Here is a 41,206-nt window from a genome sequence, read left to right as displayed (position 1 = left end):
TTCACTGCCTGTACTTTGTATTCATGGTCGTATTGCCTGTTTTCTGCCATTTTTGTTCACTCCTTATTCTCTTGATTATATCTCAAATCCTTGAGAATGGGCTGTCAACTTTTTTTATACCACATCAGCTATCCGTTTTTCTGCCGCTTCCAGTTCTTTCTTCTTGGCGGCGTTCCGGCGTTTGCTCCCGTCCTCGGTCTGCTCGGTCAACAGCTTCATAAACCGGGCTTCGTGCTTGGCGGCGTAGCTGGTGACTTTCCGTAAATTCTCGGTCACTCCCTCGGTCAAAAGGTCGGTGCGGATAAAGTGCGCCGTACAGTCACGGGTGCGCTTCTTGTAGCTGCCGCATATGTAGCAGTCCTGCCGCCGCTTGTCTGTCTGATACCTCTGCTGGTACATGACGCTGCCGCAGTCGGCACAAAAGAGTATGCCGGAGAACAAGCCCACTTCGTCATAGCGGTTGGGGCGTTTGCGCTGCTTGCGTAGCTCCTGCACACGCTCCCATGTGTCACGGTCTATGATAGGCTCGTGGTGGTTCTCAAAGATTGCCTGCTTTTCTTCGGGGTTCTCCCTGCTCTGCTTTACCTTGTAAGACACTTTCTCGGTCTTGAAGTTCACAAGGCAGCCCGTGTACTCCCGGTTTTCAAGGATATGCGCCACGGTGTTTGTCGCCCACTTGCACTCATAGCCGGGGTGGTAGCGGCGTGTGCTTCCCGTCCGGCGGTATTCCAGCGTTCCCGGCGTGGGTGTCTGCTGCTCCGTAAGCATACGGGCTATCTTGGTCGGTCCGTTCCCGGCAAGGCAGAGGCTGTATATCTGCTTCACCACGGGGGCGGCTTCCCCGTCAATGATGAAATTTTCGTCCTCGTCCATGAGGTAGCCGTACACGGGCTTGCTTGTGACGGGCTTCCCGCTCATGCCTTTTGACCGCTTCACGGCTCTGATTTTCTTGCTCGTATCTCTCACCAGCCATTCGTTAAAAATATTACGCAAGGGGGCAAAATCGTTGTCGCCCTGTGCGCTGTCAACGCCGTCATTGATGGCAATGAAACGGACGTTTTTCTGTGGGAAAATCATTTCTGTATACATTCCCACTTGAAGATAGTTTCGCCCTAACCGTGACATATCCTTGACTATGACTGTACCTACAAGCCCCGCTTCAATATCGGCAAGCATGGACTGGAAGCCGGGTCTTTGGAAATTCGCCCCGGAATAACCGTCGTCCGTGTACCATTTCAGATTCCCGAAGCCGTTCTGCTTTGCGTAGTTTTCAAGGATTCGCTTCTGGTTGGAAATGGAATTGCTCTCGCCTTGCAGCTCGTCCTCATGGGATAATCTCGGATAAAGGGCGGTAATGAGTGTTTGGGTGGTCTGTCTTGACATAATATCCTCCGTTTCCGACAGCCAGCCCACTATTCCGTAGGTCTATTATACCATAGGTTGGGGCTGGCTGTACAGTCCTTTTTGCTACTTTATGGAACATAATGTCGAATTATTTTTAACAGGGAATGTCACTTTACATGGCATGGGCGGCTCGTTCCCCGGCTGCGCTTTCGGCTTCCAGCACTTTCATCATCTTGTCGGCGGCGGTAGCGGTAGTGCCTTGCTTGAAATAACCGGAAACCACAAGGACAGTATTCCCTCTGCGTACCTCGGTCACGCAATCCGGGCGGCGGGCGGTAGTGGCGGTGCTTCTGTTGGGGGTGTCGGTCATAGGCTCTCCTTTCTGTTCAGCAGCGTTTTAAGCTGTTCCATTTTCTCCCTTGCTTTGGCTTTCCTGAAATTCTCCCCGGTAATACAGACAGGGGTACACATTTCCGTAAGGCGGTCATATATGCGGGCGTGGGCGGTGTCCTCCGGGTTCTGCAATTCCTCCAGCGTCAAATTCGTGGTGACTATCAGCGGCTTTTGGCTGCGGTATCGGCTGTCAATCACGTTATAGACTTGCTCTAAGCCGTATTCTGTGCCACGCTCTATGCCGAAATCGTCAAGGATAAGCAAAGGGAAGCTGCAAAGGCGGGATATGTATTCGTTCCTGTCCTTGTAGCTGGCGGCAAGGTCATTGAGGATAAGGGCAAAGTTCGTCATGCACACGGAAATTTCTTTCTCCATGAGGGCATTGGCGATACACCCGGCAAGGTAGCTCTTGCCCGTGCCTACTTCTCCCCACAAAATCATTCCGTGGTTTCCGTCCTTTATCTGCTCCCATTGTTCCACATAGCGGCGGGCTTTCTCCATTTGGGGGCATTTGCCGTTGTCATTCCCGAAAGTCCAGCTTTTCATAGCCGGGTCGGTGAAGCCCTTTCTTTTTAGCCGTTCTACTTCCTCCCGGTGCTTGTGTTCCCGGTCTGCGGCTTCCAGTGTTTCCCGGCGTTTGCGCTGGCAGTCACATTCTTTGGGGTGGCGGTCACGTCCGAAAATGGTCTTGCCCTCCGGGAAGTAGGCTTCTTTGGGTTTATGGCAGCTTCCGCAATACAAAAGCCCGTCCTCCCCGGTATAGTCCTCCGGCTCTGCTTCCTGTGCCGTAGCAAGCCGGAAAATAGCGTTATCGTAATCACTCATAAAATCGTCCTCCTTGTTCATGGTCTTTTACGCCCTGTTTACGGGGCGTTGTGTCTATGCGGTCAAAGGCTCTCGCCCTCTTTGTAGGAATAATCGGGGATTCCCTTTTTCGGGTTCTCCTTTTTCTCCCGGTTTAACCAGCGGCGCAATGCAGCGGCATGGCACACATAATCATTTCCGCTGGCGGCTATGTACTCGCTCATTTCCTCAATGAACCGTTCCAGCCTGTCCGGGTATTCCTCTTTCAGCTCCGTATACTCGGATTCGGAGAGGAAAATATTTTTATATCTTCCAAACGGGGCGGGCGGCTCCCCACTCGCTCCTTTTAGTTGGTTCTCTTTTAGTTGGTTTATAGTAAGTTGGTTAGGGGTCGGTTTTCCGTCCAACGCAAAGGTCGGTTTTCCGTCCTTATGAGGGTCGCTTTTCCGGCTATCAGAGGGTCGCTTTTCCGGCTGTATGGCGGTCATATGGTCGGAAAACTGTACCACTGGCACTTGCGGTATTTTCACATAAAGGCGGTTCGGTGCGGAAAATCCCCGGCGTTCCCGCACTAAAAGCCCGGCAGCGTCCAGCTCGTTCAGTGCGGATTTTATGGCGGTTCTGCCTTTATCCAGCGTTTCCGCTATCTCCGAAACGGGGTAGACAATATACGTCCTGCCCTCGCTGTCCTGCCAGCCGTTCTTCTGTGAGAGGGTGGTACGGTCTAACAGCAGCGCATAGAGCAGCCTTGCGGTATATGACAAGTCCATTTTCAGCAGAAAACAGGGATACGGGAAAAACTGCGGCATTGCGGTGTCGGCTGTGATGTAATCGGTTATGGTTCTCACCTCCTGTCTGTGGGCTTCTGTTACGCTTTAGGACGCCGTTTTGAGGGGTAAAGGATTAAAATATCGGCTACCCTTTGAGGGCGGTCAAAAAAGCCTTGATTTACGGGGGCTTTCCAGTTCCTAAAGCGTGACATAGTAGCCTTTGTTTCCGCTTGCGCTGTGCGGCATGGATTCTTTTCATGCGTCCGGCACAATCCGGGCAGTATTTCCCACGGTTTGACTTGGGGAGAAAATACCCGCCGCACTCGGTACAGCGTTTCCTGTCTGCCCGGTGGAGTAGGGCGGCTTCCAGCTTCCCGTCCAGCGGTAGCACCGCGGCAATGAACCAGCGACAGAGAAGCGAATAGCTGATACTCTGCACACATACGCAAGGCTCGCCGTTATCCAGCAAGATACAGTTGCCGTTATCGTAGTTGCAGCACTCATGCACAAGCCGGCACGCCGCCCGGTACTGGCGGTAGTCCATTCTTGGGATTTTATCTTTCATGGTCTTTTCCCTTTCTGCGTTCCGGCTCACGCCTTAAAATCTGCTCGATATTGCTTTTGACGGTCTGCAATTCCCGGACGTTCTCTTTCTTCTCCCGGTACTCGTTGTAAAGGGCGTTTTTCTCTTTGGTAAGCTGCTCAATCTCTGTCTGTAATGCTTTGGACGCTGGCAGCTTGGAGATTCCCCGTGCCTTGAAATACCGGGCGGCGGATTCGGAAATGATAAACTCGCTTTCGTGCTGCTCCCGGTAGGCTCGCTTTGCTTTTTCCGATTTCTGCGCCCGCAATCCGTCACGGGCTGGCTTGGTCTTGATGTAGGCTAATAGCTGCTTCTGCAAGTCCTTTTTCTCCCGCAAGGTGCTTTCCACGGCTTTCAGTTTCCCGGTGGTTTCATGCAATCCGGCACTGGCGGCGGCAAGGGCGGCTTCCAGTTCTTCCGGGGAAGAAAAGCCGGATTCCCCGTAAATGCTCATGGTCGCTGCCATTTGCTTTAGGTTGTGGACAGCCGCCCAGCGGTCATATCCTATGCCCTTGCCCTCGGCTCGCTTGGCTTCCCGGTCTACCATGCGCTGTACGCTGTCTTGTTTCGGTGCGTTTATGGCGGCTTTGTTGCGCTGTAAACGGTCTTTTATGCTGCGGGGGTATTCCTGTTTGGGTAGGGGCTTTTCGGCGGCTCTTGTGGCGTTCTGTGCGTTTTGGGTGAGTGTTTCCAGTACGGCGGCACGGTCAAAATCATCACCCAGTTTCCGGGCGGTGATGGGCTTTGTCCTGTCCGGCGTGAGATACGATAATCTCCCCCGGCTCTCCTTGACGGTCACTCCCTGTTGTAACAGCTTCCCGGAGAAGTCCTCAAAAGAGATAGCAGAGGACAGGGCGGTGCGGATCACGCTGCGTAACCGCTCCTTGTCGGTTTCAAATTTTGTGACTTTGGGCGGCTCACCTGCGGCGGCAAGGGAAGCGTTCTCTTTATCCAGTGCGGCTTGTCCTTTCCGCTTCGCCCAATACTCACGCTCGGTAACACGGTTCTTGCTCCCATTAAGTAAATCAATCTGATAGAGATTTTCCCGGTGGCACATCTCCATGACTTCCGCTTTGAAATATTCCATAGCTGCGTCCGTGCAGCGGTGCTTGCAGCCCTCCCTTGTGTCCGCTGGTCTTTCCATGTAGGGCAAGAGCGGCACTTCCGCAATCCGTAAAGAATTGATTACGATATGCACATGGATATTTCCGCTGTGGTTATGTCCGTCCGGGTGGGTGCAGACAAGGGCTTGGTGTCCGGGAAAATGCTCTTTGCAAAACTGCTCGCCCAACTGCTGCGCCCGGTCTACGGTCAAGCCGTTGTCCTGTGCGTCACGGGGGTCAAAGCTGATGATATAGTGGTGGCTCTTTACGTCCTCCCGTTTCTGGTTCTTGCCGTATTTGAGATTGGAGCGCATACACGCTATGGCGAAATCCTCCCCGCCGCAATTCAGAGAGGAAATGCGGTAATCGTCACGGGGGATAAGCCGCCCGCTTTCATCAAGGGTGGGCTTCATGGTAAAATCGTCATGCTCAAAGGTTAGGTACTGCTCGGCGGCTCCATAGTCGGCATTTTTAGAGCTGATATGTTTGAACGTTGCCAACGGCTTCACCTACTTTCTGCAAGACTTCAAACTTCAAGGCGGCAAGCTCCGCTGTGGCGGCTCGTACCTCATGGGAGAGGGCGTTATAAGGTGCGCCGTACTCGTTCAGACAGCGGGCTATCTGATTCAGATTCCCGCCGATTTTTCCATACTCGGCTGTAAGTTTCCCCACGGCAGAAAGCAATTCATCATTGACCGGAGAAACGGTAATGACCGGGCGTATTCGTGACTTGGTAAGGGCTTGCCGGATATACTCGGACTGGCTCATTTTGCAGAGTGAAACCCGCTCGGAAAACTCGGCGTATTCTTCCTCTGTCAAGCGTGTCTTGATTACCCGGTGGCGGTGGGGCGTGTTGTATCTTTTCATGGCTGTGAACCTCCTTTCGTGGGTGGATTTTTTCAAGCGGCGCAAGCCGCAAAAAGGCGGGCTTGGGGTGGCAACCCCAACAAGATTCCCATAGGACAAAATGAGCGATAAGCGAATTTTGGTACTATGGTAGAATCTTGCTCTAAGAAAGTAGCGGCTTCTGCTGTGTGGGCTTTCGCCGTTTTCCCTCGGCTTGCATGGCGTGGGTTCTGCCAACTTTGCGGTGGTATTTTTCCCGTCATTATTACTACGCACTGCAAGGAAAATATGGCAAAGTCTTCCGGGATTTTCTGTAATTTCTTTTCGTGCTTTCCTGCCAGATTTTAGCAAAAACGGGCGCAAAAAAACAGGAAACCTTTTCTGATTTCCTGCTTTCTGACTGCCAAAAATGGCGGTGGTTATTCGTTTTTTATTCCCCGGAAGCAAACTTGTAGCCTATGTCTAAAACGGTCTTTATGTAGATGGGATTTTTGCTGTCCAGTTCTATCTTTTTCCGCAGATTGCATATCACGCTGGCAACGTTTGACTGGCAGCTTTCGCTTTCCATGCTCCACACGGATTCAAAGATTTGCGCCTTTGTGAATACCCTCCCCGGACTGGCGGCAAGGTAGCAGAGTGCGCCGTATTCCAAACGTGTGAGGTATATGTCCTCCCCGTCTTTTAATACCCGGCGTTGGTGTAATCTGATTTCCAATCCCGGAAAAACCAGTGCGGGGGATTCCGGCGACTGTATGGCTTCCAGTGGTATCATATCGGCAAGGGCAGTTATGGCTTTCTCAACCGTTTTTTCTTCGGTATCGTTGAATGTAAGAATTAGTATTTTTGCTATAAATAGTACCTCCTACTGTTATGTAACTTGTCTGTCATGTCGGAACTGGAACAGGACGGTAACAAGCCGCTGTTTTATGCTGTCCACGGTGTCTTTGTCGATATGCCCGTATTCAAATGGCGGCGATTCGGATTCGCTTGCTGTAATGGCGTAAAACCTCGTCTACGGCTTCCACTTCATGCACCTGAATTGCCAGCGTCCGACGCACCATAAGAGAAACTTACTATGGTAGCGTCACTATATTTCTCAAAAGTCGTATAGTATTCTTCTTCTGTAATTGTCTTTGTTTCGTCTCCCTTTTCCATAGTGTAAGTGGCATTTCCGCTTTCATCAGATTGTTCAAGAATACTTTCCGCCAATTTAAGTGCGCCGGATTCTTCAATTTCAAAACGCTGCATAGCGTGACCGGAAGCTGCATAAATACCTGTTTCATCATAAGAGATAGGGTATGCGGTGCCCATACTTTCTATCCTTCCTACGTTTTTAACTTCTTTGTCTACCAGATAATATACTTCACAATTAAGTGCCGCCTGATTTCCCAGTCTGTCATCATACACCTGTGAAGTGACAAGTAAAACAGGTGAAGAAGCATTCGTATCAACAATCGCAAAAAGCTCATTATCTTCCAGTCCGGCAATGGTTTCACCGTAAATAGCAGCATTGTCACTACTTTTCTCTCCACACGCACATAAAGAAAAAATTAACACACATAAAGCGAAACATGAAATAATCTTCTTTGTTTTATACATATTTTTCAATCTCCTTTTTTCCTTTTTTCAATGGCATAACTTATGAACAGAATTACTCCGATTGCTCCTGCGATGATGGACGGTATCATCAACCGCATATAATCAACAGGGGCATTCTCATATTGCCCCGTAGCGATATATCGGTATAACATATACTGGGTGCTAAGTGTTGTGTTTTGTAATGCAACTACATAGGCGAAATTTAATATGCTGACCATAATAAAAATCAAACCGCTGATGAGCAGCAACGACATTTTTCTGTTATGAAGATTTATTTTCATCAAATCTTCTAAAGTTAGTTGTTCATCCTTTTTATTTGCCACGCCTGCTTCTCCTTCCTTTAGCAAATCATCTAATGACACATGAAAAATCCTGCTTATATTAACGATACTTTCTAAGTCTGGGGAAGTTCTGTCCGACTCCCATTTGGAAATGGTCTGTCTGGACACGTTAAGTTTTTCAGCTAATTGTTCTTGTGTCATTCCTGAAAGTTTTCTTAATTGGTTGATTTTATTTCCAATTTCCATTTTGTGTCCTCCTTTGAGAGAAATTTTAAGCAATATAAACAATTTTTTCTATCAACGCTGCTTTACATTTGCGCTCTGAATAATAACATTTATGAAATCGCTTGTTTTTCTACATTTTTAGCGACCATGTCAAGGTATTTCAAATTATACCATTTATTCTATTCTTTCTCTACCACAATCATCAAATGCAGTAAGCATATGATTTGTCCATCTACTGTACGGAATCGTTGTTGGGCTGGCTATCTAAGCCTTGTGTTAATGGTTGCTTCTTTACCACACATGAGCATTTGCACCAGGGTTGTCATTGCCGTAGCCCTCCAATAAGTTGATGACGCCCCATGCGCCGAGGCCGGCGCCCAGAGCAATCACCAGAATTTTCAGGGTATCAATCGCACTTGCAAAAAAAGCCATAAAGTTGTCCTCCTTTAATTTGAGAAATGTTGGTTTTGTGGTATGGCCGTATCTGGCCGGAAACGAAAAAACGCCCCTGTGCTTTAAGAAAATCTGAATAAAGCACAGGGGCGGCATAGTCCAGGAGCATCCTGGAAAGGTATACGGTTGTCAGGGAGGGGCGCGAATCCTCAATAGAACCTCCTTCCGGTGAAAAGAAAAAGCCCGCTAAAGCCAGGGACTTCAACAGGCAGCTACATCATCATACAGCCGGCACCTCCAAATCCTCCGCCGTGACCTCATAATTGCGGTACAGCTCGCCGGGGCTGACGGGCAGCCTGGTTGAGAGGAATCTTTCAATGTCAAACTCATTTTTAGGGGCATAATCCGACAGGTATTTATAATTCGGATGTTTCGTAATATCGTATTTGCGGGAGAGGAAGGGCCGGACGCCCCTGATCTGCAAAAGGCATTTCCCGCCGTCCATCACGGCCAGCTCGTCCACCGACATCAAATCCTTTCCCAATTTCTGGAAATTCTGTCCGTGGGATTCCTGGTTGCCTTTGGTGACGCTGGTGTTATACATGTCGATGGTCTCTTTTCCCAGCAGGGAATTCCAGCTTTTCAGCGTGGTTTCCTCCTTGCCTCCCAGGAAAAGGGAAGCGTCACAATTCCCGATGATGGTGTCCATGTTGTCCTTATAGAGCGCCTTTAGCTGGCTCTGCGCCTGCAATACCAGACAGGCCGAAATCTCCCTGGAACGGATCGTTGCCATCAGCTTTTCCAGGTTCGGAATCTGCCCGATATTGGCGGCCTCGTCGATCAGGCACCGCACATGTACCGGCAGCCTGCCGCCGTACTTGTCATCGGCACGCTCGCACAGCAGATTGAACAACTGCGTATACGCCATGCTGACAAGGAAATTGAACGTCGCATCCGTATCGCTGATGATAAAGAACAGCGCCGTTTTCCTGTCCCCGACCAGGTCAAGCTCCAGCTCGTCATACATGGTGATCTCCCGTACCTCCTTAATATCGAACGGCGCTAACCTGGCGCCGCAGGAAATAAGGATCGATTTTGCTGTCTTGCCCGCCGCTAATTTATATTTTTTATACTGGCGTAGGGCGAAGTGGTCCGGGTCCTTCTGCTCCAGCGCGTCAAACAGCAAATCCACCGCATTTTTGAAAGTCTCGTCATCCTCCCGGACCTCCATAGCGTTTATCATTTCTACCAGGGTGGAAAAATTCTGCTCGTTTGTCGGGGCCTCATAATAGATATAGCCGATCAGCGCCGTATACAGCAGCGTCTCGGCCTTGACCCAGAAATCGTCGCCGGATTTCCCTTCCCCTTTGGTGTTTGCGATCAGCACCGTTACCAGTTTCAGAATGTCCTTCTCATTGTGGATGTAGGCAAAGGGGTTATAGTGCATACTCTTTGAAAAGTTGATTGTGTTGAATACCTTGATCTTATAAGGCTCATACACGGTTTTCCCATTCTTTCCCCTGACCGGTTTTCCGTCCTTGTCCAGTTTCGGCGTGCCGCGGCTTAGCAGCTTTCCCACTTCAATCAGGACCGTACCTTTTCGGACGGTGTGTCAAGGACATATTTACCGTTACACAAGCTGAATGTCCTGTTCAATCAACCGCTTGATTTTATCTGCCATTGTTTCCTTGCTGGTATCACTGAAATGTATAGATACCTCATAAGTGGTCGTGCCTATCCGCCGGATAAGCCGCGGCGCTTCCTGTCTTGTGGTGATAGTTGTTGTATCTGCTTTATTCATTTAGATTTCCTTTCTGCTGATTCAAGTTTTTGTCTTTCCCTTCCGTTCCGCCTATCCAGCCCGTCAAGGGTCGGGTCGTATTTTCGCCGCTCCGCTCTGAAAATCTCCACCCTTTCCCCCTTGACAGTCTGGATTTTTGCCGTGCCATTGCGCTGCCGACAGCGGGGAACAGGAAAGAGAACTGTTTCCCGCTGTCGTCCGCTCCATTCTACGGCAAAACCGGCTCCACTGGTGTACCGGCGGCGTTAGTGCTATGTGGTGGCTCTGCCCCCACACCCCCGACCTCATCCAAAGAACAGGCAGGGTGTTACCGCTCCTGTTGCTGCTTCCTTTTGAGGGTAGGGGCGGGCGCGGAGGTTTCTTTTTCCAGCCGTTTCAGGCTTTCCAGAGCCTTCCTTGTCTGTTCCGGGTGCAGCCGTTCCAGTTCCATATAGTCTTTTGTCCTGCCCTTTAAGTCCTGCCAGCGGGTACGGTAGATTTCCAGCCCCTTCACCGCTTCGGTAAGCTGCCGTTGCAATTCAAGGAGTTTCCCTTGTGACGCAAGCCCGGACTTTGCAAGGGTCAGCAGCTTTTTAAATTCTTCCGGGAGTAGTTCCATGTGTCCCCAAAGGTTCTTCTTTCCCATGCGTTCCAGTTCGCTATACATTGCGCTGGCTTTCTCCGTGACCGTAAGCTGTTTGTCCAGCCCGGCTAATTGCTTGCCTTTCTGCTTCAAGGTTTTATCCAGAGCCGCCGCCTGTTCCTCTTTGTCGGCAACGTCACCGGCAAGCCCGGCAAGTCGCTCCTTGTCCTGCTTTATCTTGTATTCCAGCACGCCCAGATGTGCCGCTGTACTGCCACGTTCCCCGCGCTCAAAGTCTTTAAACCCTGCCGCCTGCATATGCTCAAAAAAACGGTCTTGTAGGAGGGAATAAGCGTTGATTAGAAGGGCTTTCCCGTTTTCGTCCCGCTGAATGTTCCCTTCTTTATCCAGCGCCTTTTCAGATGCCCATTTCTTGCTATGACTGACCTGATGAATCACTTCCTTTGTCGTCCCCACAAGAGCCGGGTCTTTGCAGCGCTTTGTCCACTTGACTTCCTTTTCCACCACCGGCACATACACCACATGGAGATGATAGTGGTAGATGTCGCGCCCAAGCTGTTCAGAGAGCGCCCGGTTCCGTTCATCCGCGTGCATGACTGCCGAGAGGATATATTCCTCACCCCCGGCTTCCTTCACTGCCAGCCGGTAGGCTTCCTCAAAGAACCGCTTTGCATACGCATAGCCGCCATTCCGCTCAAAATATGCGGAGTTCACGTCAAACACCATTTCGTCAACTACTTTAGCGTCCTGTTTCAGCCCCCTTGTGCTGATTGTGCCGTTTTCTACCATATGCTCAAATGTTTCCGCATAGCTTCCCTCACAGCGCTTGAAATGCACGTTGAGGGCGGCGCGTTCCCGGTCAATGTCCGTGTTTGCATAGCCGCTGTTCTTGCGTTCGTTGTGCCGTTCCCGGATTCCAAGCCCGGCTTTGCGGTAGGCTTTGTTCCGCACAACACAGCGGTCAGTCTTTCCCATAAATGCTCCTTTCCGGGGCTATGTTACGCTTTAGAAGCCCGTTTTGGGGGCAGTTGGTATAAAACCCCGCCGGGCATGGAAAAGGGGCTGGAAACGCCTGTAAACAGGCACTTTTCAAGCCCCTATTGCGTAACATATGCCCCCTGTTGCCGCCTGTCTGATGACGATGACGGTATTTATCTATGTACCCCTGTTTTGGGGGTATCGTCACCCGCCGTAGATGACGGTATCCCTTCCGCACCCATATATATATTTTTATCGTCATCGTCACCCATAGAGAGGGAAACAAGGCGGGCGCTCTTTGTCCGGGTGAAGCCCATACAGATATGGTGCTGTTTTTCCAGTATCAGGGCGCGTTCCTTCAGCAGCCGGGTTAAACTGTTGGGAGAGCAGGAAACGCTGCTGTCTATCCCTTTCAGGCTGTCTAACAGTTCCGTAGCTGTCCCGCTGAATGTTTTCTTACTGGAAAGGAACTTCACCAGAACCGGCGTGAGTGTATCGGCTGTCGGCTCCCCGGAAAGGTAGGACACGAACCGCCAGACGGTCATATCCCGGTCAAATTCCAGTAAAAGCTGCATATCCTCTATATCGCGCCCAGTAACGTGAAGGGTCGCTTTGTTGGCTGTCCGTTTGTCCTTTTCCAGCACATACATACTGTCAACCGCGCCGATTATCCCTACCGAGCCGGAAACCATGTTGAAGGGGTCGCTGTCCGGCATCTTGCGGACGTGATGAATCAGCAGCACGGCAATCTTGAAGCGGTCAGCAAAGGACTTGATTCGCCCAATTTCGTCGTAGTCATTGGCATAGGCGTTCTTATCATTCACCGCCCCGCGTACCCGTTGGAGCGTGTCAACCACCACAAGCCCCGTGTCTGGATAAGCCGCCATGAAGGTTTCAAGTTGTGGTATCAGGGAGCCGGACAGGTTATCCGCTTCCGTGGCAAAATAGCTTTGTTCCGAGCCGTCGTCGGTGATGTGGGAGAGCCGGAAATGGAGCCGGTCAATGGTATCTTCCAATGCCAGGTAGAGCGTCCCGCATTTGCGCGTTTCAAACTCCCATACCTTCCCACCAGTGGACACTTGCTGGCAGAGCCATAAAGAAAGCCATGACTTCCCGATTTTGGCGCTGCCGGATAAGATATGCAACCCCACCGGCATAAGCCCGGCAATGATAAATTTAGGCGGTTCCACGTCCAGCCCTAACAGACTTTTCCCGTCAATGACGGACAAGGTTTTGATTTCTTTCATAAGTTGTTCACTCCTTTTCATTCTGCTTTCAGTTATCTATATAAAAAGCCCTATAACAGCGCTAGCAACCGTTACAGGGCTTGAATCGTCTTTTATTCTGTTCTTTGGAGGAGGTCGGGGGTGTGGGGGCAGAGCCACCGCAGGAAAACTCCCGCCGCCAGTACACCAGCGGAGCCGGTTTTGCCGTACAATGGTTGGGACGAAAAACGGGAAACAGTTCTTTTTCCTGTTCCCCGTTTTCGGCGCAGCCATAGCACGGCAAAAATCCAGACGGTCAAGGGGGAAAGGGTGGAGATTTCCAGAGCAGAGCGGCGGAAATACGACCCGTACCTTGACCGGTTGGATAGGAGAAGCGGCACGCTCAGGCGCACCGTTTCTTCTGTTGTCTGGCTGTCTATTCTTTTACTTCTTGATGATTGCTGAAAACTTCATTCATCAGCATTGCACCCAACTTGAAACCGTACTCAAAGTTGGCGTAGGCTTGTATAGTGGAAAGCTTTGTCCTTCCTTTATCCATTTCCTCAAACCGTTTAAGCTGTTCTGGTGATAATTCTTTTAGGAGGTATTCATAATCATTTCCCACTTGTCCAGAAATAGCGCGGTACTCCGCGTAGTTTTGTGGAAGGATTTCTTCACAGGGGTAGACTTTCCCATCGTAAAGGCGTTCTAAAATGCTCATACGCTTTCCCCCTCATGGAGAATTAAATCATCTTCATCAGAAATGACCTCAATCATCATAAGTACCCCTAACCGGAAGCCTTTAACAAAACGGTCAATCCCATAGAGAACGCTTTCTTCGTTTTGTGCCGCGCTGTAGTCATCCAGCATTTTTCGTTCTTCCTCATTGAGTTTCGCCATCAGCTTTTCTCCGAGGGTGCAGTACCGGTTTCTTGCCCGGTTAAATTTGGAATCCCCTTCATAAATCACTGGCTCAACGCAAAGGTGGTCTGTTGCGATTGCCTCTAAAATTTTTCCCATTCGTTTCCGTCCTTTCGTTTGATATTACGCACAAAACCTTGCCAGACGGAGCCGCGCAGTGTATAATATTTACGCGGTCTGCCTGTTAAGGTAGCTGTACACTGAAACGGCGTACTTTCTTCGCCGGAGGTCGCCGTTTCTCTGTTACTTTTTCAGGCTGTCATGCACCATATCAATTCCCTTTCGGACAACATCAGAACGAGAAGTTTCAAGTTCTTGTGTACATTCGTCGAGTTTTTCTTTTGTTTCCTTGCTTACCCGAACAAATATTCTGTCCGTCATAGAATCGTCAGAAGGTGGACGCCCTGTCTTTTTTTGCGCCATCGTTTCACCCCTTTCTTGTGCGCACAATAATTATATTCCTGTACGCACAAAAAGTCAATATATTATGCCCTATTTCAGCCGCCGCAAATGCAATCATATACTTTTATCAAGTATATGACCCACTCTGACACTTTCACCGCTTCGCGTTGCAAAGTGCCGGCGTGGGCTCTCCGAGGGTTTACGCCCGCCGTTGGCGTGGCGCATAAAAGAGGACGCTGCTTTCTGCCTTGCGTCCTCTTTCTGGTTCCCTTTATGCTAATTTGCCGCCGCTGCCAGTTCCTTCTGTCGCGCCCTGTACCGTTGCATACGCAGCCGGTTTTGTTCGCGTTCCCTGTTGCGGGCTTGCAGCTTCCTTTGTTCCCTTGCTTCCTGTTCGGCGGTCAGGGCAGCTTCCATTTTTGGCACAGTAAATGCCCCGATAAAGTTTAGATATATGTCTACCTTTTGCACCCTGTCCCCGGTCGATTTGTCCGCTTCATGGACAACTACTTTTTCTATAAATTCATTCAACATAGGAGTGGTAAGTTCTGAAAAATCCGTGTACCTTCTCACCAATTCAAGGAACCGGTCAGCCCTCACACTATCCGCGCCGTAACGGTCAAGCCCGGTCTGTAATTCCTGCATTTCTGCTTCAAGTGTGGTCTGTTCGTTGTCATATCCGGATAGCAGACGGTCAAAGTGCTTTTCTGGAATCTTCCCGGTAGCAAAAGATTCATATAGCTTTTTCACCAGGTCGTCCAGTTCTTCATGCCGCCGCTTTGCCTTTCCCAATCTTCGGCGGTATTCTTTCATAGTGGCTTCCTGCTGAACGTCTGACGCTTCCCGTACCTTCTTGACAAACTCCTTTTCGTTTGAGAGGGCATAGGCGCTGACTTCCCGGATAGTTTCCAGAATCAATTTTTCTACTACAGATACCCGGATATAGTGCATGGTACAATTCCGGGTATACTGCCGGTAGCTGGAGCAGCCATAAGAATTGTCAGCGTCATATTTGTTTCTGGAATTATACCGGTGTGACAGCTTCGAGCCACAGTCCGCGCAATAGAGCAATCCACTTAAACGGCAAGGGGGAGCGCCATTCTTTTTCGGTCGGCGTTTTGTTTCTATCAGGCGTTGTACATTATTCCATGTTTCTTCGTCAATGATTGCTTCGTGGGTGTTCTCAAATATCATCAATTCGTCCTCTGTAGCTTTCCGGCGCTTTTTGGTTTTATAGGATTCACTGATAGTTTTACCCAATACCGTATGCCCCATATATTCCCGCTTTTCCAAGATATGAATGATTGTTTGGTTTGTCCAGCGGATAGGGTCGTGGAAACTCTTGCTATGCTGGTTTTCAGGATAGTATTTTTCAGCATATGCCGAGGGAATCAATATCTTGTCAGCGTACAGAATATCGGCAATCCGATTGACTCCATTCCCTTCCAGAACCAGCTTGAAAATGCGCCGGACAACTGCTGCCGGTTCCGGGTCGATAATCAAATGCTGCTTGTCGTCCGGGTCGCGCCGGTAGCCGTAGGGGACACTGGGAGAAACCCGCTTCCCTTCCTGCATACGGGCTTTAAAGATAGCCTGTATCTTGCGGCTGGAATCGCGTGCATACCATTCATTCATAATGTTCAAAAACGGCGTGAAATCGCTGTCCTGCTGGTTGCTGCTGTCTATGCCGTTGTTGATTGCTATGAACCGGACGCCTTTTTCTTTAAACATGACTTCGGTATAAAACCCTACTTTCAGATAGTCGCGCCCAAACCGGCTCATATCTTTTACGATAATGACCGCCACGTTTCCGGCTTCCACTTCGGCAATCATGGACTGGAAGCCCTCCCGGTCGAATGTCGTCCCACTCACTCCGTCGTCGGTGAAGTGGCGTATGTTGACAAAGCCGTTCTTCCTTGCGTAGTCCTCTAAGAAATGTTTCTGGTTCGTGATACTGTTGGATTCGCCCTGTAATTCGTCGTCGCGGGAGAGCCTTTCATACAGGGCGGTAATCTTGATACTGTTTAATTGTTTGCTCATTATATAACCCCCGTTCTGTTATGATGTAACGCTTTTTAGTTCCTTATAACACTATCACGTTCGGATCGGTGACGACATACGAACTATGGAGCTGCATGAGGTTGGGTTTTATAAAAAATCTCGTCTTGCCGGAGCCGGAACCGCCGACTACCAGCACATTTTTATTACGGGCATGGGCCGGGTTCTTCGGCCTGCCGGACATCATAAGCCCCTCGGTCTGCGTCAGGATAATGTTGTTTTCCGGTTTCGGGTCCATGAAAGGGGCAATGTCTGTTTTGTTCCCCCACCGTGCAGAGCCGTACTCCACATCCTTGCGGTACTTTTTTGCATTTTTCCCTTTCACATATACCGCCAGCCTCACTACGGCGGCACCGCAGAGGCCGGCAAGCCAGTCTATCGCCGCACCCGGCCACATGCTCTGGAAAGCCAGAGAAAACCCTTCCGCAAGACCTAACATCTTCTGTGAGGCGTCTGCTCCGGGGGCAAGGCGCACCGCCTCGCCCAGCTTCGCAAATACCAGAAGGAACAGGAGATAGGGCAGGTGGAGGATCACCTGCTTTTTCAGGGTATCGGTATCTATCTTCAACGTTCCGGCCCTCCATGTTCCTTGTTCTTCACCCGGTCACGGCCAAGAGCCTGCGCCAGTTCCTTGAATTTATGGAGCTGGGTAAGCAGCGACGGCCTGGCGCTCCGGGCGAGGTCTTTCTGGGTATATTCCTTAAAGGCCGCCGTCAGCGCGTCCGCCTGGTTCGCTTTGAAATAGACCGTCCACTTCGGCGGGTCAGTCCCCAGCTCTTTTTCAATATGGTAACGGACCTGGTGTTTCCTGGCATACCGCTCAAAGGAGCGGATTCTGCCGGAGACTTCAATGGTGTTGGCTCCGGGGTCCTTGCAGGTCAGCCGTTTCATGCTGTTCCTGCCGACTTTCGGGGTATTGCGTTCCTGCTCCATCTTCTGGAGCACGGCGGCAATGGCAGAGCGCAGCACACGCCCGGACAGCTTCGCCGCCTGGATGGAGACCGATACGGTCCGCTGTTCCAAATCTTCCTGCATAAGCATCCTCCTTCCTAATAAAATCTGTAATTATAAATGGGAAACATCCGTCTTACCGGGCATCCCCGACCACCTGCTGGCGGGGTGCGTGCTCAAAGGCTTTTACCGCCTGGTCTACCTGGATTTTCGCATGTTTCAGGAGCGTCTTAATGATGGTCGCCGGGTGGTCCTGTTCCTCTAAATGCGCCACCATACCCTTACAGCCCTCCGGGAGATATTCAGCCATGTCCTTACAGGCATCCTCCAGGCCGCCCATGAATCCCCAACAGCTATCCGACAGCTCGCCGTTTTTGTAAAGTTCAAAGCCGTAGCACTCGCCCCGCAGGTAGGAATCATAGGCGGCCACTTCGCCGCGCATCAGGTCCTCCGCCTTTTTCCGAACGGTGCCGGTCATTTTTTCCCCGCCAAATTCCTTCAGCGCGTCCTCTTTGGAAACATAAATCCATCCGACCTGCCCGCTGTCCCAGGGGTCATTGAAACTGGTGGTCTGCATGGCAAGGCCGCTGTGGTCCATCAGATAGAGGGGCAGCGTAATGTATTTTTCGGAGATCACCTTCAGCATGGCGTCATCAACCGCCCGTTCCTCCGTCTTTGGCCCGTTCCGGAACCGGCTGCTTACAATGTTTACCATGTGTTCATAGCGTTTCAGGCCCGCTTCATCATGCCCCACGGTATCTAAGTACATTTCCCGCAGGAAATCGTCTTTATCCATGTAATTGTGGCTGTCACCCAGCGCATAGCGGGGGTGGAAACAGGCCATTGTCCCAAAATGCTCGTCTACCTCGCGGGGAGAGATTAAAATATCGTCCGGCTGCACCATCAGCGCATACGGACCGTCAACTGCCATCAGCATAAGCCATCAACTCCTTTCCGGTTCCCTGGGCTTTTTATCCGGCGCTTTCGGCCCTGCCTGCGCCGCCTGTTTCCTTGCATTGTCAAGCTGTTCCCGCACGGAAACATCCCGCTTCGCCTCCGGTGCCCCTGCGCCGGAGAAATCCGGCAGCTCCTTAAAGCCGATACTGTCCACATACCAGGCCGTATCAGCACCGCTCTCATGCAGGACCACCACGTCAGAAACGGAAAGGGAATGGCCCCTGAAATCTTCCGGGTGGTCGATATTGAACCGCCTGTAAATATCCTCCAGTGTCTCGCCCGGTTCCCGCTGCATGGCATAGACCATCTGGTAATGATCCCGATCCACGGAAAGCCCTTTGCGTTCCAGCCAGTCCAGGGACATAAAACGGAGATTGTCTGCATTGTCCGACATGTCAAGCTGATAGATGGAATAGGCGCTGATCCCATACTCTTTCTCATAGGAAGAAATACGCTCCAGAAGCGGCGCCGTTTCTCCCTCCATGTGTTCCTCACGCTCAAATGCCGCCAGCCTCATGCGGATTTTCCCGGTATCTCCAGAAAGCAGCTCGTCCGCCATGCGTTCTTTCTCTGCATGGGAATCCGTATGCAGGTCTGCATAGGCCCCGCTGTTCTGCCTGAAAAATTCGTCAAGGTCGAAAGCCAGGTCCATAGATTCGTCAAGCCTTATATCATCCCCGCCCGTTTCCTCCATGACAGGGGCCGGCTGCTGTTTTTCCTCCAGCAGGAGGGGCTGCTTCACCGCAACGATCTCACCCGCCAGCCGGTAAAATTTCTCCGGGTATCTGAACTGTTCCTTAAACTGCTCCATGAAGTAATCGGGAAGGTCGGCAAAACTTTCCTCGCCGAGACCGGCTATGAAAAAGGTGCCGGCCATGATCTCGACCATCTCGCCGTCCTGGTTGTAGATTGCCCGGTTCAGGGGAAGCCCGTTTATTTTCCCTTCATCATTGCAGACAATCGCGACAGGCTCCGCATAAGGGTAGTAGCCCTCTATGCCTCCCCCGACGGCCTCCTGCATGGATTTGAGGCTCCCGTCCAGCTCGGCCTCATAAGGCGCTTTCCCAGGCTCTATCATCAATACTTTCAAATCTGCATATCCTCCTTCTTTTTAATTGGCGTCTTCGGCTCTGCCGCAGCCTTTTCCTGTACCCTCGCAGCAGACAGCTTTCCCAGCACGGAGGGCTTTTCCTCTTTTCCGGGCGCGGAAATGGCGCCCTCCGAAACCTCGGCAACATGGCCTGGTCTTACCGGTTCCCGGCCCTCCACGGTATATCCAGGGAGAAGCACTCCATTGACCGTAAAACAGTTTTCATGCTCTTTCGGGATGGGCGGTGAAATCTCCGCAAACAGATGGGAATAGGCTTTCTTTCTCCCGTCCAGGTACTTCTCGGCGGCGGCCTTGTCCGTGTAGCGTTTCTTATCCTGCCCTGCAAGGTGGATGCTGTAGCCTTTCCTGGGCGAATTGAGATACAGGTCCCATGTCACATACCAGGCAGACGGAACATCCTGTTTTGCCTCCCTGTTATATGTTGTCTGTTCCCTGATCTGGCAGAACATCTTATAGACCCGGTTACTGATCTCCATCCAGTCCTTGTTGTTGGAAAAGGGCTGCCAACAGTTCCCGGTATGCTTTACCTCCGGGGTGCGTAAGTATGCCAGCGCCCGGTCAAGCCGCTGCGTGGCCGCCGCCTGCTGTTCCCATTGCTTCGCTGCCGCCACCACGATGTCATAGGCTTTCTTTTCTCCCTCAATACTGTCCTGGCGCATGGCCTGTACCGTTTCTGCTCCCTGTGCAATCAACGCTGAAATATCCGTGTTCTCGCATGATACCGTGTGTTCCACCTGCAGCCTGTAGCCTTCCGACAGGTCCCCGGAGCGGTGCGCCCGGTAATCTTTATTTTCCTCCAATCCTTCCACCTCCTTAAATCTCCGGCGTATGGCTCTTTTTCGGGGCCGCCTGTGCCGGGGTGGCTTTTTCTGCCGGTTTCACCGCCGCAAGCTGCGCCATGACCGAAGGCCGGTCCGCCGTAAATATGGAAATCTGTTCATTCTCCGCCAGCGGCCGCGCCGGAAGGGGCAGCGTTTCATCCGAATGGGTCAGTATCTGCTCCCGTTTCAGGTCTGCCACGATCTCGTCAAATACCGCATTGATGGCTCTGCGTTCCTCACCCTCCGGGAAGGCTTTCAGGACGGCCATTTTCCCGCCTTTGTCTGCCACGAAGGTAACGGCGCAATCCGCGTGGCCCGCCAGATAATCGGAACGGTAAGGCAGCTTATCCTTGATGTAACAGGCAAAAGCCCTGGCTGTCATTTCCGTATTGCTGTCCCAATAGCCGCCGTCCTTTTCGCACTCCTTACCCATGCGCACAGAATTCCGGTAAAAATCGGTTTCCACACGCCCGATCTGCGGTGCCTCCTGTGCCTGCAACCCGGACAGCATACGCTCGAATATTTCCAGCCGTTCCCGTTCGCTTTTGGGGATCACCCGCCCGGTGACAGACTTCTTGAAAGCGCTGATCTGTTCCACGGAGCCGGCCTCGCCGGATAAAAACGCCTCTTTAAGAACCGCATAGGTTTCCATCTGTTCCTCGCTGCCATGCCGTTTCAGGGAGCCGAGCACCGCCGAATCCAGCCAGCCTGCCGCATTTTTCCGGGTGCGCTCTGTCTGCGCTTCGGTACGGGCCGCCGCCTGCTCCGGCGTCTCCGGCTTATATTTCATGGTATCAATCAGCTTCTGGAACGGCGCATAGAGGCGGGGCTGTTCCGAGAGCATCCCATTCGCGCCCATCTTCGTGCCCAGGTAATCATCAAGCCCGTGCCACCATTCATGGGCCAGGGAGCCGGCCCCGTGCATCTTCGTAAGGTTGATGACCTTCCGCAGCGGTTCATAGTGGGCTGCCGCGTTCCCGCTGCCCCTGGCGCCGAAAGCGATTGCAAGCGTTCCCTGGTAGGCAATATCCCTGTCGCTGACCTGCAGGGCCGACGCCAAATCTTTGAGCGCTTCAAAGCCCATGTTGAGGGAAGCCTGCCGGTCATTCTGGTTCATCCAGTTTCCGAACTCGCCGCCGCGGAACCCGAAGGCGTCAAGGTAGTGCTGCCCGGTGATCTCCACGCCGCTGCGGTAATCCGGCCCGTCCCTCCGCACATGGGAGAGCTGGGGAGGCACAAACCGCGTCTTTCCGCTTTTGCTGCGGCCCTTTGCCAGCTCCTGCACCCATTTCAGGGCAGCCTCCCGCGATTCAAAGTTTGTCTGTAAGATGGAATAGCCCTTCGTCACATAATAGGTACCTGGTTTCCAGTCATTATTTTTGGAATAGGTATTCTTCCCGTCATTAAATCGGATGGAATACCCTGCCGGCACTTTCTGTTCTTTTGGCACAAGGAACTGGTCCTTTCTTGCCTTCTGTGCAAAATAACGCTCAAAGGAGGAAACCGGGCCGACATCCAGGGCTTTCAGCAGCTTATTGGTAATGGCCGGGTTCTCCCTGCCTTTTTCCGTGGCACTGTAATAGCCCCTGCCTCCCCATCCCTGGGAGCGCTCCAGGTAGCCGTTCCCTACCATGAAGCGGTCGCAGACCTGCACGGCGTCCTCCGCGGTACGGACATCCGCCACCGCCGCCTGCAGCTCCCGGACCGTCTCAATATATTCCTTCTGCCTGGCAAGCCGCTTCTCCGGTGTGTCGTCCTTACGGTAATACTGTGGGGAAGCGTTCAGGCTGTCCCTCACTTTCTTGACAAAATACACCACCCCCAGAGGGATGCCGTCGTCAAGCATGGCCTGGTAATCCGGCTTTTTCCAGATATTATCCTTCTTTACGAATTTCTCGGCCTCCCGCTCATTCATGGCGTCCAGGTCATTCACATAGAGCCCCCGGTCCTTCCATAAATCTTTTTTTGCGCCGCCGATCTTTTCCCCAAAATCTTCATGCTGTATGTTGTCAGCCAATCCGTATCACCTCCAGTCATAAAAAATCACCGCTCCGGGGAAGGGCGATGTTCCTTTGATTTGTCAGGCTGCGGGCGTATTCCCATGATCCGGTCCGTTTCCCTGCGGACCAGCCGGTCAAGCGCACCCAGGTCCTCCGGCGCAACGGCGAACTCCCGGTAAAACTCATACCAGAGCCCCGTGACTGCTGAAACGGGTGCGATTTTTTCCGGCCCGCCGGGTAAGAGGCGGTAGACCGGGCCGCCGTCAAGGAGCATCTGCTTCGCCGTCCCCAGCGGTATGAGGTACATGTCCATATCCGGGTTCTGCGCCGTCTCCATATATCCCGTATTCAGACGTTCCTCCAAATCCTGGGGCATATAGGGAAATGCCTGTCCCTTCCACTGGCTGAACCTGCCCTGATAGAAGTGCTGCCATTCTGTCACCTGCTCCGGCGCATAGAGGTAGCGCCAGGTTTTCAGGGCATCCTTTTCGCACAGCTCCATTGACTCCCATTTTTCAATGTCTGCCTCCGCCTTCGTGCCGTCCCGGTATTCCATGCTGACGCCGTAGGGGTAGAGGGTATTCTTTTCTATGTCCTGCCGCAGCGTGTCAAGGCCCATCATCAGGACATCCCCGTACAGCCGTCCGCCCTCTTTGCGCTCCGTGTGGAACAGGAAGGCCCTTGCGCCGGGGTATTCCGTCATGGCTGCCATCCGGTAAAGCTCCGCCGAGGGGCAGTAGGCAAGCAGCGCGTCCGAGAGCCACATATGTTTCTTACCCATGATGGCGATAGAATCCTCCCCGGTATTCGTGGCAAGCGTGCGCAGGTTAAATTCACTTTCCCGTAGGAAATCCCCGGCCAGGATATGGAGCCCATAGGCAAACATGCCTAAATCCGTATCGCGGACCAGGTGAATCTGCGGAAGTGATTCCTGTTTCAATTTCATTTCCTCCTTTCTTATCACCGGCTGCCCTTGTCATGGGAGGGTATCTGTCTGTCTTTTGCCGGTTCCGTCTTTGCTGCCTGCTCCTTCATGGCCTCCAGGACCGAGGGCCGGCGCTGTGCCTGCCGTTCCAGCCCTTCCAGGGCGGTGACTGCCTTTTCCGCATATTTTTTCATGGCGCCCATGCACGCACGGCTGGCACGGTAAGGAGCCTTGACATAGCGGGCAATCTCTCCGCCGGTCTTTGTCTGCTGCACCGGTTCCTTCCCCATCAGCGCCAGACGCATGTTTTTTAGGTGCTTTCCTGCCTCATGGTACTCGGAGACGAAGGCGTCGATCCTCTCCATTGCCCGGTTACTGACCTGCTGGTGGTTTTCCGTCCCCTGACGAACCGCCTCTAACGCCGGTTTCAGGTGCAGGAAATTTGCGAGCCCGTTCAATGCAATCGTACCGCGTTCCTTAAAGTCCTCCAGGATATGTCTACAGCCCTCAACAATCTTTCCCTTTAGCTCTGATAATTTCTGCTGCATGAAGGCAATATTGCCCTCCAGCGTCTTACAGGTCTTTTGCAAGGAGGCTTTTAGGGAGCGGTTCTGCATTTTCTGCAGGTCCTCCCGCATGGCCGCCAGCTCGCCGACCGCTATGGAAAGGCGGTTCTCCATCCCTGTGACAGATTCGATCAGTTTTGCGAAATCCGCATAGGCGGGGGAATCATTTTCCTTTAAGAGTGCAAGCAGCGCCTGGACCTGCTCATTTTCCGCAATCGGCGTTCCCATGCCGGAATCCGTATGTGTCCTTTCCTCTGCCATTTACGAATCTCTCCCCTCTGCCGGCGGCTGCCCTCCGGCAATCTTGCCGACGATCTCCGGCCCGGCCTCGTAAACCTGCATGAGCCGTCTGGCCGTGCCGCTGGGCTGCGCCGCTCCGCTGGTCCAGAGCCGGACCGTGGAAGGGGCGACATTCATCAGGAGCGCAAAGCCTTTCTCGTTCATATCCAGTTTTTCCATCAGCGCCTTAACCATGTCGGGGCCGTAATCCGGGCACCGGGCGGCTTCGGCGATCATCTGTAAAGCCGTGTTCTCTGTGTTCATCATTTCTTGAAATCCTCCTTGTCAAATCGAAACAGCCGCCTGTTTCCGGCGGCATTGCTGTTGCTGGTCTTTCATCTGCTCCGTAACATGGAGCAGCATTTCGTTGTAGTCCTTTCCCGTGCGGGGCGGGTTGACGCCTACACGAATATGCCGGAACCGCTGATCCTCATGGAGCATTGCCCTAATCCTTCTGGCATTTTTAAGGCCGCCGAGGTCGTTGTCCATGTAGAGGCTGACGCGCCGGATTTCCGGGTAGCGTTTCAGAAATGCTGTCAATGCCACATGGGAAGTGCCGCCCAGGGACAGCCGGTAGCCGTCCCATTTCCAGCCTTTTAATTCCTGCAGCGTGGCATGGGAGAGGGCGTCAATGGGCGCCTCAAACACCGCCACATGCCGGCTGCACGGATTCCTGGGCGGATAGCAGAAGCTGTATTCCTTGTCGCTGCCGTAGACATCTTTCCTAAGGCTGCCGGCAATGCTCCGCATACAGGCAAACTTTGCTTTCCCCGCTTCATCCTTTCCCACAAACACACAGACCGGCTCGCCATGATACCGCGCCTCATAGAACAGCCCTTCCCGGAAACACCTGCTGATCACATCAGAGCTGATCCCGCGCCGCTGTAAATAGGAAACGGCAGAAGTGGCGCACCGTCTGGCCCAGGGGAGGGAAAATGCTTTCTTCTCCGGTTCCTTATGCACATGTCCTGCCGCTGCCGTGCTCCGATAGGCCGGTGTCTGCCGGGTTTCCCCGCCGACCAGCGTATGGACCGCATCCACCAGCCCATAGCCCCGTATCTGGATCAGGTAATCCAGGGCGTTGATACTCCTGCCCCGGCTGTTCCAGTACCAGTACCTTTTCCCGCTCACATAGACCAGGCTGTCATGTTCTTTGTGGCGGTAATTCGGGCCGTCCCGTTTCAGCACCCCTGGCTCATGGAACTGCAGGTAGGCGAACAGGTCCGCCTCACGCGCCGCCTGAATCTGCTCCTTTGTTACGCCGGGCATGATGCCGGCACAGGGATTCTTTTCATTGTGCCCCGCCTCCTTTCTGTGATGAAAAAAGACGCCCGAAGGCGCCTAACAGCCGTACAGGTCATGGTTGACCTCGGCACGGTAATAGCTGTCCATTGTTGCCGGGGCATTATACAGCGCCGCCAGCAGGTATGCCTTGATGTTCCCGACTTTGGTAGTGTTCCGGTCAATACAGTCAAAGACATACTCCAGGTGGCCGGAATTGATCTTCAGGAAGCGGCCCTTTACCACCTCCCTGGGAAAATCATCCCCGGCGATACGGATATATGGACGCTTGGATAACACTACTTCAAGCATGAGCTCCATCGTCTCGTCTACGCGTTCTTTCCCATACCGGGAAACCATGCAGCCATACTCAATATTTTCTTTCAGAATTTCACGGTAAGCGTCTACCAGCTCTATCCGATCCATCCCATCCGGGCGGCCTGCCGCCTCCAGCCCTGCCGGATAGATTGATTGATGGGTCCTTGATATATCCGTTTTTGATTTATTAGTTTTTTGTGGATTAGTATTTAATTGTGCGGGATTTCCCTGTCCAGGTTCGCCCTGTTCAGGTTTTGCCTGTCCTGGATTTCCCTGTCCTGGATTTTCCCGTTTAGGTGAATCCCCCTGTTTTTCAGCATTTACAGGCTTTTCATGGATCGTATACTCGATGTCTCCGAGCTGCCCGTTCCCATAGCGGAGGCGCTGCCTGGTGAGATACCCGTGCCGCTCCAGCTCTTTCAGGGCGGTAGTGATCGAATCCACGCCGTCCTTGCAGATATGGGCGAGCCCCTTTGTGGTATAGTCCCAATCTTCCGGCAGCGACAGCATGAGCGAGAGAAGCCCCTTTGCCTTTAAGGACAGTTCCGTATTGCGCAGGTGGTGGTTGCACATGATCGTGAAGTCCTTTGTTTTTTCTACCCGGAATACAGCCATAACAAAAACCTCCTTCCTTTCCCTTCGGGCTACAAGGCGCGGTCCCTGCGGTCATAGTGCAGATGGCCGCCCGGTGCAACCTTCGCATGGTTTTTCAGCCTGACCTCGCCCCGTTCCTGGCTGTCTATGAATTTCTGGTAGCCGGCATCTGTAAGGAACAGGCGCATCTTGTCGCCTTTATCCCCAACAGGGGCATTACCTGAAAGCACGTCAAAGACGATCATGTGCTTTACTTCCGGGTCAAAGCGTTCCAGGGCCATGATGTCGTGTCCTTTTAATTTCTCCGCACCGGATTTCTGCCTGGCCTCCGCCAGTAGTTCCCCCATTGTCTTAGGGCCTGCCGGAATCCGGTAGTTTTTCCGAATATCCTGAATGAGTGCCAGACAGTCTTTTTCCGGCATGGCGTCCAGCTTCCGCACAAGTTCCGCCGCCGTTTTCCTCTTTACCGGGTCCGGTATATAGGGGAGGCACATGCGCAGCTCATAAGTGACATCTAATTTCCCATAGCCTTCCGTCTGGAAGATCAGGCGCTTTTCCATTTCGTTCAGTTCCATGTGAATCTCCTTTCTCCTGAAAATGAGTACAAAAAAAGGACATCCACCTGAATAAAAGATGAAATGTCCTTTGGCATGTACGCTATTCAATTTTATATACAAAGCAGTTTGCCGCTGTTACGCCGCTTTCTGCAAGTGTCTCTGTGTTACATTCCCATCCCTAAAAGGATGAGCCACATTCATTTCCACATATTTTTCAATTATCTGATCAAATGTTGATTGTGGCATATTATCAATATGTTTTAATGCAGTCTCCAAATACATTACAGGAGCAAATCTAAAGTTTCCTTTTGCAATATTTACTGTTCTTATTTTTCCAGCAAAATCATATAACTCATCAAACAAAAATTTATGAATTTTAGCAAGTCCAGAAAATTTTCCAACATCGAAATCTTCAACAATTTTGTTTTCATATAATTTAATGGCTTTAGTCTTACTTATTTTCTCTTCTACTCTCGCAAGTTCTGCTGAATCATTAATGCCTAATTTATTTTCCAAAGCCATAACTATCCTCCATAAATCTATTATTTCATATCTCTCGTTGGCATCTAAAATTTATTGTGATTATGACAGAGAAATACTTTCTCAAACTGAAGGCTTTTGCCGCATTGCCACCCGTTATGATAAGCTGGCTTTCACATTGCCCAGGCGCTGCAGAAACCTGTCCTGCAATCCTATTCTTTCGGCAATATTCTATCGCTCTACAGGGATCTTGCCTTGGTTTATAGATATTGCTATTTTTTCAGTTGGGATGTCTAAAGACTGCGAAATATAATTTGCTATTTTATCAGGCTGAATCTCATTTTCCATACTTTGAGCAGCCAAAATAATTTCGGCTGTAACCGACAGAATTTCTTCATTCGAATAGCTTATATCTATTTCGCAGTTCGCAATCTTATCATCCTCTTCAAGCACGTAAGTCATTACATCAGCGGCATAATCACAATAAGAAGGAAACAAGTTGTCATTTAAAAGAGAAGAATCTTCAGCCCCTGTTCTGTCACCGAAAAATTTATCTGACCTGGCAATTGCAAGCCCTGTTATCCCAAAAAGAATAACGCAGACGCCTAAAATCAAAAACAGCTTTTTATTATTTAATTTCATCATTGGCACAGCAACCTCCTTCTTCATATACGGCCGGTAGGAATCATCACTTTCTGCTTTCCTGTTGTCTGTTTAACAATAACAAATAATCAGAATTTCCCACAGGCTCAGTTTCTCTCAATTTTGCATGTGTGGGTTTTTGCCTTCGAATGATAGCTGATTCCCACCATCACGATCTCGCCGCCATAATCCTTAAGCACTGCGGGATAATTTTTGTCGCGTATCTCCTCTATTGCCTTTGCTACTGCCTCTGCATTGCCCGCAACAGTATCCTCCAAAAGCTTCTGCGAATGGCCGATCAGCTCCATCCATTTTCGGTTCACAGTCCTGCCTTTCAGAATCTTCTGGAATTCCGCCTTTATCTCCTCATTGGGAATCCTGGCAGTCTTTTCCTTTCTGTCCCAGGTCAGATATCCCAAATGGATGAGCAAGGTCAGCACATCGTCCCTGCTTCTGAAGGTCTCAAAATCATTTTCAAAATTATCCGTATCAACCTCGATTTCTTCCCCCGATATCATACGCAGGATAGTTTCCTGCATACCGTCAAAATCCATGTTGATATATGTCATCAGTGATTCCGCCGCAGACGTCTTCCTCCAATAGGACTGAAATTCCTGCAATTTGACTGCACACATGACAGAATATGGATTGTATACTGCGCCATTCTTCGAAAGCTCGTACCCATCATACCATCTCTTTGCTTCCTCAAAGCTCATCCCGTATTTTGTACATAAATTCCGGACATCTTTTTCCGTAAAACCAGTATATTCCGCGAATTTCCCCGGGTTAAGGATAGAATATTCCATAAAATCCGAGATTGCGGACTGGAAACCATCCTTCTTAATGGGAAGAATCCCCGTCATATAAGCTGCAATCTCCTTGTCATCAAAAAGGCTGCGGGAATCGCAGGAGCAGTCATAGTAAGCACAGAGCATCTGTGCCGCATAGGATTTCCATCCTGTCTTGTCCACATATTCACTACTCACTATTCTCTGAAATCCACTGTTTCCAGGGTCTATATAGATTCCCATGAAGCCTCCTCTCTCATGCTGATCCTGACATCACTTTCCTCAATCTTGTGTCGAAAACATTAAAAAGTCAATGGCATTCACAAGAGAAAGGGCTTCACCCCTCCAGAATATGCCTTGCCACATACACCCCGCTGGCCGAGGCGTGGGACAGGGAATGGGTTACGCCGCTGCCGTCCCCGATGATATACATGCCCCTGTGCCGGCACTCCAGATGCTCATCCAGCTCCACTTCCATGTTATAGAACTTTACCTCCACCCCGTAAAGCAGGGTGTCGTCATTGGCCGTGCCGGGTGCAATCTTGTCCAGGGCATAGATCATCTCGATAATGCCATCCAGAATGCGCTTTGGCAGTACCAGGCTCAGGTCTCCGGGGGTGGCGGCCAGAGTGGGTGTCACAAGCCCTTCCTCTATCCGCTTTCCGTTACTGCGGCGTCCCCGCACCAGGTCACCGAAGCGCTGAACGATGACGCCGCCTCCCAGCATGTTGGAAAGTCGGGCAATGCTCTCGCCGTATCCGTTGCTGTCCTTGAAAGGCTCCGAAAAATGCTTTGCCACCAGCAGTGCAAAATTGGTATTGTCTGTGCGTTTCTCCGGGCTGTCAAAGCTGTGTCCGTTTACAGTGACAATGCCGTTGGTATTCTCGTTTACCACGATTCCATAAGGGTTCATACAGAAGGTCCGCACATTGTCCTCGAATTTTTCGGTCCGGTACACAATCTTGCTCTCGTAAAGCTCGTCTGTCAGATGGGAGAAAATCACCGCCGGCAGCTCCACCCGCACACCGATGTCCACCCGGTTGGATTTGGTGGGAATGTCCAGCTCCCCGCAGATTTTCTCCATCCACTTGCTGCCGCTTCGCCCCACGGACACGATACATTTTTCGCAGGAGTAAGCCTGGCCGCCGCTTTTTACCAGATAGCCGCCTTCTGTCAGCTCGATACTGTCCACCGGACTGTCAAAGCGGAACTCTATCCTTTCCTTCATCCAGTCATACAGATGCTCCAGCACCACAAAATTGATATCTGTTCCCAGATGCCGCACAGATGCGTCCAGAAGCTTCAGCTTATTCTGCAGACAGGTTTTCTTAAAGCTGGTTCCGGCTGTGGAATACATTTTGGTCCCCTCTCCGCCGAACTTCATGTTGATATCATCCACGTATTCCATCAGCTCCACTGCCTGTTTTTTCCCGATATACTCATGGAGCGTGCCGCCGAAATCATTCGTAATATTGTACTTTCCGTCGGAAAAGGCCCCTGCTCCTCCGAAGCCGCTCATAATGGAGCAGGATTTACAGCCAATACAGCTTTTCACTTTATCTCCGTCAATGGGACAATGCCTTTTCTCCAGGGAATGTCCCGCCTCAAAGACCGCAATCTTCAGTTCCGGATTCTGCTTCGTCAGTTCGTAGGCGGAGAAGATGCCTCCCGGCCCGGCCCCCACAATGATAATATCATATTGCATACGCTTACCTCTCTTTCCTTTTCTGCATTTTACAGACGTTCAAACCTGTTCCCATTCTATCACACTGTTCCTTCCCTTCGCAAGCTTATTGATAAGCATACCGCCATTTTGCGGGACTTACGGCCCCTTTTGCCCCATGGTGCTTCATATCCGTCTGCCAGCGGTCCCTCTAATATAAAAACTGCGCAGTATCCACTACCGCGCAGTCCTCCGTTCTGTTATCTTCTGAATCTCTCTATCCGTCGCTTACCCTTTTAACTGTTATTTCTCATATTTTACATATGATGCTTACTCCGAGGCGCGGTCCCTGCCGCTGTCTTCCGCCTGTGCATCATTCCCCAGGTGATTTCCAATGCTGGCTTCCTCGTCCTCTATCTCCTTCTGTACAGACTGAATCTTCGTATCCTCCGCAATAGCCCGCATGATAAGGTTCAGGTCCTCCGGGGAGAACATGCCCACAGCCTTTGACAAAAGGCCAATGCTGTCCCGATTTACCTTCAGATGTCCGCCGCCGGAAAGCGGAATGTTCAATACCTTTTTCTTGTCTGTCATGTCACCCAGACAGATACTGTTTGTTTCTTCATCGCACACAAAGCATACTCCCTTATAGATAATCACGCCGTCCTTCGCCAGATGTCCATAGGGTACTTTCGCACCTTCCCTGGCCACCCCAAAAGGATTCGGTTTCCCGGCGGCAACTGCCTGATATATCTTCTGCGCATCCGTTGTGTCCACGGCCGCGCTCTCTTCCCCGCTTTCCGAGTCCCTCTCTTCCTCCGGCCTGCCGTCTCCCATTGCCAACAGACTGCTGCCAAAAGTTATATTCTCCGAGGATGCCGTCTCCTCAAAACGTCTGCCCACCGCAGCAGCTGTCGCCCTGCCTCCCGCGGTTCTCACTGCCGCCATATCTGTACCGATTCTCACTTTATCTCCTCCTATCCCCTGAAATTATATCGGCTGAAATAAGAATTTGATAATCCTCCTGACGCATTATATCGGCTGGAAGCGCTCTCCATATTTGCTTTCGCATTATCGGAAACTCTGGAGGCCACGGCGCTGATTCTCTTGACAAAATCGCTGGAGGCTCCCAGCAGCTTTTTCACCTTTTCCTCATCTGCTTCCGCAAGCTTCCCCTTATTCAGAGACAGAGAGCCGTCCGTCCCCACCGTAATCCCGATTTCCTCCAGCTCTTCCTTACTGCCGGTGACTGTCTCCTTCAGAGCCTGGCGATAATAATCATTCAATACCCCCGATATCTGCTTCAGATATTTCATAGTATCATTGTAATCCCCCACCATATTTGACGCGGTGGCAGTAATGTCCTTCCCGCCAAGATCCACCTTTTCACCCAGCAGGCTCAGCTCTTCTGCCAGGGATTTGGAACTTCTCTGCAGATTGTCATAGCTGCTTCTGGCAAGCCTTGCACTCTGCACACTGTTCGCATTCAGCAGTGCAAGCCCGGAAAGCCCTTTCTTATTCTGCAGCGTACTCAAAAAAGGACTTTTTCTGGCAGACAGCCCTGCCTTTCTTCTGCTGCTGCTCAGCATGTTCGTGGTCATTCTTCTCATTCCTGCTCTGATTCTCATTTCTTTTCTCCTGCCGGACAGATTCTGTCCCGGTTTCCCTCCATTCCTGTTTCATTTTGATTCTATGGCATATGTACTTCCAGCCCGCTTTCTACAGAAGTGTAATTCCCTCCTGCTTCAGATAGCCGGTATACATTCTGACAAATTCGGAGTACTTGTCTCTGGCCAGATAGATCTTCTCCCCGTTTTTCAGTTCAATGACACCCGCTCTGTATCCGGCCACATGAGCCATGTTCACCAGATATCCCCTGTGGCATCGGAAGAAATCTCCGCCCAGCTGTTCTTCCACATGTCTCATGGTGGCATAGACAGTGATGTTCTCCCGCAGCGTATGGATTTCCACCTTCCGCTTTGCGCTTTCCACATATAAAATGTCCTTCTTCTGCATGGTGTAGTTCCTGGTCTTCGTGCGGAAGAAAAGCTGTCCGCCTTTCTGTGCTTCCAATCTGCGCGCTTCCCTGCAGGCGCCTTCAAATACATCACAGAATTTCTCCTCTGACACAGGTTTCAGCAGATAATGAAAAGCCGACACTTCAAAAGCTTCCGCGGCATACTCCTTCCGCGCAGTCACAAAAATCAGAACCGTATCCGCCCCGTTAACGCGCAACGCCCTTGCCGCTTCCATCCCCCGCATGTCCTCCATGCTGATATCCAGCAGAAGAATATCATAGTGCTGCCCTGATTCCAGGAACTGTCTCACAGAATGGAATCGGAACACCTCCATGTCCGGCACCTGTCTCTTTATCAGCCCATAAAGCTGAACACTGCTCTCCTTATCCTCATCGCAAATCGCAACTTTCATGCCCCCACCTCTTATGTCCGACGAAACCACACGCTGTTCTCTGCGATTCGTCTTTTTTTATTTCGACAGGTCCGTTTTCTCATCTTTGTAAAATGTAACGAAAACCGCTTTCAGGTGTCACGAACGGTAATCCTGCGGCTGCTTCATCACAAATACTTTGACAAAGGCTCCGTGCCCAAGCAAAAAAGGACAGCCCTGTTCCTCTGCTGTCCTTAGCATTTCACCTGTCCTTATGCATTTTATTTCGGCTGTTTTCGAAAAAAGTTTAGCAGATTAGTGCCCTGTAAAGTGCACAATTCCGCATTGATAGTCCCCGGAGAAGACATTATAATATACACAAAATGAAAATTGCTTCCAAAAAGCAGAGCAGACCATGGGAAGAGTCCAAATGAAAAGGGGGTACAAATCATGAATAATCCCGATTACCGCAGAGAAATCACCGAGGCAATACAGGCCGGTCAGGAAGCGCTGAGATGCCTGAACGATGCCAAAAGCTGCTTAAGCAGCGCGGGCAACTGGGGCATTGTGGATATGCTGGGAGGCGGAATGCTTACCACCTATATCAAACGTTCCAAAATGAAAGACGCCGACGCGCTGGTACAACAGGCCCGCATCTCCCTGAAACGATTCCAGAGAGAGCTGATGGATGTGGATACCATTCCTGAATTTCATCTGGAGACAGGAGATTTTCTCACCTTTGCGGATTATTTTTTTGACGGCATAGTAGCCGACTGGCTGGTACAATCCAAAATAAATGAAGCAAAAAACCAGGTGGATAATGCAATCCAGAGGGTAAACTATCTCCTGAGCCAGCTGCGGCATCTGTAAAAATATAAAAAGCAAAAGCTTCCGGCACAGCCTGACTGATTAAAAAGCGTGCAGAATACCTGCGTTGAATATCAATATCCTTCGCCGTATCCTGCACGCCTTTTTTGCTTTTATACCGTCATTCGAATATCCGTCTATCCTTCCCTGCCGGAAAAGCGGGCAGAGGAAATTTAAGTCAGTTCACCTTAATCTTAAAGGTCACCGGACAGTCGCTTCTGAAACTGCTCCTGATGTGCAGACCTTCTTCATCCCGATTCCACTCCGGCTTCTCATCACTTCCCAGCACCCTGATATCGGAAATGATTCCGTGGAAATTCGCCACTCTGGATGCATCCTGCTCTCCCAGCGACCGGATGAGGTACTCTCCGGAATCGCTGCATTTCAGTGCGATTGCATAGAGATAACCCCCCGCCGTGGTAAAGCGGAAGTCCCCGGAGGTAAAGTTCTTCCTGATTCCGTCAGAGAACTGTCCCTCCACAATCTGTGTGGGTCCCTCCCCGTATTTTCTCCAGATAGAACTATCATAAATTGCCTCGCCGTTCACTTTCAGCCACTGGCCGATTTTCAGGAGCACCGCTCTGTCCTCCTCCGATATGGTGCCGTCCGGTTTGGGCCCCACATTCAGCAGCAGACAGCCGTTCTTACTGACGATATCTGCCAGATCACAGATAATATCCCGGGCCGGACGGAAATCATTATGCTCCGTATATCCCCAGGAATTCAAAGCGATGGCCGTATCTGTCTGCCAGAAATAAGGCTTTACATCCGCAAACTGGCCTCTCTCCACATCCGGCACGGCACTGCCGAAGACAAAGGCATCATGCTTGTAGTTGATAACCGCATCACTTCCCCATTCCGCGGCTCTGTTGTAATAATATGCCGCGAATTTTCTCAGCCAGGGCCTCACCGCACTGTGCTGTATCCACCAGTCAAAATATACAATCTTCGGCTGATACCGGTCCACCAGCTCACAGCAGCGCACCAGCCAGTCCTGCAGAAATTCCTCCGTGGGAACCGGCTCACTGAACAAATCCTGATGATTGGGCTCCGGCATGGCCGGCCAGTAGAAGTCCCCTCTCTCCATGGGCTCCTTAATATCACTGTCATATTCCCTGCCGTGTCCCATAAAGAACCAGTGCTCCACTCTGTGGCTGGAAGCTCCTACCTGCATTCCCTTTTTCCCGCAGCTTTCCTTCAGTTCACCCAGAACGTCACGCTTCGGCCCCATCTCAAAGGCGTTCCAATGGGAAATCTCGCTTTTATACATCTGAAATCCATCATGATGCTCCGCCACCGGCACCACATATTTTGCACCGGCCTGTGCAAAAAGCTCCGCCCAGGCTTCCGGATCAAACTTATCCGCGGTGAACATGGGAATGAAATCTTTATAGCCGAATTCCGTGTGTTTCCCGTAAGTCTCAATGTGGTGCTTATATTCTCCGGAATCCTTCACATACATATTCCGGGAATACCACTCGCTTCCGAAAGCCGGCACACTGTAGATTCCCCAGTGAATAAAGATGCCGAATTTCGCTTTTCTGTACCATTCCGGTACCTGATACCGGCTCAGAGACTCCCAGGTATCCCTGTAAGGTCCCCGGGCAATGACATCGTCAATTGTCTCAAGATAAGGGGTCATATTATACATCGCGTTATGCTCCTGTCATTTTTTAAACAAAGTATTCAGCAGTCCGCGTTTCAGCACCTGGGCACCTGTGTTAATCAGGGTGCGTTCGATCTGCGCTCTGCGGCGGTCCGCTGCCCGCTCCTTTTTCTTCTGCTCTGCTTCCCATTCCTTCTGCTTCCGTTTCAGCGCCGCCTCTTCCTCTTTTTCCCGCTTCTTCCTGGCGGCTTCTTCCTCTTTGGCCTTCTGCTTCTCGAACTCGGCTTTCTCCTTCTCCAGCCGGGCGCGCTCCGCTTCCAGCCTGGTCTGCTCTTCCGCAGCTTCAGCCTGTTCCTGCAGTACCTCATAAGCGGATTCATTATCCACATAATTGTCATACTTCCCCATGGAATCCCCGGCCATGGAAGCACTCCTCACCGTTTCTTCCGCGGGTCCCATAAAGCTCCGGGGACAGATGATGTCCGTCCGCTGCACAATCTCAGGCACGCCTTTTTCATCCAGAAAGGAGACCAGTGCCTGTCCCACGCCCAGCTCCATGATCACATCCGCCGCCTGAAACGCCGGATTCTCACGGAAGGACTGTGCCGCCGCACGTACTGCCTTCTGCTCCGAAGGGGTGTATGCCCTGAGCGCGTGCTGTACCCGGTTGCCCAGCTGTGCCAGCACCACATCCGGGATATCTCCCGGGCTCTGGGTGACAAAATAGATTCCCACCCCTTTGGAACGTATCAGCTTCACCATCTGCTCAATTTTCTGCACCAGAGCTTTCGGCACATTGGAAAAAAGCAGGTGTGCCTCATCGAAGAAAAATACCAGCTTCGGTTTCTCCACATCTCCCACTTCAGGGAGCTGTTCGAAAAGCTCCGCCATCAGCCACAGCAAAAAGCTCGCATACAGTATCGGATTCTGCACAAGCTTTACACTGTGAAGAAGATTCACGATTCCCCTTCCCTGAGAATCGGTTCGTATCCAGTCGAAGATATCCAGCGCCGGTTCCCCGAAGAACAGATCACCTCCCTGGTTCTCCAAAGGCAGCAGCGCCCTGAGAATGCCGCCCACAGACTGAGAAGATATATTCCCGTAAGTTGCCGTAAAATCCCCCCGGTGCTCCGACACATATCCCAGCACCGCTCTCAGGTCCTTCAAATCAATCAGCATCAGCCCCTTGTCGTCTGAAATCCGGAAGACAATATTCAGCACTCCTTCCTGGGCAGGCGTCAGCCCCAGGATTCTGGCCAGCAGCTCAGGTCCCATGTCGGAAACCGTCACCCGCAGGGGATGCCCCTTCTCCTGATAAATGTCCCAGAAAGACACCGGACAGGCCCCATACTGAAAGCTGTCCCTGATTCCGAACCGGTCAATGCGCTCCTCCATGGACGCTGAAGAGACGCCCGGCATGGCAATCCCCGACACATCCCCCTTTACATCGCAGAGGAACACCGGCACGCCGGCATCGGAAAAAGCTTCCGCCATCACCTTCATGGTAATGGTCTTCCCCGTACCGCTGGCGCCGGCAATCAGTCCGTGGCGGTTGCTCATTTTCAGCTGCATGTTCACTCTCCGGCCGTCGCCCGCAAGTCCCATGTACACTTTACCGTCCATACTCATCTCCCTCCTGCCTGCCGCAGCCCGCTTCTCCTGTGATACCGCGGCCAGACTTCAACTTCCCGGTGACCTTCCTTACACCTCTGCATACTTCCGCATGATAAAATGCTTCACCCTCTGGTTGTTCTCCGGTTTCGTATCCTCCAGTGTGGCATGAATGAAAGGTTTTCTCTCTTTCATAAATTTCAGCACGACAGTATAATCCATCTCGCCCAATCCGCATCCCATGGATACCAGTTTCCCGTCCCGAACCGCGCAGTCTTTCAGATGCACCATCGCCACATCGGCCCCCAGCAGTTCGATGGCTTCTTCTATCACCGACTTCCGTTCCGCATAATTCTCCATATCCAGCAGGTTCACCGGGTCAAAAATAATCTGCAGGTTGGGAGAATTGATTTCATCCAGCACCTTCCTGGCCCGTTTGGGATTGCTTACAATATGGCGGTACACCGGCTCGATAGCCACCACCACTCCCATTTTTTCCGCATATTCCACAATGGGGTGCAGATTGTCCGCAAAAAGCTTCAGAGCTTCCTCCGTATGGCATTCGGGCGTAAACGAATATGTCTCATTGGGCGCTCCTGTTTCTGTGCCCACCACGCCGCACCCCAGCCAGGAGGCAAAGCGGATATGTGCCATGTACCGATGGACCGTTTCCGCAAGCTGCTCTCTGTTGGGATTGGCCAGATTCAGATAGCAGCCCAGCACGGCGATGTCCACCTGATTCCGGGCAAATACATTCCTGATGTACATGGCAAGTCCCGGTGTCAGCGCTTCATCCGTAGTGGGAAATTCGTCAATCACTTTCGACAGCGCCATATGCCCGCAGGCAAATCCCAGCTGATGTACTTCGGCAATCCGTTCCTCAAAAGGACGTTTCGTGGTATCGTGTAGTCTGATTCCTAATTGCATAATCTGATTCCTCCGCTTTTTATTGCTGCCCTTCCCTTCTTCCGGAATCCGTTTCTCCGGGGACCGCTGTGTTGCGCAATTTCCGCCCGGGCCCCTCCATGCGCCCCATACATCAAAGCGCGCACCCATTCTTTCACTTCCGCAGCAGAGCAGTATAACTGTTTTCCTATATTTTGTCTTCTATCTGTTTCGTTTCAGAATATTTCCGCAACAATTCAGCGTCCTGTCCGAATTGTTACATATTTCCCACTTTACAGCATGGACGCCCGCAGCTCTTCCCCGCTCTTCGCGCTCAGATAAGCCGGCGCAATGTCAAAGACTGTCCTGCAGCCCTTTGCCCCCTCCGTGGAAAGGCGATACGCCGCTCTGGCATAGGCCACAATCACACTGGCCGTGAACTCCGGATTGGAATCCAGCTTCAGATTGTATTCGATGAGATGTTTATTCTCCTTCTCCCAGCCGGTAACGCCGCTGCGCAGCACCAGTCCTCCATGAGGAATCCCACTGTGGTCCCGTCTCAGTTCTTCTGCTGTAATGAAATGTACCGTGGTGTCATACTCCGCGAAATAATTGGGCATCGTTTTGATTTCTTTCTCGATTGCCGCTTTATCCGCCCCTTCCTCCGCCACCACAAAGCATTCCCTGGTGTGCTTCTGCCTGGTGGTCAGGTCGGGATTCTCACCGGCGCGCACCGCCTTCAGAGCATCCTCCACCGGAATGGTATACTGTTTTGCATCCTTCACGCCCGCAATCCGCCGGATGGCGTCGGAATGGCCCTGACTCACCCCCCGGCCCCAGAAGGTATAATCCTTTCCCTCAGGAAGAATGGCATTGGCATACATCCGGTTCAGGGAAAAGAGACCCGGGTCCCAGCCCACGGAAATGATTGCCACCTTCCCGCCTTTCCTCGCCGCCGCATCCACATTTGCAAAATGCTCCGGAATCCTGGCGTGAGTGTCAAAGCTGTCCACCACATTGAAAAGCCCGGCGTACTCCGGCGTCTGCACCGGAAGGTCCGTGGCGCTGCCGCCGCAGAGAATCATCACATCCAGTTTTTCCGCCCATTCTCTGGCTTCATTCACATGACAGACCTTTGCACTCTCTGTCAAAATATTCACACTTTCCGGGTCTCTCCTTGTAAATACTGCCTTCAGTTCCATATCCGGATTCTGTCGTATGGCACATTCCACTCCCCGTCCCAGATTCCCGTAACCTAAAATACCAATCCTGATTCCCATCTGCTCTCCTTCCGTCGGATGTCACTACTTTTATCACCACAGAATTCTCTTTCGTCCGACGTTTTCATTATAAGCATTTCACCCCGTTTGCGCAAGAGCGGCATCACAAATCACCTACATTTTCCCGCGAAGAATGTCCAGCAGTTCCTCTACCGTCATGCTTCCCAGATCTCCCGACTCTCTCTCACGGACGGAGACGCTGCCGGCCTGCACTTCCTTCTCGCCGAGGATCAGCATGTAAGGAATCTTTTCCAGCTGAGCGGCTCTGATTTTATATCCGATTTTTTCAGTTCTTCCGTCCACTTCACAGCGCAGTCCTTCGCTTTGCAATATTCCTTCTATTTCTTTTGCATAGTCAAGGGATTTATCCGAGACAGGTAATATTTTCACCTGCACCGGGGAAAGCCACAGCGGAAATTTCCCTGCGAAATGTTCGATCAAAATCCCCAGGAACCGCTCAATGGAGCCAAATACTACCCTGTGTATCATAACGGGACGGTGCTTCCTGCCGTCTTCCCCGATATACTCTGCCTCGAACCGCTGAGGCAGCTGAAAGTCCAGCTGGATTGTCCCGCATTGCCATGTCCTTCCGATGGAATCCTCCAGGTGGAAATCGATCTTCGGGCCATAAAATGCGCCGTCTCCCTCATTTACCACATAGGGCAGTTTCAGATCCTCCAGTGCATTTTTCAGACCGTTTGTGGCCATTTCCCAGTCTTCGTCGCTTCCGATGGCATTCTCCGGCCTTGTAGATAACTCCACATGATACTTGAATCCAAAATCAGAATACACCTCATCAATCAGACGGACCACCCCTTTAATCTCGTCCGGTATCTGCTCCGGCGTCATGAAAATGTGGGCATCGTCCTGGGTGCAGCAGCGGACCCGCATCAGGCCATGCAGTGTACCAGACTTCTCATTTCTGTGAATCAGTCCCAGCTCACTGATCCGCATGGGAAAATCACGATAAGAACGGGGTTCCATCTTATAGACCAGCATTCCGCCCGGACAGCTCATGGGCTTTACGGCAAAATCCGCCCCGTCAATCACAGTCGTATACATCTTATCCCTGTAATGTTCCCAGTGTCCGGATGTCTCCCAGAGCCGGCGGTTCAGCATAATGGGTGTGGATATTTCCACATAGCCTTCTCTGGTGTGCAGTTTTCTCCAATAGTCGATCAGCAGATTTTTCAGTATGAGCCCCTTGGGAAGGAAAAAGGGGAAGCCCGGTCCTTCCTCAAGCAATGTAAATAGCCCCAGTTCCTTTCCCAGCTTTCTGTGGTCTCTCTTCCTGGCCTCCTCCAGACGGTTCAGATATTCCTCCAGCATCCCCTTCTCCGGAAAGGATGTGCCGTAAATCCTGGTAAGCATCTTGTTCTTCTCATCGCCGCGCCAGTAGGCCCCTGCCACAGACAGCAGTTTAAACGCTTTCACAGCGCTGGTGTATGCCACATGAGGTCCCGCGCACAGCTCCAGATATTCTCCCTGTCTGAAGAAGCTGATTTCCTCATCTTCCGGCATCTCCCTAAGCATTTCGATTTTGTAGGGCTCGTTTCTTTCTTCCAGAATCTCCAGCGCCTTTTCTCGGTCTGCGGTAAAGTGTTTCAGCTGGAGATTTTCTCTCACGATTTTTCTCATCTCCGCCTCCACTTCGGCAAAGTTTTCTTCCGAAAAACGGAAACTGAAGTCAAAATCATAGTAAAAACCGTCTGCAATCGACGGGCCGACGGCACACCTGGTATCCGGATACAGCCTCTTCACCGCCTGGGCCAGAATATGTGCCGTGGTGTGCCTGAATGCATTTCTCCCCGGTTCCTCCTGGAAACCAGCCTCTCTCATGGAACCATCCTTCATTGTAATCTTCATTTTACCTCTTCCTTTCCTAATAAAATTTTTGATTAACATGAAAAAAGCACCCTCAAAGATACTTACCATGTACCTTTGAGGGTGCCTGTCGCACGGTTCCACCTCAATTTTTCACTTCAGGTTCTATCAAACCCTAACCTTTAACGCAGGTGTACGGCAACGCTTACGTCTACTTTCAGCATTGCAGCTGGGGAATGGTTTTCACATACGATCCACATAAGCATCTTCCACCATTCGATGCTCTCTCTGTCTGCGATCTCCATGCTACTCGTTTCCGTCATCGCTTTTCTCATGTTAACTTGGCTGATATCATAACATTCCCGCCGGGGATTGTCAATAGCCGGATTTCCCTCTCCACGACAAACGCATGAATGTTTACTCCCACTCAAATCCTAAATTGCGGATTTTTAAATTTTCATCAGTTCTTCGATAAACTGTGCCGGTGCAAAGCTTATGTTAAACCGCTTCCTTCTTAGTGACA

General features: G+C 51.3%; 40 protein-coding genes, 4 pseudogenes and 1 other annotated feature. Of the genes and pseudogenes, 1 reads left to right on the top strand and 43 read right to left on the bottom strand.

Translation table 11 applies throughout. From position 1 onward, the window contains the following. Positions 1 to 120: 120 nt before the first annotated feature. The 38 genes and pseudogenes from NSB25_RS24645 to NSB25_RS24455 all read right to left on the bottom strand — a co-directional run. Positions 121 to 1,383, bottom strand: a pseudogene (locus NSB25_RS24645) (recombinase family protein); the annotation flags it as partial. A 133-nt stretch (positions 1,384 to 1,516) separates the two neighbouring features. Next, a complete protein-coding gene (locus tag NSB25_RS24640) occupies positions 1,517 to 1,714 on the bottom strand; it encodes a transposon-encoded TnpW family protein (protein ID WP_103242650.1) in 198 nt (65 codons plus the stop codon). Then, on the bottom strand, positions 1,711 to 2,562 hold the full coding sequence (locus NSB25_RS24635) for an ATP-binding protein (protein WP_103242651.1): 852 nt from the start codon (positions 2,560 to 2,562) through the stop codon (positions 1,711 to 1,713). Before NSB25_RS24635 ends, NSB25_RS24640 begins: the two co-directional genes overlap by 4 nt. A 62-nt stretch (positions 2,563 to 2,624) precedes the next feature. Beyond that, positions 2,625 to 3,368: a replication initiator protein A gene (locus NSB25_RS24630; protein ID WP_330406383.1), complete on the bottom strand. Its 744-nt coding sequence runs from the start codon at positions 3,366 to 3,368 to the stop codon at positions 2,625 to 2,627. Between the two features lie 121 nt (positions 3,369 to 3,489). After that, entirely contained in the window at positions 3,490 to 3,876 is a 387-nt protein-coding gene (locus tag NSB25_RS24625; RefSeq protein ID WP_103242648.1) for a cysteine-rich VLP domain-containing protein, read from the bottom strand. Next, a complete protein-coding gene (locus NSB25_RS24620; protein WP_103242647.1) occupies positions 3,866 to 5,497 on the bottom strand; it encodes a relaxase/mobilization nuclease domain-containing protein in 1,632 nt (543 codons plus the stop codon). Before NSB25_RS24620 ends, NSB25_RS24625 begins: the two co-directional genes overlap by 11 nt. Continuing rightward, on the bottom strand, positions 5,469 to 5,864 hold the full coding sequence (locus tag NSB25_RS24615; protein WP_103242646.1) for a plasmid mobilization protein: 396 nt from the start codon (positions 5,862 to 5,864) through the stop codon (positions 5,469 to 5,471). Before NSB25_RS24615 ends, NSB25_RS24620 begins: the two co-directional genes overlap by 29 nt. Before the next feature lie 409 nt (positions 5,865 to 6,273). Then, the gene (locus NSB25_RS24610; protein ID WP_103242645.1) at positions 6,274 to 6,678 is read right to left on the bottom strand and encodes a winged helix-turn-helix domain-containing protein; all 405 of its coding nucleotides are present in this window, start codon (positions 6,676 to 6,678) and stop codon (positions 6,274 to 6,276) included. Positions 6,679 to 6,869: 191 nt separating this feature from the next. After that, positions 6,870 to 7,442: a hypothetical protein gene (locus NSB25_RS24600; RefSeq protein WP_242982641.1), complete on the bottom strand. Its 573-nt coding sequence runs from the start codon at positions 7,440 to 7,442 to the stop codon at positions 6,870 to 6,872. Between the two features lie 5 nt (positions 7,443 to 7,447). Beyond that, on the bottom strand, positions 7,448 to 7,969 hold the full coding sequence (locus tag NSB25_RS24595; protein ID WP_242982640.1) for a helix-turn-helix domain-containing protein: 522 nt from the start codon (positions 7,967 to 7,969) through the stop codon (positions 7,448 to 7,450). Between the two features lie 270 nt (positions 7,970 to 8,239). Next, entirely contained in the window at positions 8,240 to 8,380 is a 141-nt protein-coding gene (locus NSB25_RS24590; protein ID WP_103242643.1) for a Maff2 family mobile element protein, read from the bottom strand. 241 nt (positions 8,381 to 8,621) lie between these two features. Next, positions 8,622 to 9,941: pseudogene (locus NSB25_RS24585) on the bottom strand (VirD4-like conjugal transfer protein, CD1115 family); the annotation flags it as partial. A gap of 30 nt (positions 9,942 to 9,971) precedes the next feature. Beyond that, complete coding sequence (locus NSB25_RS24580) at positions 9,972 to 10,142, bottom strand: transposon-encoded TnpW family protein (protein ID WP_160584304.1); 171 nt, start codon at positions 10,140 to 10,142, stop codon at positions 9,972 to 9,974. A 307-nt stretch (positions 10,143 to 10,449) separates the two neighbouring features. Beyond that, positions 10,450 to 11,700, bottom strand: coding sequence for a plasmid recombination protein (locus tag NSB25_RS24575; protein WP_257479327.1), 1,251 nt, complete (start codon positions 11,698 to 11,700; stop codon positions 10,450 to 10,452). A gap of 176 nt (positions 11,701 to 11,876) precedes the next feature. Continuing rightward, positions 11,877 to 12,950 carry an AAA family ATPase gene (locus NSB25_RS24570; RefSeq protein WP_257479326.1) on the bottom strand — a complete coding sequence of 358 codons (1,074 nt, stop codon included), beginning with the start codon at positions 12,948 to 12,950 and terminating at the stop codon, positions 11,877 to 11,879. Between the two features lie 394 nt (positions 12,951 to 13,344). Beyond that, on the bottom strand, positions 13,345 to 13,629 hold the full coding sequence (locus NSB25_RS24565; protein ID WP_103242821.1) for a DUF6809 family protein: 285 nt from the start codon (positions 13,627 to 13,629) through the stop codon (positions 13,345 to 13,347). Further along, positions 13,626 to 13,928: a DUF6809 family protein gene (locus NSB25_RS24560; protein ID WP_103242822.1), complete on the bottom strand. Its 303-nt coding sequence runs from the start codon at positions 13,926 to 13,928 to the stop codon at positions 13,626 to 13,628. The genes NSB25_RS24565 and NSB25_RS24560 overlap by 4 nt, the downstream gene beginning before the upstream one ends. Positions 13,929 to 14,072: 144 nt before the next feature. Then, positions 14,073 to 14,252: a ribbon-helix-helix protein, CopG family gene (locus NSB25_RS24555; protein WP_120390475.1), complete on the bottom strand. Its 180-nt coding sequence runs from the start codon at positions 14,250 to 14,252 to the stop codon at positions 14,073 to 14,075. Between the two features lie 255 nt (positions 14,253 to 14,507). Further along, complete coding sequence (locus NSB25_RS24550) at positions 14,508 to 16,271, bottom strand: recombinase family protein (RefSeq protein WP_257479325.1); 1,764 nt, start codon at positions 16,269 to 16,271, stop codon at positions 14,508 to 14,510. 46 nt (positions 16,272 to 16,317) lie between these two features. Next, a pseudogene (locus tag NSB25_RS24545) lies at positions 16,318 to 16,857 on the bottom strand (type IV secretory system conjugative DNA transfer family protein); the annotation flags it as partial. Continuing rightward, a complete protein-coding gene (locus NSB25_RS24540) occupies positions 16,854 to 17,324 on the bottom strand; it encodes a PcfB family protein (RefSeq protein ID WP_103242308.1) in 471 nt (156 codons plus the stop codon). The gene NSB25_RS24540 and the pseudogene NSB25_RS24545, both read right to left, overlap by 4 nt. Positions 17,325 to 17,376: 52 nt before the next feature. Next, positions 17,377 to 18,177, bottom strand: a complete 801-nt coding sequence (locus NSB25_RS24535) for a hypothetical protein (protein ID WP_103242309.1) — start codon at positions 18,175 to 18,177, stop codon at positions 17,377 to 17,379. A gap of 6 nt (positions 18,178 to 18,183) precedes the next feature. After that, on the bottom strand, positions 18,184 to 19,287 hold the full coding sequence (locus NSB25_RS29975) for a DUF3846 domain-containing protein (protein WP_103242310.1): 1,104 nt from the start codon (positions 19,285 to 19,287) through the stop codon (positions 18,184 to 18,186). Further along, positions 19,284 to 20,117 (bottom strand): hypothetical protein, encoded by an 834-nt coding sequence (locus NSB25_RS24525; RefSeq protein WP_330671181.1) that lies wholly within the window; start codon positions 20,115 to 20,117, stop codon positions 19,284 to 19,286. The genes NSB25_RS29975 and NSB25_RS24525 overlap by 4 nt, the downstream gene beginning before the upstream one ends. A gap of 4 nt (positions 20,118 to 20,121) precedes the next feature. Beyond that, the gene (locus tag NSB25_RS24520; protein ID WP_103242312.1) at positions 20,122 to 22,146 is read right to left on the bottom strand and encodes an LPD1 domain-containing protein; all 2,025 of its coding nucleotides are present in this window, start codon (positions 22,144 to 22,146) and stop codon (positions 20,122 to 20,124) included. Positions 22,147 to 22,172: 26 nt separating this feature from the next. Then, positions 22,173 to 23,075 (bottom strand): hypothetical protein, encoded by a 903-nt coding sequence (locus tag NSB25_RS24515; RefSeq protein ID WP_257479324.1) that lies wholly within the window; start codon positions 23,073 to 23,075, stop codon positions 22,173 to 22,175. Positions 23,076 to 23,089: 14 nt separating this feature from the next. After that, a complete protein-coding gene (locus NSB25_RS24510; protein ID WP_103242313.1) occupies positions 23,090 to 23,881 on the bottom strand; it encodes a DUF6674 family protein in 792 nt (263 codons plus the stop codon). Further along, entirely contained in the window at positions 23,882 to 24,166 is a 285-nt protein-coding gene (locus NSB25_RS24505; protein ID WP_103242314.1) for a helix-turn-helix domain-containing protein, read from the bottom strand. It lies immediately after the preceding gene. Positions 24,167 to 24,184: 18 nt separating this feature from the next. Continuing rightward, positions 24,185 to 25,168, bottom strand: a complete 984-nt coding sequence (locus NSB25_RS24500) for a toprim domain-containing protein (protein ID WP_103242315.1) — start codon at positions 25,166 to 25,168, stop codon at positions 24,185 to 24,187. Positions 25,169 to 25,240: 72 nt separating this feature from the next. Beyond that, positions 25,241 to 26,113, bottom strand: coding sequence for a DUF6017 domain-containing protein (locus NSB25_RS24495; RefSeq protein ID WP_103242316.1), 873 nt, complete (start codon positions 26,111 to 26,113; stop codon positions 25,241 to 25,243). 29 nt (positions 26,114 to 26,142) lie between these two features. Beyond that, positions 26,143 to 26,667 carry a DUF5720 family protein gene (locus tag NSB25_RS24490; protein WP_103242317.1) on the bottom strand — a complete coding sequence of 175 codons (525 nt, stop codon included), beginning with the start codon at positions 26,665 to 26,667 and terminating at the stop codon, positions 26,143 to 26,145. Between the two features lie 150 nt (positions 26,668 to 26,817). Then, positions 26,818 to 27,171: pseudogene (locus tag NSB25_RS24485) on the bottom strand (Fic/DOC family protein); the annotation flags it as partial. 189 nt (positions 27,172 to 27,360) lie between these two features. Next, positions 27,361 to 27,774 carry a hypothetical protein gene (locus tag NSB25_RS24480; protein ID WP_146040193.1) on the bottom strand — a complete coding sequence of 138 codons (414 nt, stop codon included), beginning with the start codon at positions 27,772 to 27,774 and terminating at the stop codon, positions 27,361 to 27,363. Positions 27,775 to 27,878: 104 nt separating this feature from the next. Beyond that, complete coding sequence (locus tag NSB25_RS24475; RefSeq protein WP_103242320.1) at positions 27,879 to 28,802, bottom strand: P-loop NTPase family protein; 924 nt, start codon at positions 28,800 to 28,802, stop codon at positions 27,879 to 27,881. Positions 28,803 to 28,896: 94 nt separating this feature from the next. After that, the gene (locus tag NSB25_RS24470) at positions 28,897 to 30,264 is read right to left on the bottom strand and encodes an NAD(P)/FAD-dependent oxidoreductase (RefSeq protein ID WP_103242321.1); all 1,368 of its coding nucleotides are present in this window, start codon (positions 30,262 to 30,264) and stop codon (positions 28,897 to 28,899) included. 288 nt (positions 30,265 to 30,552) lie between these two features. Continuing rightward, the gene (locus tag NSB25_RS24465) at positions 30,553 to 31,188 is read right to left on the bottom strand and encodes a hypothetical protein (protein ID WP_103242322.1); all 636 of its coding nucleotides are present in this window, start codon (positions 31,186 to 31,188) and stop codon (positions 30,553 to 30,555) included. An 11-nt stretch (positions 31,189 to 31,199) separates the two neighbouring features. Then, a complete protein-coding gene (locus tag NSB25_RS24460) occupies positions 31,200 to 31,850 on the bottom strand; it encodes a hypothetical protein (RefSeq protein WP_103242323.1) in 651 nt (216 codons plus the stop codon). A gap of 91 nt (positions 31,851 to 31,941) precedes the next feature. Then, a complete protein-coding gene (locus NSB25_RS24455; protein WP_103242324.1) occupies positions 31,942 to 32,652 on the bottom strand; it encodes a LytR/AlgR family response regulator transcription factor in 711 nt (236 codons plus the stop codon). Positions 32,653 to 33,060: 408 nt separating this feature from the next. Here NSB25_RS24455 and NSB25_RS24450 point away from each other — a divergent pair, with 408 nt between their 5' ends. Beyond that, positions 33,061 to 33,480: a hypothetical protein gene (locus NSB25_RS24450; RefSeq protein ID WP_103242325.1), complete on the top strand. Its 420-nt coding sequence runs from the start codon at positions 33,061 to 33,063 to the stop codon at positions 33,478 to 33,480. Positions 33,481 to 33,655: 175 nt separating this feature from the next. Here NSB25_RS24450 and NSB25_RS24445 read toward each other — a convergent pair whose 3' ends face one another. The 5 genes from NSB25_RS24445 to thrS all read right to left on the bottom strand — a co-directional run bounded on the left by NSB25_RS24445 (position 33,656) and on the right by thrS (position 40,725). Further along, positions 33,656 to 35,128 carry an alpha-L-fucosidase gene (locus NSB25_RS24445; RefSeq protein ID WP_103242326.1) on the bottom strand — a complete coding sequence of 491 codons (1,473 nt, stop codon included), beginning with the start codon at positions 35,126 to 35,128 and terminating at the stop codon, positions 33,656 to 33,658. Positions 35,129 to 35,143: 15 nt separating this feature from the next. Beyond that, on the bottom strand, positions 35,144 to 36,706 hold the full coding sequence (locus NSB25_RS24440; protein WP_242982619.1) for a helicase HerA-like domain-containing protein: 1,563 nt from the start codon (positions 36,704 to 36,706) through the stop codon (positions 35,144 to 35,146). Positions 36,707 to 36,784: 78 nt separating this feature from the next. Continuing rightward, positions 36,785 to 37,621: a sugar phosphate isomerase/epimerase family protein gene (locus NSB25_RS24435; RefSeq protein ID WP_103242331.1), complete on the bottom strand. Its 837-nt coding sequence runs from the start codon at positions 37,619 to 37,621 to the stop codon at positions 36,785 to 36,787. A 251-nt stretch (positions 37,622 to 37,872) separates the two neighbouring features. Then, positions 37,873 to 38,859: a diaminopimelate dehydrogenase gene (locus tag NSB25_RS24430; RefSeq protein ID WP_103242328.1), complete on the bottom strand. Its 987-nt coding sequence runs from the start codon at positions 38,857 to 38,859 to the stop codon at positions 37,873 to 37,875. A gap of 114 nt (positions 38,860 to 38,973) precedes the next feature. Then, positions 38,974 to 40,725: a threonine--tRNA ligase gene (gene thrS / locus NSB25_RS24425; RefSeq protein WP_103242329.1), complete on the bottom strand. Its 1,752-nt coding sequence runs from the start codon at positions 40,723 to 40,725 to the stop codon at positions 38,974 to 38,976. A 74-nt stretch (positions 40,726 to 40,799) separates the two neighbouring features. After that, positions 40,800 to 41,015, bottom strand: a binding site (T-box leader). Positions 41,016 to 41,206 lie beyond the last annotated feature (191 nt).

This window comes from Acetatifactor muris, from assembly GCF_024623325.1.
Taxonomy (GTDB): domain Bacteria; phylum Bacillota; class Clostridia; order Lachnospirales; family Lachnospiraceae; genus Acetatifactor; species Acetatifactor muris.
This window is presented reverse-complemented; position numbering and strand designations above follow the sequence as displayed.

Excerpts from the sequence above, each read along its gene's own strand:
- NSB25_RS24635 (WP_103242651.1), bottom strand. The coding sequence starts at position 2,562 with ATGAGTGATTACGATAACGCTATTTTCCGGCTTGCTACGGCACAGGAA.
- NSB25_RS24475 (WP_103242320.1), bottom strand. The coding sequence starts at position 28,802 with ATGGGAATCTATATAGACCCTGGAAACAGTGGATTTCAGAGAATAGTG.
- NSB25_RS24560 (WP_103242822.1), bottom strand. The coding sequence starts at position 13,928 with ATGGGAAAAATTTTAGAGGCAATCGCAACAGACCACCTTTGCGTTGAG.
- NSB25_RS24445 (WP_103242326.1), bottom strand. The coding sequence starts at position 35,128 with ATGTATAATATGACCCCTTATCTTGAGACAATTGACGATGTCATTGCC.
- NSB25_RS24450 (WP_103242325.1), top strand. The coding sequence starts at position 33,061 with ATGAATAATCCCGATTACCGCAGAGAAATCACCGAGGCAATACAGGCC.
- NSB25_RS24440 (WP_242982619.1), bottom strand. The coding sequence starts at position 36,706 with ATGGACGGTAAAGTGTACATGGGACTTGCGGGCGACGGCCGGAGAGTG.
- NSB25_RS24510 (WP_103242313.1), bottom strand. The coding sequence starts at position 23,881 with ATGGCAGAGGAAAGGACACATACGGATTCCGGCATGGGAACGCCGATT.
- NSB25_RS24555 (WP_120390475.1), bottom strand. The coding sequence starts at position 14,252 with ATGGCGCAAAAAAAGACAGGGCGTCCACCTTCTGACGATTCTATGACG.
- NSB25_RS24480 (WP_146040193.1), bottom strand. The coding sequence starts at position 27,774 with ATGATGAAATTAAATAATAAAAAGCTGTTTTTGATTTTAGGCGTCTGC.
- NSB25_RS24535 (WP_103242309.1), bottom strand. The coding sequence starts at position 18,177 with ATGCTGATGGCAGTTGACGGTCCGTATGCGCTGATGGTGCAGCCGGAC.
- NSB25_RS24500 (WP_103242315.1), bottom strand. The coding sequence starts at position 25,168 with ATGCCCGGCGTAACAAAGGAGCAGATTCAGGCGGCGCGTGAGGCGGAC.
- NSB25_RS24575 (WP_257479327.1), bottom strand. The coding sequence starts at position 11,700 with ATGGGAAAGACTGACCGCTGTGTTGTGCGGAACAAAGCCTACCGCAAA.
- NSB25_RS24515 (WP_257479324.1), bottom strand. The coding sequence starts at position 23,075 with ATGAAATTGAAACAGGAATCACTTCCGCAGATTCACCTGGTCCGCGAT.
- NSB25_RS24640 (WP_103242650.1), bottom strand. The coding sequence starts at position 1,714 with ATGACCGACACCCCCAACAGAAGCACCGCCACTACCGCCCGCCGCCCG.
- NSB25_RS24580 (WP_160584304.1), bottom strand. The coding sequence starts at position 10,142 with ATGAATAAAGCAGATACAACAACTATCACCACAAGACAGGAAGCGCCG.
- NSB25_RS24460 (WP_103242323.1), bottom strand. The coding sequence starts at position 31,850 with ATGAGAATCAGAGCAGGAATGAGAAGAATGACCACGAACATGCTGAGC.
- NSB25_RS24550 (WP_257479325.1), bottom strand. The coding sequence starts at position 16,271 with ATGAGCAAACAATTAAACAGTATCAAGATTACCGCCCTGTATGAAAGG.
- NSB25_RS24470 (WP_103242321.1), bottom strand. The coding sequence starts at position 30,264 with ATGCAATATGATATTATCATTGTGGGGGCCGGGCCGGGAGGCATCTTC.
- NSB25_RS24615 (WP_103242646.1), bottom strand. The coding sequence starts at position 5,864 with ATGAAAAGATACAACACGCCCCACCGCCACCGGGTAATCAAGACACGC.
- NSB25_RS24540 (WP_103242308.1), bottom strand. The coding sequence starts at position 17,324 with ATGCAGGAAGATTTGGAACAGCGGACCGTATCGGTCTCCATCCAGGCG.
- NSB25_RS24595 (WP_242982640.1), bottom strand. The coding sequence starts at position 7,969 with ATGGAAATTGGAAATAAAATCAACCAATTAAGAAAACTTTCAGGAATG.
- NSB25_RS24505 (WP_103242314.1), bottom strand. The coding sequence starts at position 24,166 with ATGATGAACACAGAGAACACGGCTTTACAGATGATCGCCGAAGCCGCC.
- NSB25_RS24590 (WP_103242643.1), bottom strand. The coding sequence starts at position 8,380 with ATGGCTTTTTTTGCAAGTGCGATTGATACCCTGAAAATTCTGGTGATT.
- NSB25_RS24625 (WP_103242648.1), bottom strand. The coding sequence starts at position 3,876 with ATGAAAGATAAAATCCCAAGAATGGACTACCGCCAGTACCGGGCGGCG.
- NSB25_RS24495 (WP_103242316.1), bottom strand. The coding sequence starts at position 26,113 with ATGGCTGTATTCCGGGTAGAAAAAACAAAGGACTTCACGATCATGTGC.
- NSB25_RS24570 (WP_257479326.1), bottom strand. The coding sequence starts at position 12,950 with ATGAAAGAAATCAAAACCTTGTCCGTCATTGACGGGAAAAGTCTGTTA.
- NSB25_RS24600 (WP_242982641.1), bottom strand. The coding sequence starts at position 7,442 with ATGTATAAAACAAAGAAGATTATTTCATGTTTCGCTTTATGTGTGTTA.
- NSB25_RS24455 (WP_103242324.1), bottom strand. The coding sequence starts at position 32,652 with ATGAAAGTTGCGATTTGCGATGAGGATAAGGAGAGCAGTGTTCAGCTT.
- NSB25_RS24490 (WP_103242317.1), bottom strand. The coding sequence starts at position 26,667 with ATGGAACTGAACGAAATGGAAAAGCGCCTGATCTTCCAGACGGAAGGC.
- NSB25_RS24430 (WP_103242328.1), bottom strand. The coding sequence starts at position 38,859 with ATGGGAATCAGGATTGGTATTTTAGGTTACGGGAATCTGGGACGGGGA.
- NSB25_RS24565 (WP_103242821.1), bottom strand. The coding sequence starts at position 13,629 with ATGAGCATTTTAGAACGCCTTTACGATGGGAAAGTCTACCCCTGTGAA.
- thrS (WP_103242329.1), bottom strand. The coding sequence starts at position 40,725 with ATGAAGATTACAATGAAGGATGGTTCCATGAGAGAGGCTGGTTTCCAG.
- NSB25_RS24435 (WP_103242331.1), bottom strand. The coding sequence starts at position 37,621 with ATGCAATTAGGAATCAGACTACACGATACCACGAAACGTCCTTTTGAG.